This window comes from Tabrizicola flagellatus (assembly GCF_008271465.1).
Taxonomy (GTDB): Bacteria; Pseudomonadota; Alphaproteobacteria; order Rhodobacterales; family Rhodobacteraceae; genus Tabrizicola; species Tabrizicola flagellata.
Window position 1 is genome coordinate 1 of sequence record NZ_VMDU01000007.1, and the last position, 57,671, is coordinate 57,671.

Consider the following 57,671-nt stretch of genomic DNA (forward strand, 5'->3'; position numbering starts at 1 on the left):
TCCTCGCAGACCCACCTTGGCACATCGATGCCGTCGGGGGGCGGTCACATCATCAGGCCGAAAGGCCCGACAAGCCCAGGTTGCGGATAACCGAATCAACAGTCTCCTGCATCAGCCGCGCCACCTCGGGAGAGGGGGGCGTCGCCGGGTTGCCATCGGCCCGCAGCAGGGCATGGGGCAGGCCGACCGGGCTTTGCTGATAGAGCACCGCATGGTGGACCAGCGCCACGAGGTAGTTGCCGATGTCGTTGAGATGGATCACGTCCAGCGATCCGTCCTCGGCCCGGGCAAAGAGGTCGGTCCGGTCGCGGACATTGCCCACGCCGCCCTGCGCCTCGACCGCGCGGACGAAGGCGGCCAGCACCTGGCCGGCGGGGATCAGGAAGATCCGCGTGCCTTCCGGCAACCGTTCCAGCGCGGGGCCGAGGACGCGCGACAGCCAGTAGCGGTCGTGATCCAGGTCCAGCCGCTCCAGCCAGCCTTCGGGGTCGTCCAGCTGGTGCCAGGTCTCGTAGAGATAGAGCCGCACATCGGGACGCGCCTTCAGCGCCTCGGCGGCCCAGCGGGCCAGATAGACCGGGCTGTCGTAGTAGCGGATCGAAGCCCGGATCTCGACCATCTCGGTCAGCACGATCGCGTCGTAGTCGCCGCTCTGGACGGCTTCCAGCGCCGGGCGAAAGCGGGGGTGGGCGTTTTCCGCCTCGAACCCGTTGATCGGCGCGTCGCCCCAATGCGCTTGCAGGGTCGTGCCCCAGCCGAGCTGGCTGTCGTAGCTGTGGCCGGCGGGAGCAAGCTGGGCCACCATCGCGGGCATGTCGCGGTTCACCAGGCTGTGGCCAAGGTGGAATACCGACAGAGGCTGATCCGGTTTCGGCACCGAAAACCCGGTCAGCCGGGTGCGCACCGACTCTGCCGAGGGCGCGCGGGTCAGGTGCCAGTAGAGCCCGCCGGCGCCGATCGCCGAAAGCAGGCTGGACAGGATCGCCGTCCGTCGCGTCATCATCGTCACCGTGTCACCCCTGCCAGAACCAGACCCTCGACCAGAGCCAGCCGGCCCCGCACCCTGTCGCCGGTGCGGAAGGCCCCGGCATCGGTCAGGAACTGGGCATCGAAGCCGTCCTCGGCAAGGGTCAGATGCACCGCATCAAAGCCGAACATCGCCCGCGCACCCTGTGCCTGCGCCTTGAACAGCGCCTCCTTCGCCGCGAAGAGCCGGCGCAGCCAGAGCCCCGGCTCCCCCGCCGGCAGCGCGGCACGTTCGGCGGCCGAGGCGATCTCGGGCCAGATCTCGGGCGCGAGCGGTTCGTCCGGCTCGACATCGACCCCGATCGGACCCCCGCGCCGGACGACGGCCACGGCCAGACCGGCCGAGTGCGAGATCGAGCCGGAGATGCCCTCGGGCCACAGCGGGGATCTGTCGGGCAGGCGGGGCAGCACGACCGGCGGCAGGCCGAGCGCAGAGAGCGCCTGGCGCGCCGCCTGGCGTCCGGCGGCGAATTCGCTGACCCGACGCGGCACCGCCCTGGCGACGGCCGCGCGTTCCTCGGGCCAGAGCGCCCCGGGGTCGGCGGCGGCAAGGTTGCAGACCGCCACCGAAACCCCGGCCGGGAACAGGTCGGCCAGCGCCTGCCCGACCCGGCCGAGCCGCAGCGGAGCGGTCATCCCAGCGCCTTCTCCCGCGCCTCGCGCATGGCCCGGCGGCGCGCCATGGCATCCATCCGGCTGTCGGCGGCCCCGGTCGCGCCGGGCTGCGGCGCGGGCGCGGCGGCGACGGGCGCGGCAACCTGGGCCGGGATGGCCGACGCCTGCGGCAGCACCTTGGCGACATGTTCGGCCAGCGTCGAGACGACCGGGAAGCGGAAGATGTCGGTGATCGCGATCCGGTCGGAGTTCAGCGCCACCTTCAGCTCGCGGTGCGCCTGCACCGCCAGAAGCGAATGGCCGCCAAGGGTGAAGAAATTGTCCGACCGCCCGACCTGCGGCACGCCGAGGACGCGGGCGAAGACGGCGGCGATGGTGGCCTCGACCCCGCCTTCCAGCGGCGCGACGGCCTTGGTGGCGGCGGGGGCGGCGGCGGCGTGGGGGGAGGGCAGGGCCTTGCGGTCCACCTTGCCGTTCGGGGTCAGCGGCATCGCCTCGAGCCGGACGACATGGGCGGGGACCATGACCTCGGGCAGGTGCGCAGACAGATCCCGGCGCAGCGCCTGCTCGTCCACCGGGCCATCGGCGGTGACATAGGCCACCAGGCGGACATCGCCGGGCTGATCCTCGCGGGCGATGACCACGGCCTGCCGGATCCCGGCCATCGCTTCCAGCGCGGTCTCGATCTCGCCCAGTTCGATCCGGTGGCCGCGGATCTTGACCTGGAAATCGGCCCGGCCGAGGTAGTCGAGCTTGCCGTCAGGCCGCCTGCGCACCAGATCGCCGGTGCGATACATCCGCCCCCGACCGGCAAAGGGATCGGGGCGGAAACGGTCGGCGGTCAGGTCGGGGCGCCGGAAATAGCCCTGCGCCACGCCCTCGCCGCCGATCCAGAGCTCTCCGGCCTCGCCATCGGCGACCGGGGACTGGCTGTCGTCCAGCACATAAAGCGCCGTGTTCGCAATGGGTTGTCCGATGTTGACCACACCCTCTGCCCCGGTTGTCGCCTCGACCGAGGACCAGATCGTCGTCTCGGTCGGGCCATACATGTTCAGCACCGGCCCGCCGATCAGCCCCGAGAGATCGCCGGCCAGGCGACCCATCAAGGCCTCGCCTCCGACCAGCATCCGCTTCAGCCGCGACAGCGCCGCACGGGCGCCGGGATCCTCGGCCAGCATCCGCGCCATCGAGGGCGTGCATTGCAGGTGCGTCACCCCGTGGCGGTGGATGAGACCGGCCATCGAGTCATCGGCCTCGGCCCCGGAGTTCGTGATCCGCAGGACCTCGGCCACATGTTTCAGCCCCTCCAGCACCACGGGCGTTGCGATGCCATAGTCGATGAGGCAGGCCACCTCGTCGATGTCGATGGCCTTCAGTTCCTCGACGCGCTTCACCGCATCCTCGACCGTGCCGAACAGGCCCGAGTCCTCGAAATAGCGTTGGAAGGCGAAATCGAGGATCGCCTCCATCTCGTCCGGGGCCAGCGACCGGAGGTCGATATCCATGGGATTGGCCACCCCTTGCGGCTTCTTGAAGGCCGGGAAGGCCCAGGCGTATTGCTTGATCAGCCCGGCCGCCGAGCGCAGGTAGCTTTTCATCGGCTCGCGCGCGACTTCGCGCGCCGTCTCGCGGTCGCTGGCGAGGAAGGTGTGCAGCATCAGCGTGACCTTGAAGCGCGACGGGTCGTGACCCGCCTCGGCCAGCGCGGCGCGGTAGAGCTTCACCTTGTCCGCGACCTCGGCAATCGACTGGCCGAGGAGGTGGGTGAGCACATGCGCACCCGCCTTGCCGGCATCGCGCCAGGTTTCGGGGTTGCCCGCGGTGGTGACCCAGGCCTCCACTTCCCTCGATACGGGGCGCGGCTGGGTCCTGACGGCAAAGGGCGTGCCATCCTTGCGCGGGAAGTCCACTGCCTCGCCGCGCCAGAGCTTGCGCACGGCGTCAAGCGAGTCGAACAGCGCCTGGCGGTTGGCGGGTGGAGTGTTCTCGGGCCGCAGCACGAAGTCGTCCGGCTGCCAGCCCGAAGCGAAGGCCAGGCCCGCGCGACCATTGGTCAGATTGTCGATGACAGCCCATTCCTCGGCAATCCGGGCGGGATGGTGCAGGGGGGCAACGATGCTGCCGGCGCGCACGCCGATGTTCTTCGTCACGGCGGCCGCCGCCGCGCCGGTGACCGAAGGGTTCGGGTAGGGGCCGCCGAAGGCATGGAAATGGCGCTCTGGCGTCCAGATGGCGACAAAGCCGTTCTGGTCGGCGAATTTTGCGCCTTCCAGCAACAGTTCATACTTCGACGGACCCGGCAGGTCGTCGTTGCCCCAGTAGTAGACGCTGAATTCCATCTTCCGCGGGCTGATCCCGTTGCCTCCCCCTGATCCGGCCGAGGGACGGACCCGGGCGCTGTCATCGGCCAGGACGACCGTAAAGCCGCGGGTCAGGGTCCAGAACAGCTCCAGCACCGAGATGTCGAAGCTCAGCGAGGTGACGGCCAGCCAGGTGCCGGGATCGGTGCCCAGCACGTCGTCCATACCGGCGAAGAAATTCATCGCGTTGCGGTGGGTGACGACCACTCCCTTGGGCCGGCCGGTGGAGCCGGAGGTGTAGATCACATAGGCAGGGTCCTCTGCGGTCGGACCATCGGCGGGGGGCGCAGCGGGGGCCGCCGCAAGCCGCGGATCGGTGTCGAGGACCAGACGCGCGGGGCCGTGCGGCAGGGCCTCGGCCACAGCGCTTTCGGTCAGGATGACGGGGCACCCCGAATCCTCGGCGTAAAGCGCCAGGCGGTCGGCGGGATAGGTCGGGTCCATCGGCACATAGGCCGCGCCGGCCAGCTGGATGCCGAGTGCGCCGGCCACCATGTCGGTCGTCCGCCGGCAGGCCAGGCCGACCAGCGTGCCGCGCCCGACGCCCAGCCCGCGCAGGGTGTTCGCGATCCGGCCTGCCCGGTCGGCCAGCTGAGAGTAGGTCAGCCGCGCCTCGCCCGCGACAACGGCGGTCGCCTCCGGCGTGCGCATGGCCTGCGCAAGGATCGCGCCGGGCAGGGTGGCCTGCCGGTCGTAGTCGCGCCGCGTGGCAGCAAGAGCCCCGGCATAGACCCTGGTCTCGGCCTCGGACAGCGGGCTGATGCCGGACAGATCGGCCTCGGGTGTGGCGGCCATCCTGGCAAGGACACGGGCGATGCGCTCGGCCAGCCGGGCGGCCTCGGCGGCGGGCAGGCGGGCGGCGTCGTGCCAGAGCGTCGGCGTGGGGCCGGTGGTGATGGTGACGGTGCTGCCGGCCAGCGGGGCGGTGCCCTCGCCCAGGGCGAGGCCAGAGGGCGACAGCGCGGTCAGGCCGGGCTCGCGCAGGGCGAGGTCGGCTGCGATGCCCCCGGCGGCGCGGGCGGCATCGAGCGCGCGGCTCGCGCGGGCCTCGGCCTCGGCCAGGGGGCCGGTTGCGTCGAGCCGGACCGGCACCCAGGGCAGAAGATAGCCCGGTGCGCGGTCCGCGCCCAGGCCCAGGGCGAGATCGCCCCCACTGCGGCCAAGCGCGCAGAGGGCGGCCAGCGCCAGGCGGGCAGGCTTTGCTTCGGGACCGTCGAGCTGGATCTGACGCCAGTCCTGCGCGGCCGAATCCGCTGATGCCAGCGCCGGATCGGGGTGCAGGAGCAGACCGCGCAGCCGTGCCTCGGCCTCGGCCGCGGGGGCTAGGGCTGCGTCAAGCCGGGCGGTTTCGGCGGCATCGGGCGAGGGCAGCAGGGCGCCGGCCCGGGCGGTGTCGATCGGCAGACCCTTCAGGCAGGTCAGCCGCGACAGGCGCACCGCGCCCGAACCGCAGGCCACCGTCACGCTGTCGGCATCGCGCGCCAGCACCGCGCCCGGCACGCCCGAACCCGCGACGACCTCGGCCAGGCCCACGGCCCAGACCTGTCCCGCGGCCTCGACCTTGGGCACGGCAAGCGGGTTGCGGTAGCCGCCATGGTCGAGCGCCCGCACCCGGCGGGCGACCGCTTCGGCAGGTTGCGCAAAATCCAGCCGTCCGGCGGCAGAGGGCCGGTCCGACCGCATCCAGACCTTGCGCGGGCCGGGGGCTTGCGGCTGGCGTGGCTGGCCGCCCGCCTCGAGTGCCGCGATGACATCGGTGAAACTGTCCAGCGCCGCGCTGAAGCAGCGGGCGTTCAGGGTGAAGGCGGTGTCGTCCGGCTCGATCGCGAAGGAGCGGGTGGCCAGCACCTCGCCCTCGTCGATCCCCTCGGTCATCAGATGCCAGGTGACGGCGTGTGCCGTCTCGCTGTTCAGGATCGCCCAGACTGGCGCGTTCAGACCGGCGTAACCGGGCAGCGGGCCGTCGTGGAAGTTGACCCCACCCTTCCGGGCCAGCGCCAGGACCGGCGCCGGCACCAGCGACAGGTTGGCGACCGATAGCAGCCAGTCGACCTCCAGGCCCGCCGTGCGCTCGACCAGGCCAGCGCCCGGTGCGATGACCCGCAGCCCCGCGCCCGCGGCCCAGGCCGCGACCCTGGGCTCGCGCGTGACCACCGCGGCAAGCCGATGACCCCGCTCCAGCCAGCGCTTGCCGCATTCGACTGTCAGGCTTTCGTTGCCGATCAGCAGGGCGGTCAGGGTCATGTCGGTCTCCGGGTCATTCGGCTGCAAGTCTTTGGGCGGACGGGCGGGTTTCGCCAGCCTCGGCCGCCTGGATCGCGGCCTTCATCCGTGCGGCAAGAACGCGCACGTTGGGTTCCAGCACCATGGAATCGTGGTCGCCCGGCACCTCGACCACCTCCAGCCGGGGGGCGAAGGGGGTCCAGAGGTTGTCGTGGAAGACGTATTCCCGCGCCTTGGACACCCAGTTTCCGCCCGTCACCTTGTAGTGGCGGTCCAAGGGCGGGCGGTAGAGGACCACATTCCCGTCCTCCCACCGCTTCAGCTGGTAAACCCCGATAGCATGGCGGAAGGCGGCCTCGATGGCGGCGTTGTTGTAGGAGGGCACGGTCGGGTCGGGCTCGTTCGCGGCCTTGGCGCGGCGCGAGCGTTCCCATTCCCAGCGCCGACGCGCCCATTCCGCCAGGAACTTCGGCCCGCCAGCGCGAAGTTCAGCCAGCTTGATCAGGGCCTTGTCCGGCTTGGTCAGGAAGGGCCGGACGGGCAGGGGCGTGTCGAGCAGGACCATCAGCGCGACCTCCTCGCCCTCGGCGCGCAACTGCCGGCCGATGTCCCAGGCCGTCAGCCCGCCGCCCGAGAAGCCGCCGAGCAGGTAGGGGCCTTTCGGCTGAACTTGCCGGATCTCGGCGAGGCAGGAGGCCGCGGCCTCCTCGATGGTCATGTGCGGCTTGTCGTCGCCGAAGAGGCCCTTGGCCTGAAGCCCGTAGAACGGCCGGTCGGTGCCCAGAAGGCTGGCAAGGTGGCGCAGGTTCAGCACGTTGCCGAACATGCCGGCGACCAGGAAGAACGGAGTCTTGGGCCCCCCCTCGCCCCGGTGCATGGCGACGAGGTGGGTGAACTTCGGCCCCGCCGGATCGGCAAGCGCGGTCGGCGCCGGGGCGCTGTCGTCCTGCGGGCCGATGCGGTCGATGATGAGCTGGGCGCAGCGGGCGATGGTCGGGGCCTCGAACAGGACCGAGATCGGGAAGTCGACCTTCCACTGCCGCCGGATCATCGCGAAGAGGCGCACGGCGATAAGCGAGTGGCCGCCGAGCGCGAAGAAGTCGTCCTCCACCCCCACTTCGGCGACGCCCAGAAGCTCGGCCCAGAAGCCGGCAAGGGTGCGTTCGACGCTGTTCCGGGGCGCAACATAGGCGCTTTCCAGTTCGGGTCGTGCAAAGCCGGGGCCTTCGGTCTCTGCCGCAACCGGTGCGTTGGCCTGTTTCACCAGCGCCTCGAGATCCAGCGAGGAGACAAGGACCTGCGCACCGTCTGCCGCAAGCGCTCGCAGGAAGGCCTCGGCGCCCTCGGCCGGGCGGATTCCGCCGGCAAGGGCCTGGGCAAGGCGCTGTTCGGCGGGGGACTGGCCGCGTTGGTCCTCGTCGCGGATCACGTCGCGCGGATTGGGCGGCTGCGGCTTGGCGAGCGCCTCCTCGAAGGCGACCTTGCGGAAGGTGATGCCCTCGACCTCGACCAGCACCTTGCCCGAGGGATCGGTCAGGGTGACATCGAAGCTGGCGGTATCCTCTGCGGGCGTGCCCGACAGGCGGACCCAGCTGCGGATTTCGGCGGGAAGCGGGCCATGGACCCGGATCGCGGTGGTCATCACCGGGGCCCAGACGAAGCCCTCGGCCACCTTCGGCAGAAGCGCGATGCCCCAGCCGGTGCCGATGTCGTAAAGCGCGGGGTGGATGGTGCAGGTGGCGGTGTCCTGCACGGCCTGGGTCGGAAGCGCCAGGGTTGCCAGCCCTTCCCGGTTGCCAAGCGCAGTCGCTTTCAGCACCTGCCAGCGCGGGCCGAAGGCGATCCGGTCTTCCTGCGCCGATGGCAGGGTCTCGCCCCCCGGAGCCGTGGCCTTGTCGGGGCAGCGCGCGGCGATGGCGGCGAGGTCGAGCGTTTCCGGTTGCGTCGTCAGGGGGGCCACGCCCATCTCGGCGGTCAGGGCCCAGCCCTGCGGCTCCAGCGCGCGGGCCTGCAGGCGCTGGCTGCCGTCGCGGGCCCGGGTGAGGCTGACGCGCAGGTCGCGCGGCAGGTCCGCCTCCAGCCGCAGGGGGCGGAAGACGGTCAGGTCGGTCAGGTGCAGGCCGCCCTTGAGGCCTGTGGCCATCAGCGCCTCGCTGGCGATCTCGGGGTAGGCCGAGCCGGGCAGGACCGCCGTGCCGTCCAGGAGGCGGTGGTCGTCCATCACCCACTGGTCCTTGGTCAGGGTGGCATGAAACCGGGTTTCATCCTCGCCTTTCTGCATCCGCTCGAGGACCAGTTGACCGGGCAGCGGCGTGCCCGCGTCCTTGCCCTGGCGTCGGGCGTCGGCGTCGGCGGCCATGCCGATGCCGGACCAGATGCCCCAGTTGACCGAGGTGACCTTGGTCAGCCCGCCCGCGCGGGACTTGGCGAAGGCGTTGAGGTATTCGTTCGCCGCGACATAGTCGGCCTGGCCCGCCGGGGTCAGGACGGTGGAGGTGGAACTGAACAGCACGATCCGGTCCACCGAGCCGTCAGGGAGAAGCGTGTCGAGCAGTTTCGTGCCGTGGACCTTGGGCGACAGGACCGCGTCGGCGGACCCCGGGTCCTTGCCGAGGAGGGGGGCGTCATCGACGGTGCCTGCGGCATGGACGACGCCATGGATCGGGCCGAACTCGGCCCGGACGCGGTCGAAGGCGGCGCGCATCTCCTCGGGGTTGCAGACATCGGCGGCGACGGCCATCACGCGACCGAGGCGTTCGAGGCGCGACAGCACCCCGGCACGGACCGATCCCGGTTCGGGGACGTGGCGGCCGATGAGCGCAACCTTGGCATGACGGTCGCGCATCAGGCGTTCGGCCACGGTGACGCCGATCCCGCCAAAGCCGCCGGTGATGACCCAGACCGAGCCTTCGGGCACTTCGGCCTGATCGGGCAGTTTCGCCGGCACGAGGCGGGTTTCCAGTCTCCGGCCGCCCCGGATCGCGGCGACGGTATTTGCGGGGGTGGCCAGCATCTCTTCGATGACGGCGGAGACGGTTTCCGGCGCGATCTTCCTGTCGAGCGTCACATCCAGAAGGCTGGCGGTCAGCCCCGGCAGTTCGCGTGGCATCACGCGGACCGGGCCGGCGACGGTGGCTTTCTCGGGGTAGGGCAGCGCCTCGGTCCGCACCTGGGCCGCGCCCGAGGTGACGACGGTCAGGTGGGGCAGGGGTTTCAGCCCGATCTCGCCCATCGCCTGACCGAGGAAGAAGAGGCTCCAGAAGCCCTGTTCGAGGTTGCGCTGGAAGAAGGAGGAGCCGGGGCGGAAGGCCTCCTTTTCCGTGACCAGCCAGAAATGGGCGATCCGGGCGGGCGACAGGTCGCGCTGGGCGAGGTCGGCGAGAAGCGCGTCATAGCCCTCGCGCCCGTGTTCGGGGGCCAGCGTGTAGGTGTCGTCCGAGGTCCGGGCGAAGGCGTCGCCGGCGTGGACGGTGATGACGCGGTGGCCGCCCGACCGCAGGCGCTGGACGGCGGCGCGGGCGAGGCCGGTCTCATCGGCGAAGACGAGCCAGGTCAGGGGATCGCCCAGTTCGGTTTCCACGTCCACCGGGCAGTCGGCGGGCATCACGCGCCAGCCGATCCTGTAGCCGAAGTCGGTCACGCTGTCGTGGCGGGCCGGGGTCAGGTCGGCCTCGGTCACCACGGCGGGTGTCCCGCGTTCGACGAAATAGCGGCTGCGCTGGAAGGGGTAGGTCGGCAGGGGGACGCGGCGGCGTTTCGCCTCGCCCCAGAGCTGGGTCAGGTCGGGTTCGGCCCCGCAGGCCCAGAGGCGGCCGAGGGTGGCGATGAAGTGGCGGTCGTCGCTGACGGTGTCGTCGGGGTGCCGCAGGCTGGCCGGGACCGGCTGGCCGCCCATCGCTCCGTTGGCTTGCGCGAGCGACGCCATGGCCCGGCCGGGTCCGACCTCCAGATACACGCGATCGGCCTTCTGGCGCAGCGTCGCCATGCCGTCGGCGAAGCGGACGGTGTTGCGCAGATGCGCGACCCAGTAGTCGGGGCTGGTCGCCTCGGCGTCCGTCAGGACCTGGCCGGTGCGGTTCGAGATGATCGGGATCTGCGGCGGCGAAAGCTGCATCCCCGCGAGGTGGGCACGGAAGGCAGGCAGGATGCCTTCCAGCATCCGCGAATGGGCGGCGATGTCGATGGCGATGCGGGTGGTGTCGATGCCATCGGCCTTCAGCCGTTCCGCCAGGTCCTTGAGGCCCGCGTCGGACCCAGAGACCACGGTCAGTTCCGGCGCGTTGACCGAGGCGATGTCGAGATCGCCAAGGTAGGGTTTCAGCGCGGCCTCGGACAGCGGCACCGACAGCATCCCGCCCGCAGGCACGGTGTCGAAGAGTTCGCCCCGCTTGCGGACGAGTCCGACGGCGGCCTCAAGCGTCATCACGCCCGCCACGCAGGCGGCGGCGTTTTCGCCCATCGAATGCCCGATCAGGACGGCCGGCCGGACGCCCCAGCTTTCCCACAGCTTCGCCAGCGCCACCTCGACGATGAGGATGAGGGGAAGCTGCTTCGAGGGCTGGCGCAGCGCCTCGGCCGCGGCCTGTTCCTGGCCCGGCGCGGGAAGCCAGAGCGCGCGGGTCTCGGCCTCGGCATCGCCCAGGGCGGCAAGACCCCGGTCCATCCATTCGGCGAAGACGGGTTCGGTCTCGTAAAGGTCGCGCGCCATGTTTGGATATTGCGCGCCGCCGCCGGGGAACATGAAGACGACATCCGGGGCATCGCCCAGCCGCCGCTGGGTGAAGACGCGGCGGGGATCGCCGGCCTCGAGCATCTTCGCGGCTTCCTCGTGGGAGCCAGCGACCAGCACGCGCCGGTGTTCGAAGGCGCGGCGGCCTTCCTTCAGCGTCCAGGCGACATCGGCCAGGTCCTGTTCGGGATGGGCGCGCAGGTGCGCGGCAAGGCGTTGGGACGCCTCGCCCAAAGCCGACTGGCTGCGGGCCGAGAGCGTGATGAGTTGGAAGGGCCAGTCCGAGGGTTCGGAGGCCGCCACGGCAGGGGGTTCCTGCACGACGACAAAAGCATTGGTGCCGCCGACGCCAAGCGAGTTCACGCCGGCGCGGCGGGGGCCCATGCGGCGGGGCCAGTCCGACAGCCTGTCGTTCACCCGGAAGGGGCTGTTGTCGAAGTCGATGGCGGGGTTCGGGGCCTCGAAGTTGAGGCTGGGCGGCATCTGGCCGTGGTAAAGTGCGAGAGTGGTCTTGATGAGGCTTGCGACCCCGGCGGCCGTATCGAGATGGCCGATGTTGGTCTTGACCGACCCGATCTTCGCAAAGCCCGTGGCGTCCGTCGTGCGGCGGAAGGCCTCGGTCAGGGCGGCGACCTCGATCGGGTCGCCAAGATAGGTGCCGGTGCCGTGGCATTCGACATAGTCGATGGTTTCGGCAGGTGTCCCCGCGACGGCCAGGGCGGTGGCGACGCAGGCGGATTGGCCTTCCACGGACGGTGCCAGATACCCGGCCTTCGCGGCCCCGTCGTTGTTGACGGCGGACCCCTTGATGACGGCCCAGATATGGTCGCCATCGGCCAGCGCGTCTTCCAGCCGCCGCAACAGGACCGTGCCCGCGCCCGACCCGAAGACGGTGCCCTGTGCCCGGTGGTCGAAGGCATGGCAGACGCCATCGGGCGACAGGACCTCGCCCTCCTTGTAGAGGTAGCCGCGACCCTGGGGCAGGTCGATGGTCACGCCGCCCGCCAGCGCCATGTCGCATTCGCCGTTCAGAAGCGCCTGGATGGCATAGTGCACTGCCACCAGCGAGGTGGAACAGGCGGTCTGGATGCCGAGGCTCGGCCCCTTCAGGTCGAAGACATGGCTGACGCGGGTGGACAGGAAATCCTTGTCGTTGCCGGTATGGCGGAGCAGGAACATGCCGGTGCTTTCCACCAGCGCCGGGTTCGAGCAGAGGTTGAAGTAGAAATAGCTGCCCATTCCGCAGCCCGCGAAGACGCCGATGCGGCCCTTGAACCCTTCGGGCGTATGGCCTGCACTCTCCAGCGCTTCCCAGGCGACCTCGAGGAACTGGCGGTGCTGCGGGTCGAGGATGGCGGCCTCCTTCGGCGAGAAGCCGAAGAATTCCGCGTCGAAGCGGTCGTAACCCTCCAGCAGGGCGGCCGCGGGGACGTAGTTCGGGTTGCGCAGCACGGCCGGGCTTTCGCCCGAGGCAAGGATTTCCTCTTCGGTCAGCCGGCGCACGGCCGACCGGCCCTGGCGCAGGTTCTCCCAGTAGGCGGCGATATCCGCTGCCCCGGGCAGATGCGCGGCCATGCCGACGATGGCGATATCCGTTTCTGCCGGAAGGTCCTGCATCGCGTCCTTCATGCCATTACCCTCTCGACTTGCCTTCCGTGGCATCCGCCAACCGGCGCACGGTCTGCCCCAGGGGCCGCTTGCAACAAGCGGTCCCGCGACCCGCACCGGCCCCGGGACAAATCTGCACAATCAACACCACTCCACACCTTCCCGAAAACCGGGGACTGACCGGGACCATCAACGATTCGCGCGCCGTCAAAATTTCCTTGAGCTTTCCTACATGACTCCGGCTAGATACGCACGGACATTGGGAGAGAAAATGGCCATTTCAGGGGGAATCCAGACCCTACAGCGATGATTTCCCTACTTTGTTGCCGTAGCGGCATCAGTAGAGTGGAAGCCGTCGCCATGCCGTTGAAGTATGATTAAGACAGGGGTGCAAGAGACCGGAGGCCCCGGGAAATTGCTTAAGGGTGAGTGAATGACGCGCAGTAGGTCCCGGAAGTTGTTATCGCGCATCCTGTGGTTCGATCCGGATGCCGGAAACGCGCCGGATACGGTGCCGGAAACGGCGGACACTGCCGCAGACACTATGCCGGACATCCCGACCTACCAGGATCGGAGCTTGGTCTCGACCCCTCCGCCCTCGTTCGTCGAATCACCCCGTCCCGCGGTGACGCGGGTTCGTTCGCGGCTCTTGCCGAACGAACCGCCCGTCGTGTCCACGCCGGATCTCTACACCGAACATTTCGGCCTGAAGGTGCGGCCCTTCGCCCTGACGCCGGATCCGGATTTCCTGTTCTGGCCCCCCTCGCACCAGCGCGCCTACACGATGCTGGAATACGGCGTGCGCGCCCATGCCCCGATCACGCTGATCACCGGCGAGGTCGGCGCCGGCAAGACCACGCTCCTGCTGCACCTCGTGCGGTCGCTGGGATCCGAGCTTCGCGTCGGGCTGGTGTCGAACCCGCACGGCTCGCGCGCCGAGCTTCTGCGCTGGGTGCTGCATGCGCTGGAACAGCCGGCCGAGATCGAGGAAAGCTATGTCGATCTCTTCTCGCGCTTTCAGAACTTCCTTCTGGCCGAATATGCCGCCGGCCGCAGCGTGGTGCTGATCTTCGACGAGGCGCAGAACCTGTCGCCCGAGGCGCTGGAAGAGCTGCGGATGTTCATCAATATCAACTCGGGCAAGGACGAGGTGCTGCAGCTGGTCCTGATCGGCCAGCCCGAGCTGCGAGAGATGGTTTCCCGGCCCGAAATGCGGCAGTTCGCGCAGCGCGTGGCGGCCAGCTATCACCTCGGCGCGATGGACCTCAAGACGCTGAGGGGCTATATTCCGCACCGGCTCAAGGTGGCAGGCTGCGAGCGTCGCATCTTCACGGCGCCGGCAATCGCGATGATCTACGAGCAGACCCAGGGCGTGCCCCGCCTGGTCAACCAGCTTTGCGACCTGGCGATGGTCTATGCCTTTACCAAGGGGCGGCAACTGGTCACGCCGGCCATCCTGCAGCAGGTGCTGGATGATGGCGTGTTCTTTTCGGCATCTGCCCCACGCGAGACGAGTGAGAAGACCTGAATGACGCTTGATTTGCGTTTCTACCTTTCCCTGATCCTGCGTCGGCTTCCGATCATCGCCGCGATCATCTTCACGGCGACGACGGCGGGGATTCTCTATGCCGTATCGCTGCCGCCGGTGTTCCGCGCCGAGGCGCGGCTGCTGATCGAGAATGCCCAGATCCCGGACGAACTGGCCGCCTCGACGGTGCGATCGACCGCGGACGAGATCCTGCTGGCGATCCGGCAGCGGATCATGACCCGCGACAACCTCCTGGCGATCGCCGACCGGCACGACCTGTTCGCCGGTGCCACGAAGATGACGGCCGAACAGAAGCTGGTCGACATGGTCAGTCGCGTGTCGATCTACATGCCGAACACCCAGGGCAATACCGGGGTCGTGACCGTCTCCTTCGGCGCCTCGGAACCCGAGCTTTCGGCAAGCGTTACCAACGAGATCGCCGAGCAGATCGTGCAGTGGAGCACCGAGCTGCGCACCGGGGCCTCGGCCAGCACGCTGGATTTCTTCGAGCAGGAGGTCGAACGGCTGACCGAAGAGCTCGGCCAGCAGAACGCCAGGATCCTGGAGTTCGAGCAGGCCAACCGCGATGCGCTGCCCGAAAGCCTGGAATTCCGCCGCACCCGGCAGGCCGCCCAGCAGGAACGCCTGTTGCAGCTGGACCGTGATCTTGCCAGTCTGCGTGACCGCCGCCAGCGGCTGACCGAGCTCTACGATCGCACGGGACGGGTGGTCACCACCGCCGACGCCCGCACGCCCGAAGAGGAACGCCTGGAACGTGCGCGGCAGGAACTGGCTTCTGCGCTGGTGGTCCTGTCGCCGACGAACCCGCGGGTCAGGGCCTTGCAGAACGAGGTCACCGCGCTGGAAGAGGCCGTCAAGGAACAGCGGGACGCCATTGGTGGCGGCCGGCTGACACCCTTCCAGGTGCAGATGCTGGACATCGACGGGCAGATCCAGTTCCTGGCCGAGCAGAAGGCGCAGATCGAGCAGGAGGTGAAGGATCTGGAACGCAGCATCCAGGCGACCCCCGGCAACTCGATCAAGCTGGCCGAATTGCGCAGCAACTACGAGACCTTGCGCGTCCAGTACGAACAGGCGGTCGCCAGTCTGTCCGAGGCCCGCATGGGCAACCGGATCGAGGCGACGGATCGCGGCCAGCGCATCACCATGATCGAGAAGGCCGTTCCGCCGGCCTTCCGGGCCGAACCGAATCGCAAACGGATTTCGATCGCGGCCTTCGGGGCCGGGGTCATCCTGTCGGGTGCCCTGCTCTTCCTGCTCGAGGTGATGAACCAGACGATCCGGCGGCCGTCGGAACTGGCCAAGGTGATCGGGGCCCCGGCTTTCGGGACGGTCGGTGTGATCGAGGGCCCCCGCCCGCATCGGCCGGCCTTCTCGGGCAACCTGGCGCTGCTGGCGGTCTTCCTGATAAACATCCCGATCCTGATGCTGGTCGTGCACATCTACATCAAGCCGATCAACACTCTCTTCGGGCAGGCGACCCAGGGCCCAGATCCAAGCGAGGTCGCCGCCCCGGCGGCCTCTGGCAAGACCGAGTAGGACGACATGGAACGGATACAATCGGCACTCGCGAAGGCCCGGGCCGCGCGCGACCGCAAGATGCAGGGGTCCAAGCCCGGCGCCCCGGCGCAGATCGAAAGCGGACCCTGGCACGACCTTGCGGAAGTGGTGCTTGATCCCAGGCGGCTGGAACAGAACCGGATCGTGGCAATGCACCCCGGCCAGAGCGCCGCCAGCTTCGACCTGATGCGGACGAACATGATCCGCACGCTGCGGACGAACGGCTGGACCAGGGTTGCGATCACCTCGCCCACTCCGGCCTGCGGCAAGTCCACGATCGCGCTGAACCTCGCCTTCAGCCTGTCGCGGATGGCCGACACCCGGGTCCTGCTGATCGAGCTGGACCTGCGGCATCCCTCGCTGCTGTCGATCATGGGGCTGGAGCCGGGGCCGGAATTCGGCGGCATGCTGGCCTCGGGGGTGCTGGACCTGCGGCAGATCCGCCGCTGCGCGCCGAACCTGGCCTTCGCGGTCAGCAGCACTCCCATCGCCAGCCCGGCCGAGCTGTTGTCCGCGACGCGGACGGCCGACCTGATCGACGAGATCGAGACCCGGCTGCGGCCGGATGTCATCCTGTTCGACATGTCGCCGATGCTGGTGAACGACGACGCGATTTCCTTCCTCGACCAGGTGGACTGCGCGCTGATGATTGCGGCGGCGGACGAGACGACGGTCGCCGAAGTGGACCGCTGCGGCAAGGACCTGGCCAAGCGCACGCAGGTGCTGGGCGTGGTGCTGAACAAGTGCCGCTATCCCGAAAAGGAAGGCGCCGTGGCCTATCCCGAATAGAGCGCGTTCCGCCGGCAGCGCCAGAAACGACAAAGGGCCCCGAGAGGGGCCCTGTCTTTTGGTCCGGATGGAGCGGGCGATGAGATTCGAACTCACGACCCTAACCTTGGCAAGGTTATGCTCTACCCCTGAGCTACGCCCGCGCCGTCTGGACGAGCGGGGATTTATAAAGACCTGCGGGCGGCTGCAAGGGGAAAGTGAAGCGTCGTGCAAAATTTGTGCGGATGGGCGGTTGCGGCCGGCGAATCCTGGCGGAAGACGGCGCGCTGCCGCGGATGCATGTGCAGCGCAAGGGGCGTTGCAACGTTGTCAATTTCCCGTGATGGTTGCCTCGACTGCGCGGAGTCCATCTTGGAAAGCGCAATCAATTGAGTAACTTGCGCGGCGAAGGCAGAGTCGCCTTCTTGCGCGGCCGCCGATGCTGCGTTGCCGCAAACTGGAGAGTAGAAATGAAGAAGATCGCACTTGTTCTCGCTGCCACCGCCCTGTCGGCCACGGCTGTTCTGGCCGAAGACGCCGCGGCGCCGGAAGTTGTCGACACTGATGCGAACGGCAGCTTCTCGCTGGCCGAAGTCCAGGCCGTCTACAAGGCCGTGACCGAAGAGGCCTTCAAGGCCGCCGACACCGACGCCTCGGGCGAACTGTCGGCCGACGAACTGAAGGCCGCGGTCGACTCGGGCGCCTTCAAGGCCGAGTGATCGACAGGCTTCAGCCAATGTCGGGGGCCGTCCTTCGGGGCGGCCCTTTCCGTTTGCGGGTTTCCGCCGGTCCCGTGTCGGGGGCGGAACCAGATCGCGACTTGCCCGTTCTCTCTCCGTGAAGGCTGCCCCGGATGCGCGGCCAGTCAAGAGGAGAAGACCGATGAACAACGATCAGATCGCCGGCAAGTGGAAGCAGCTGAAAGGCGAGGCCAAGATCATGTGGGGCAAGCTCACCGACGACGAGCTGGACATCGCCGAGGGCCACAAGGACAAGCTGGCCGGCAGGATCCAGGAGCGTTACGGCAAGACCAAGGAAGAAGCCCAGCGCGAGGTTGACGACTTCTTCTCGCGCTACTGATCCGCAATCCCCGGGTGGGCGTCAGCGCCCACCCACCCCGCGGGGGCCAATGGTTGCCGGACGGTTAATATCCGCGGGCAAGCCATTGACTCCGTTCGGGTGGCAGGCCTGTCCACGGTGGACAGGCCGCACGACCGACCCGTCTATTCCAGCTCGATCAGCAGGTCCTTGGCCTCGATCTGGCTGCCCGGATGGACATGGATCGCCTTCACCACCGCCTCGCGGTCGCAGTGCAGTCCAGTCTCCATCTTCATTGCCTCGATGTTGAGAAGCAGGTCGCCCGCGCGGACTTTCTGCCCCACCGTCACCGCGATCGAGGCCACGGCTCCCGGCATCGGCGCGCCGACATGGGCGGGGTTGCCCTCTTGCGCCTTGGGCTTGGCCGCCGTCTTGGCCTTCACCGCCCGGTTCGGGACGCGGATCACGCGCGGCTGGCCGTTCAGTTCGAAGAAGACCTTGACCTCGCCGTCCTCGGTCGTCTCGCCCACCGCCTGCAACCGGATTTCCAGCGTCTTGCCGGGGTCGATCTCGACCGACACCTCGTCGCCGGGCTGCATGCCGTAGAAGAAGACCGGCGTCGGCAGGGTGCGGACCGGGCCATAGGTCTTGTGGCGGCCCATGTAGTCGAGGAAGACCTTGGGATACATCAGGTAGCCGTTCAGGTCCTCGTCATCGACGGTGATCCCGTTCATCTCGGCCGAGATCTTCTTGCGCGTGGCCTCCAGGTCCACAGGAGGCAGGGTCTTGCCGGGGCGCTCGGTCAGCGGCTTTTCCCCCTTCAGGACCTTCTTCAGGATCCCCTCCGGCCAGCCGCCATGCGGTTGCCCGAGGTTGCCCTTCAGCATGTCCACCACGGACTCGGGGAAGGCAACATCGACGTTCGGGTCCTCGACCTGCGCGCGGGTCAGACCCTGCGCCACCATCATCAGCGCCATGTCGCCCACGACCTTCGAGGAGGGCGTGACCTTCACGATGTCGCCGAACATCTGGTTCGCGTCGGCGTAGGCCTGGGCGACCTCGTGCCAGCGCTCCTCCAGCCCCAGCGACCGCGCCTGGGCCTTGAGGTTGGTGAACTGCCCGCCCGGCATCTCGTGCAGATAGACCTCCGAGGCCGGGGCCTGGAGGCCGGACTCAAACGCCGCATACTGCTTGCGGACGGCCTCCCAGTAGTCGGAAATCTGCCGGATCGCCGCGATGTCGAGGCCGGTGTCGCGGTCGGTATGCCGCAGCGCCTCGACGATCGACCCAAGGCAGGGCTGCGAGGTGCCGCCACTGAACGCATCCATCGCCGCATCGACCGCATCCACGCCCGCGTCGCACGCCGCGAGGATCGTCGCCGCCCCGGCGCCCGAGGTATCGTGCGTGTGGAAATGGACCGGCAGGCCGATCTCCTGCTTCAGCGCCTTGATCAGGACCTTGGCCGAAGCGGGCTTCAGAAGGCCCGCCATGTCCTTCAGCCCCAGCACATGCGCGCCGGCCGCTTTCAGCTCCTTCGCGCGGTCGAGGTAGTATTTCAGGTCATACTTCGACCGGGCCGGGTCCAGAAGGTCGCCGGTATAGCAGATCGTGCCCTCGCAGACCTTGTTCGCCTCGAGCACCGCGTCCATCGCGACGCGCATGTTCTCCACCCAGTTGAGGCTGTCGAACACCCGGAACACGTCCACCCCGGTTTTCGCGGCCTGCAACACGAAGCTGCGCACCACATTGTCGGGGTAGTTCGTGTAGCCCACGCCGTTCGAGGCGCGCAGCAGCATCTGCGTCATCAGGTTCGGCATCGCGGCCCTCAGGTCGCGCAGCCGCTGCCAGGGACATTCCTGCAGGAAGCGGTAGGCCACGTCGAAGGTGGCGCCGCCCCAGCATTCCACGCTGAACAACTGCGGCAGGTTCGCGGCATAGGCGGGTGCGACCTTGATCATGTCGATCGACCGCATCCGGGTGGCCAGCAGCGACTGGTGCCCGTCGCGCATCGTGGTGTCGGTCAGAAGGACCTTGGTCTGCGCCTTCATCCAGTCGGCGACCGCCTGCGGGCCTTTCTGCTCCAGCAGGTTCCGGGTCCCCATCGCCGGTTCGGCCTTGGGCAGCGGCGCCTTCGGCGGCTTGGCCTCGGCCGGGGGCTTCGGCCGGCCGGCCGTCTCGGGATGGCCGTTGACGGTGATGTCGGCGATGTAGAGCAGGATCTTCGTCGCCCGGTCGCGCCGCTTTTTGAAGGCGAACAGCTCGGGCGTCGTGTCGATGAACTTGGTGGTGTAGGTGTTGTCCAGGAAGGTCGGGTGCTTCAGGAGGTTGATCACGAACTCGATGTTCGTCGCCACCCCCCGGATGCGGAACTCGCGCAGCGCGCGGTCCATCCGGGCAATCGCCTTTTCGGGCGTCTGGGCGTGGGCGGTGACCTTGACCAGCAGCGAGTCGTAATAGCGGGTGATCACCGAGCCCGCATAGGCCGTGCCGCCGTCGAGACGGATGCCGTTGCCGGTGGCGCTCCGATAGGCGGTGAGGCGGCCGTAATCCGGGATGAAGTTGTTCAGCGGATCTTCCGTCGTCACCCGGCATTGCAGCGCGTGGCCGTTCAGCTTCACGTCGGCCTGGGAGGCGACGCCCGTCGCCTCGGGCAGGGACTTGCCTTCCTCGATCAGGATCTGGGCCTGGACGATATCGATGCCGGTGACTTCCTCGGTCACGGTGTGCTCGACCTGGACGCGGGGGTTCACCTCGATGAAGTAGAACTTGCCGGTGTCCATATCCATCAGGAATTCTACGGTGCCGGCGCATTCGTAGTTCACATGCGAACAGATGCGCTTGGCCATCTCGCAGACTTCCTCGCGCTGGGCCTGCGTGAGGTAGGGGGCGGGGGCGCGTTCGACGACCTTCTGGTTGCGGCGCTGCACGGTGCAGTCCCGCTCCCACAGGTGCCAGCAGTTGCCCTGCTTGTCGCCCAGGATCTGCACCTCGACGTGGCGGGCGCGCTGGATCATCTTTTCCAGATAGCCTTCGCCGTTGCCGAAGGCGGCCTCGGCCTCGCGCCGGCCCTCGCGCACCTTCGATTCCAGTTCGTCCTCGGACAGGATCGGCCGCATGCCCCGGCCACCGCCACCCCAGGAGGCCTTCAGCATCAGGGGATAGCCGATCTCGGCGGCCTGCTTCTTGATGAGGGCGATGTCATCGCCCAGGACCTCGGTCGCGGGGATGACCGGCACGCCGGCCTCGATCGCAACGCGGCGGGCGCTGGCCTTGTCGCCAAGCGCGCGCATCGTCTCGGCGCGCGGGCCGATGAAGGTGATCCCGGCCTGGTCGCAGGCCTCGACGAAATCCGGGTTCTCGGAGAGAAGGCCATAGCCCGGATGGATCGCATCCGCCCCTGACATCCGCGCCACCCGGATGATTTCCGGGATCGAGAGGTAGGCGCCCACCGGCGACAGCCCCTCGCCGATCCGGTAGGCTTCGTCGGCCTTGAAGCGGTGGAGGGAAAGCTTGTCCTCCTCGGCATAGACCGCGACGGTCTTCTTGCCCATCTCGTTGGCCGCCCGCATGACGCGGATCGCGATCTCGCCGCGGTTGGCAACCAGGATCTTCTTGAATTCGGGCATCGGCGACAGCTCCCCAGGGTGCGGCAAGGCCTATGCACCTTAGGGGCGCTGCGGTGCGGCGCAAGAGGGAATGGCGCCGTTTCCTGACAGAAATGCGACGGTATGCCGGGGTATGCCATGGGGTGCCGAAAATCCATGAACAATGCGCGAACGTAGGGCCTTTCCCCGCCCGCCTCAACCGCTATACTGCGGGACATGACAGGATGGGACGAAGACCAGGCCTTCGAGGCCGCCGCCGCGCCCGTGCCCCTTTCGCAACGCGCGATGGCGGCGCGGCCCATGCCCTATCTCGACGACCTGAACCCGGCGCAACGGGCAGCGGTCGAGGCGCTGGATGGCCCGGTGCTGATGCTGGCCGGGGCAGGGACGGGCAAGACCAAGGCGCTGACGGCGCGGATCGTGCATCTTCTGCACCAGCGGCGGGCGCGCCCGAACGAGATCCTGGCCGTGACCTTCACCAACAAGGCCGCGCGCGAGATGAAGGAGAGGGTGGGGCGGCTTCTGGGCGAGGTGGCCGAGGGGATGCCCTGGATGGGCACCTTCCACTCGCTGTCGGTCAAGATCCTGCGGCGGCATGCCGAACTGGTCGGGCTGAAGCCGAACTTCACCATCCTTGATACGGACGACCAGTTGCGGCTGTTGAAGCAGCTGGTGCTGGCCGCGAACATCGACGAAAAGCGATGGCCCGCGCGGCTTCTGGCCAGCCTGATCGATGGCTGGAAGAACCGCGCCTGGCTGCCGGAGAAGGTGCCGTCCTCGGAAGCCGGGGCCTACAACAACCGGGGGACCGAGCTTTACGCGGCCTATCAGGACCGGCTGAAGACCCTGAACGCGGTGGATTTCGGTGATCTTCTGCTGCACTGTGTCACGATCTTCCAGACGCATCCGGACGTGCTGGAGCAATACCAGCGCTGGTTCCGTTATATCCTGGTGGACGAATATCAGGATACGAACGTCGCCCAGTATCTCTGGCTGCGGCTTCTGGCGCAGGGGCACCGGAACATCTGCTGCGTGGGCGACGACGATCAGTCGATCTATGGCTGGCGCGGGGCCGAGGTCGGCAACATCCTGCGCTTCGAGAAGGATTTCCCCGGCGCGCAGGTGATCCGGCTGGAGCAGAACTACCGCTCGACCGGGCATATCCTCGGCGCGGCCTCGGGCATCATCGCGAAGAATGCGGGTCGGCTGGGCAAGACCCTGTGGACGGCGGGGGCGCTGGGCGAGAAGGTTCGCCTCATCGGCCATTGGGACGGCGAGGAAGAGGCGCGCTGGATCGGCGAAGAGATCGAGGCGATCCAGCGCGGCACGCGGGGGATGGATCCGGTGGACCTGAACCACCAGGCGATCCTGGTGCGCGCCTCCCATCAGATGCGGGCATTCGAGGACCGGTTCCTGACCATCGGTCTGCCCTACCGCGTGATCGGCGGGCCGCGGTTCTATGAACGGCAGGAAATCCGCGATGCGATGGCCTATTTCCGGCTGGCGGTCTCGCCCGAGGATGACCTTGCTTTCGAGCGCGTGGTGAACCTGCCGAAGCGGGGACTTGGCGACACGGCGCAGGCGAAGATCAACGTGCTGGCGCGGGCTGCCGGCGTATCGCTGCTGGATGGTGCGCGGGAGGCGCTGGCAAAGGGGGTGATCCCGGGCAAGGGCGCGGCGCAGCTGCGGGCCTTCGTCGAGGGGGTGGACAGGTGGCACTACTTTGTAGCGAACAGGGATAATCCGGTCGAGATTGGCCGCCATTCCGAGCAGTTGAATGGTCTGAGGAAGTTAAGAGAACCTCTGATCGAGCAGCTAGCGGGCCTCGAACCGGGGGGCAGTTCCTACGAAGGAATGGAAGTCCAGATCGCGATGCTCAACTCGCGTATGGCGGTCTGTGAAAGGGCAATCGCCATTCTTCAGGGAAACCACATCTTTCTGGCTCAAGATATCCTCGAAGAATCTGGTTACTCTGAAATGTGGGTGAAGGATAAGTCCCCTGAGGCAGAAGGTCGCCGAGAGAACCTAAAGGAGCTGGTGGAGGCCTTGGAAGGTTTCGACAACCTGCAAGGGTTCCTGGAGCACGTCAGCCTCATCATGGACAACGAGACGGAAGGCGCGGAGGAGAAGGTCACGATCATGACCCTGCACGCCGCGAAGGGGCTGGAGTTTCCGGTCGTGTTCCTGCCGGGCTGGGAGGACGGGCTATTCCCCAGCCAGCGCAGCATGGACGAGAGCGGGCTGAAGGGGCTGGAGGAGGAGCGGCGGCTGGCTTACGTCGGGATCACCCGGGCCGAGCGGCTGGCGACGATCAGCTTTGCCTCGAACCGGCGGGTCTATGGCCAGTGGCAGTCGCAGCTGCCCTCGCGGTTCATCGACGAGTTGCCGGGGGAGCATGTCGAGGTGCTGACCGCGCCGGGTCTCTATGGCGGGGGCTTCGGGGCGGCGGCGTCGGTGGGGTTCGGGTCGAGCCTGGAGGAGCGCGTCTCGAAGGCCGACGTCTACAACTCGCCCGGCTGGCGGCGGTTGCAGGAGAACCAGTCCTCGCGCCCGATCCGCCAGCCGCAGGAGGCGCGGCATGTGGTGATCGACCTCGAGGCAGCCTCGCCCTATGTGATCGGCGACCGGGTCTTCCACCAGAAGTTCGGCTATGGCGAGATCATGGGGATCGAGGGCGACAAGCTGGACGTGGAGTTCGATCACGCCGGGTCGAAAAAGGTCGTCGCGCGCTGGGTGATCCCGGCCGATCAGGTGGACGATGTCCCGTTCTGAGCGGATGTGTCCACGGTGGACAATCTCTGATACTGTCGTATTTTCAAGAACTTGGTCGCGGACGTTAGGGGTTTCTTAACCCCGATCCGAATCGGGCCGGAAGGGGCCATCGGGTCTTGCGTCCGGCCCGCCCGGCGCGGCATGGTGACGGGAAGGCGGGGGGAGAGGGCATGGCGGACTCGGTCGAGGTGACACGGATAGCCGATCTGCTTGAGGCGCGGGCGGCGGGCGGGGACCGGGTGATCGCGGCCTTGGCGGGGGCTCCCGGGTCGGGGAAATCGACGCTGGCCGAGAAGCTGGTGGGCAAGCTGAATGCCCGTCAGCCGGGCCTCGCGGCGGTCCTGCCGATGGACGGCTATCATTACGACGATCTTTACCTGGTGCCGGCGGGCCTGCGTCCCCGGAAGGGCGCGCCGATGACCTTCGACGTGGGCGGGCTTTATCACACGCTGAAGCGGCTGCGCGCGCGCGACGAAGCCGAGGTCGCCGTCCCCGTCTTCGACCGCAAGATCGAGATCGCCCGCGCCGGTGCCCGGCTGATCCCGAGGGAGACCGGGGTGATCGTGGTCGAGGGCAACTGGCTGCTTCTGAACCAGGCACCCTGGGACCGGCTGCGGCCGATGTTCGATATCACGGTGATGGTCGAGGTGCCCGAACATGTCCTGCGTGCCCGGCTGCGGGGCCGGTGGGAGCGGCTGGGCCTGGGCGAGGCCGAGATCGTGGCCAAGCTGGAGGAGAACGACCTGCCGAACGGGCGCTGGGTGCGCGACGGATCCGTCGCGGCGGATCACGTGATCCGCAACGGCTAGAATTCCCGCCTCCGCGGGCCCTATTGGTGCTGGCCTTGCCCGCCGATTGGCGCTAGTCTGAACGATGACGACCCGGGGGATACATCCGGGCGCAAGCGGCAGAGCAGGCGACAGGCGGTTATCCATGACTGAAATGGTCTATGGCTCGAATCCCGTGCGGGTGTCCGAGCCGGTCATCCCGAAGTGGTGGCGCACGATCGACAAGTGGACCTTGACCTCGGTCTTCGTCCTGTTCGGGATCGGGCTTCTGCTGGGGCTGGCGGCCAGCGTGCCGCTGGCGACGCGCAACGGGCTGGAGCCGTTCTACTATGTGCAGCGGCAGGCCTTCTTCGGCGGGGTCGCGCTGGTGGTGATGATCCTGGTGTCGATGATGCCGCCCGACATGGTGCGGCGGCTGGGGGTGCTGGGGTTCGCCGTGTCGATGCTGGCCCTGATGCTCTTGCCGGTCTTCGGTACCGATTTCGGCAAGGGCGCGGTGCGCTGGTTCTCCTTCGGCTTTGCCAGCGTGCAGCCGTCCGAGTTCCTGAAGCCCGGTTTCGTGGTGGTGGTGGCCTGGCTGATCGCGGCGAGCCAGGACCTGGCGGGGCCGCCGGGCAAGACGATTTCCTTCGCGTTGACGCTGGTGGTTGTCGGCTTCCTCGCCATGCAGCCCGATTTCGGGCAGTCGGCGCTGGTGCTGTTCGCCTGGGGCGTGGTCTATTTCGTCGGCGGCGCGCCGATGCTGCTGATCGGCGTGGTGGGCGGCATCGTCGCCTCGGCCGGCCTTGTCTTCTATGAGAGCAGCGAGCATTTCGCGCGCCGGATCGACGGGTTCCTGTCGCCCGACGTGGACCCGCGCACCCAGCTTGGCTATGCGGCGAACGCGATCCAGGAGGGCGGCTTCTTCGGCGTGGGCGTGGGCAGCGGGCAGGTGAAATGGTCGCTGCCCGATGCGCATACCGATTTCATCATCGCGGTCGCGGCCGAGGAATACGGGCTGATCCTGGTGCTGTTCATCCTGGGCCTCTACGGCCTCATCGTGGTGCGCTCGCTGTGGCGGCTTCTGCCCGAGCGCGACCCTTTCGCGCGGCTGGCGGGCGCGGGGCTGGCCTGCATCTTCGGCGTGCAGGCGATGATCAACATGGGCGTCGCGGTGCGGCTTCTGCCGGCCAAGGGGATGACGCTGCCCTTCGTGAGCTACGGCGGGTCCTCGGTGATCGCGGCGGGGATCACCATGGGGATGCTTCTGGCGCTGACCCGGGAACGCCCGCGCGGGCAGATGAGCGACGTGTTCCGGCGGGGGCGGTGATGGCGGCGACGCGCAGCTCCTACCGGCCCCCCACCCCCATCCCCTCCCCACCGGGGGGAGGGGCGGCGCCCGATCCTTCGCCGGTGGTCTTCGGCGCGGATGGCGCAGGGTTCGCGCCCCCCTCCCCCCTTCGCGGGGGAGGGATGGGGTGGGGGGGCTCGGCCGGCTCCGGCAAGGGGACGGCAGGATGACGGGCAGACTGCTTCTCATCGCGGCGGGGGGCACGGGGGGGCACATGTTCCCGGCCCAGGCCCTGGCCGAGGCGATGCTGGCGCGGGGCTGGCGCGTCGTCCTGTCCACCGACGAGCGCGGGGCGCGCTATGCGGGCGGGTTCCCGCCCGAGGTCGCGGTGCAGCGGGTGTCGAGCGCGACCTTTTCGCGCGGGGGCGCGGCGGCGAAGCTGGCGGCGCCCTTCCGCATCGCGGGCGGGGTGCTGGGGGCGCTGTGGTCGCAGCTCCGCGACCGTCCGGCGGTGGTGGTGGGGTTCGGCGGCTATCCCTCGATCCCGGCGCTGGCGGCGGCCTGGCTGTTGCGGCGGCCGCGGATGATCCACGAACAGAACGGCGTGCTGGGCCGGGTGAACCGGGTCTTTGCCCGCCGGGTGGACCGGGTCGCCTGCGGCACATGGCCGACCGACCTGCCGGCCGGGGTGGCGGGCATTCCGGTCGGCAACCCGGTGCGGCAGGCGGTGCTGGACCGGGCGGCGGCGCCCTATATCCCGCCGGGCGACTATCCGATGAGCCTTCTGGTGATCGGCGGCAGCCAGGGCGCGCGCATCCTGTCCGAGGTGGTGCCGGCGGCGGTGGCGCTGTTGCCCGAGGCGCTGCGCGCCAATCTGCGGGTGGCGCATCAGGCCCGCGACGAGGATGCCGCGCGCGCTGTGACGGCCTATGAGGCGGCGGGGGTGCGGGCCGAGGTGGCGCCTTTCTTCCCCGACATCGCGCGGCGCCTGTCCGAGGCGCAGCTGGTGGTCAGCCGCTCGGGCGCCTCGTCGGTGGCCGACATCAGCGTGATCGGGCGGCCGGCGATCCTGGTGCCCTATGCGGCGGCGACGGGCGATCACCAGGCGGCGAACGCGAAGGGGCTGGCGGACGCGGCGGCGGCGGTGGTGATCCGGGAAAACGCGCTTGACGCGGCCGGCCTTGCGGGCCACATCGCCGCGATCCTGGAGGACCCGCACCGCGCCGAGACCATGGCGCGCGCGGCGCTGGGCGAGGGCAAGCCGGACGCGACCGCGCGGCTGGTGGCCCTGGTGGAAGAACTGGCGGGAGACGCGAGATGAACGCAGCTGCGACGAAACTGCCGCTGGAGCTCGGGCCGATCCATTTCGTCGGCATCGGCGGGATCGGGATGAGCGGCATCGCCGAGGTGCTGATGACGCTGGGCTACCGGGTGCAGGGGTCGGATGCGAAGGCCTCGAAGATCACCGACCGGCTGGAGAAGCTGGGCGCAACCTTCTTCGAGGGGCAGCGGGCCGAGAACATCGGCGATGGTGTCTCGGTCGTGGTGATCTCGTCGGCGATCAAGAAGGGCAACCCGGAACTGGAAGAGGCGCGCCGGCGCAAGCTGCCGGTGGTGCGCCGGGCCGAGATGCTGGCGGAACTGATGCGGCTGAAGTCGAACATCGCCATTGCCGGGACCCATGGCAAGACGACGACGACGACGATGGTCGCGACGCTTCTGGACCGGGGCGGGTTCGACCCGACCGTCATCAACGGCGGTGTGATCCATGCCTATGGCTCGAACGCGCGGGCCGGGGCGGGGGAGTGGATGGTGGTCGAGGCCGACGAGAGCGACGGCAGCTTCAACCGCCTGCCCGCGACCATCGCCATCGTGACGAACATCGACCCCGAGCACATGGAGCACTGGGGGACCTTCGACAATCTGCGCAAGGGGTTCCTGGATTTCGTCTCGAACATTCCGTTCTACGGGCTGGCGGTCTGCTGCACGGATCACCCCGAGGTGCAGGCGCTGGTCGGCCGTGTGACCGACCGTCGGGTCGTGACCTTCGGCTTCAACGCCCAGGCCGATGTGCGGGCGGTGAACCTTGCCTATGAAAACGGCACGGCGCATTTCGACATCCTGTTGCAGTCCGAAGGCGGCAGCATCGAGGGCTGCACCCTGCCGATGCCGGGCGACCACAACGTCAGCAATGCGCTGGCGGCGGTGGCAGTCGCGCGGCATCTGGGAATGAAGAAGGACGAGATCCGCGAGGCGCTGGCAGGTTTCGCGGGCGTCAACCGCCGCTTTACCAGGGTTGGCGAGGTGAACGGCGTCACCATCATCGACGACTACGGCCACCACCCGGTCGAGATCGCCGCCGTGCTCAAGGCTGCGCGGCAGGCGACGAAGGGCCGGATCATCGCGATCCACCAGCCGCACCGCTATACCCGCCTGTCGAACCTGTTCGAGGAGTTCTGCACCTGTTTCAACGAGGCCGACGTGGTGGCGATCGCCGAGGTCTATGCCGCCGGAGAGGATCCGATCCCCGGCGCCAGCCGCGACGATCTGGTGGCGGGCCTGATCGCGCATGGCCACCGCCATGCCCGCGCGCTTCTGGACGAGGCCGACCTTGCACGCCTGGTCAGGGAACAGGCGCGGCCGGGAGACATGGTGGTCTGCCTTGGCGCGGGCACGATCAGCGCCTGGGCCAATGCGCTGCCCGCAAAGCTGATGGGAGCGGCGGCATGACATCGCATCGCGCCGGGGGCATCGCCGCATGATCTGGGGTTATGTCTCGCCCCTGTTCTTCGGTTGCCTATGGATCCTCTGTGCCGCCATCGTCGCCATGCTGCCGATGAAGCGGCAGATGCTGCCGGGCCTGGCCCTGCTGATCGTGGCGCCGTTCCTGCTGGGCTGGATCGGCTGGGTCCATGGCTGGGTCTGGGTGCTGGTCGGCACCTTCGCCTTCGTCTCGATGTTCCGCAATCCGCTGATCTATTTCCTGCGCCGCGCCCTGGGACGGCCGGCGCCCCTGCCGAAGGAGCTGGAGAAGTGAGGCCGCACGAGCTGTCATTTCCAAATCCCGGGAGGCTTGGCGCATGATCGGCAACCTTGGCGCCGATCCCGATTACTGGCCGCTGGTGCTGAGCATGCTGTGGCTGATCCTGGCCAATGTGATCGCCATGTTCCCCTCGCGCGATCACCACTGGCGCGCGGCCTATGTGCTGATCGCCGTCGGAGTGCCGCTGCTGGGCTGGGTGACCTGGGTCGCCGGGCCGGTGGCCGGGCTTCTGCTTCTGGCCGCAGGGGCCTCGGTCCTGCGCTGGCCGGTGATCTTCCTCTGGCGCTGGCTGCGCCGGCAACTGGGGTAGGGCGATGCACGGATTCCTCTGGGCGGTCGGCGGGGCTACGGTGCTGTTCGCCGGGGTGCTGTCCTTCTTCTTGACCCGCCGCTATGGCCGGGGCGCGGCGCTGGCGCTGCCGGTGGCGGCGTTGGTCGCGGTGATCGCGATGAGCTGGCAGGACAGGGGACTGGACTTCCGCGGCGGCATGGCCTTCCTGCGCGAGGCGCTGGTCTTTGCCGCCCCGGTTCTGCTGGGCGCGCTGGCCGGGATCCTCCTCGCCCGGCGCTGGCGGGGCTGAGGGCTTGCGCCGCGCGCCAAAGCGCCGCAGAAGGCGGACATGAGCGGACTTCCCGAAACGCGCGGCGTGCTGACGCCCAACCGGCCGCTGGCCGACCTGACCTGGCTGCGCGTCGGCGGGCCGGCGGACTGGCTGTTCCAGCCCGCGGACGAGGCGGACCTGGCGCAGTTCCTGGCCGCGCTGGATCCGGCGATCCCGGTCTTTCCGATGGGGGTCGGGTCGAACCTGATCGTGCGCGACGGCGGCATACGGGCGGTGGTGATCCGGCTGGGGCGCGGGTTCAACGGGATCGAGGTTCACGGCGACCGGGTGATCGCGGGCGCCGCCGCTCTGGATGGCCATGTCGCGCGCCGCGCGGCCGAGGCGGGGCGGGACCTGACCTTTCTGCGCACCATTCCCGGCAGCATCGGCGGGGCGGTGCGGATGAACGCGGGGTGCTACGGGTCCTATGTCGCGGACGTGCTTGAGGCCGTGCGGGTCGTCACGCGGTCAGGCGAGGCGGTGACATTGCCTGCGGCGGCGCTGAACCTGCGCTATCGGCAGAGCGACCTGCCCGAGGGCGCGGTCATCGTCTCGGCGACCTTCCGGGCGGCAGAGGGCGAGCCCGCGGCGCTGGAGGCACGGATGGCCGAGCAGATCGCCCGGCGCGACGCGAGCCAGCCCACGAAGGAGCGGAGCGCGGGATCGACCTTCCGCAATCCGGCCGGGTTCAGCTCGACCGGGCGCGCCGACGACACGCACGAGCTGAAGGCCTGGAAGGTGATCGACGACGCCGGGATGCGGGGCGCGCGCCTTGGTGGGGCGCAGATGTCCACCATGCATTCCAACTTCCTGATCAACGCCGGAGGGGCTACGGCGGCGGATCTGGAAAATCTCGGCGAAGAGGTCAGGAAAAAGGTTTACCAATCAAGCGGTATCACGCTAGAGTGGGAAATCATGCGGGTCGGAGAATACCCGCGCGAATAACGGATCACGGGTCGGCACAAGACCCGGATGAGGCAGTGCATGGCGGGCGCATCGAGCAGGATGGCCCCCGAAGTGGCGGTTCTGATGGGTGGGCTTTCCGCTGAGCGGGAAGTGTCGCTTGTCTCTGGGCGCGAGTGCGCCAAGGCCCTGCGGGAGGCTGGTTACAGGGTGATCGAGGTCGATTGCGGCCCCGACCTGCCTGCGCGCCTGGCCGAGCTGAAACCCGAGGTCTGTTTCAATGCCTTGCATGGCCGCTGGGGCGAAGACGGCTGCGTGCAGGGCATTCTGGAATGGCTGAAGATCCCCTACACCCATTCCGGCGTTCTCGCCTCGGCCCTGGCGATGGACAAGGTCAAGACCAAGGAGGTCTATCTGGCCGCCGGTCTGCCGGTGGTCGAAAGCGTGCTGGCGACCCGCGACGAGGTCGAGGCGCGGCATGTGCTGCCCGCGCCCTATGTGGTTAAGCCCTACAACGAGGGGTCCTCGGTCGGGGTTTACATCGTCCGCGAAGGGTCGAATGCGCCGCGGCTGGCGGCCTCGATGCCGGCGGTGGTGATGGTCGAGGCCTATGTGCCGGGGCGGGAGCTGACGACGACAGTGATGGGCGACCGGGCGTTGGGCGTCACCGACATCATCACCGACGGCTGGTACGATTACGACGCGAAATACAAGCCAGGCGGCAGCCGGCACGAGTGCCCGGCGCGGATCCCGGCCGAGATCGAGGCGGCCTGTCTCGACCATGCGCTGCGGGCGCACAAGGCGCTGGGCTGCCGGGGCGTCAGCCGCACCGACTTCCGCTGGGACGAGGCGCGGGGGCTGGACGGGCTGATCCTCTTGGAGACCAACACCCAGCCGGGGATGACGCCCACCTCGCTCGCCCCCGAACAGGCGGCGATGCGGGGCATCAGCTTTCCCGAGTTCTGCGCCTGGATGGTGGAGGACGCCTCATGCAATCGCTGATCGCCCGCCGCCCCGCCGCGCCCCGCGTCCGCAAGGATCCGGCGCCGTCCAGATGGGCCTACCGCGTCCAGCGCTGGATGCTGACGCCCTATGTGCGAGGCTTCGTCTGGAAGGGCCTGCCGACGCTGGTGCTGCTGGGTGCGGGGGCGCTGTGGTTCAGCCACGAGCCGAACCGGCAGGCGGTGATCGGCCAGCTGACCCACCTGCGGCAGGAGTTCGAGGCGCGGCCCGAGTTCCGGGTCTCGCTGGCCCGGATCGAGGGCGCGTCGCCGGATCTGGCCGAGGCGGTGCGCGCGAAGCTGGCGCTGGATTTGCCGATGTCGTCCTTCGACATCGACCTGGATGCCGCGCGGGAGCGGATCGAGGCGCTGGACGCGGTGCTGCGCGCCGATCTGCGGGTCCGGTCCGGCGGCGTGTTGCAGGTGACGATCACCGAGCGCGTGCCCGTGGCCGTCTGGCGCACGGAGGAGGGGCTGACCCTGGTGGATGAGACCGGGCATCGTGTCGCGGGCCTTCTGGCGCGGGCCGACCGGGCCGACCTGCCGCTGATCGCGGGCGAGGGGGCTGATCTCGCCACGCCCGAGGCGCTGGACCTGATCGCCGCTGCCGGGCCGCTGACCCCGCGCATCCGGGGGCTCGTCCGCATGGGCGAGCGGCGCTGGGACATCGTGCTGGACCGCGACCAGCGCATCCTTCTGCCCGAGACCAATCCGGTTCAGGCGCTGGAGCGCCTGCTGGCGCTGGACCATGCCCAGGACCTGATGAACCGCGACATCCTGACCGTGGATCTGCGGTCCGACCACCGACCCACCCTTCGCCTTACCCCGAACGCCCTTGCCGAGGTCCGCCGCGCGCAAGGACTTGAAACCGTGGAGAACGAACTGTGACCGATCTCTATACCTCCCAGCGTGCCATGCGTAACATGCGGCGGGCTGCCATGCAGCGCGGCGTGATCGCCATCCTCGACGTGGGCACCTCGAAGATCGCCTGTCTCATCCTGCGCTTCGACGGGCCGGACCGCCTGCGCGAGCAGGACGGTGTCGGGCCGATGGCGGGGCAGAGCCAGTTCCGGGTGATCGGCGCCGCCACCACCCGCAGCCGCGGGGTGCGCTTCGGCGAGATCGCGGTGATGAACGAGACCGAGCGCGCGATCCGCACCGCGGTGCAGGCGGCGCAGAAGATGGCCAACGTGCGGGTCGATCACGTCATCGCCTGCTTCTCGGGCGCCGAACCGCGCAGCTATGGCCTGGCGGGCGAACTGGACCTGCACGACAGCGTGGTCACCGAACAGGACGTGAGCCGCGTGCTGGCGGCTTGCGAGGTGCCCGACCTCGGCCCCGGCCGCGAGGTCCTGCACGCCCAGCCGGTGAACTTCGCGCTGGACCATCGGTCCGGCCTGGCGGACCCGCGCGGGCAGATCGGGCACCGGCTGGCGGTGGACATGCACCTGCTGTCGGTCGATGGCGACGTGGTGCAGAACCTGCTCTACTGCATCAAGCGCTGCGACCTGGAACTGGCGGGGCTGGCCTCGTCGGCCTATGTCTCGGGCATCTCGAGCCTCGTGGAGGACGAGCAGGAGCTGGGCGCGGCCTGCATCGACATGGGCGGCGGCGCGACCGGCATCTCGATCTTCATGAAGAAGCACATGATCTATGCCGACAGCGTGCGGATGGGCGGCGATCATGTGACCTCGGACATCTCGAAGGGGTTGCAGATCCCGATGTCGGTGGCCGAGCGGATCAAGACGCGCCATGGCGGGCTTTATGCGACCGGCATGGACGACCGCGAGATGATCGACATCGGCGGCGACAGCGGCGACTGGGAGAAGGACCGGCGCCGGATCAGCCGGACCGAACTGATCGGCATCATGCGTCCGCGCGTCGAGGAGATCATCGAGGAGGTGCGTGCGACGCTGGATGCCGCCGGTTTCGACACCTTGCCCAGCCAGCAGATCGTGCTGACCGGCGGTGGCAGCCAGATCCCGGGCCTCGACGGGATCGCGACGCGGATTCTTGGCCAGCGAGTACGGCTGGGCCGGCCCCTGCGCGTGCAGGGCCTGCCGCAGGCGGCAACCGGGGCGGCCTTTGCCAGTGCCGTGGGCCTGTGCCTGTTTGCGGCGCACCCGCAGGACGAATGGTGGGACTTCGAGATTCCGGCCGAACGCTATCCGGCCAGATCGCTGCGGCGGGCCGTCAAATGGTTCAAGGACAACTGGTGACCACAATATCCACACATGAAGGGCGAAATGCCGCTGATATCGGGTATTTGACCCCCAGATTTCGTGGTTTGGCGCGAGTTTTTGCGTGACCTTTGGCGGTCTTGTGGATAGAATCACCAACAAGTCGGCCTTCCGCAGGGGAATTGCGCGAGAAAGGCCCGATAAAACAGGCGGCGGACAAACGGACGGGCAAACCCAATGGCACTCAATCTGACGATGACTTCGGAGCGTGAAGAGCTGAAGCCGCGCATCACCGTGTTCGGTGTTGGCGGCGCGGGCGGCAACGCGGTGAACAACATGATCGAGAAGGCGCTGGAAGGCGTCGAATTCGTCGTGGCCAACACCGATGCGCAGGCCTTGCAGCAAAGCCGGGCGGGGTCGCGGATCCAGATGGGGGTCAAGGCGACGGAAGGTCTTGGCGCGGGGGCGCGGCCCTCTGTCGGGGCCGCTGCGGCGGAAGAGACGATCGAGGAAATCGTCGACCACCTGGCGGGCGCGCACATGTGCTTCATCACCGCCGGCATGGGCGGTGGCACCGGAACCGGCGCGGCCCCGATCATCGCGCAGGCCGCGCGCGAGCTGGGGGTGCTGACCGTCGGCGTCGTGACCAAGCCCTTCCAGTTCGAGGGCGCCAAGCGGATGCGGCAGGCCGAAGAGGGCATAGAGGCGCTTCAGAAGGTCGTCGATACGCTGATCATCATCCCGAACCAGAACCTGTTCCGGCTGGCGAATGAGCGCACCACCTTCACCGAAGCCTTCGCCATGGCCGATGACGTGCTGTATCAGGGCGTGAAGGGCGTGACCGACCTGATGGTGCGGCCGGGTCTCATCAACCTCGACTTCGCCGACGTGCGTGCGGTGATGGACGAGATGGGCAAGGCGATGATGGGCACCGGCGAGGCCACCGGCGAGGACCGCGCGGTGCAGGCGGCGGAAAAGGCGATCGCCAACCCGCTTCTCGACGAGATCAGCCTGAATGGCGCCAAGGGCGTGCTGATCAACATCACCGGCGGGCATGACCTGACCCTGTTCGAGCTGGACGAGGCTGCCAACATCATCCGCGAGAAGGTGGACCCCGAGGCCAACATCATCGTCGGTTCCACGCTGGACACCGCGATGGAGGGCCGGATCCGTGTCTCGGTGGTGGCGACGGGAATCGACGCTTCGGCAGCGAACAAGGCCGAAACCCCTGTTGCGCGCCGTTCGATGGAGCGGCCCCTGACGCTGGCCCCCGCGCCCGAGCCGGAGGCGCCGCGTGCGGCAGCCCCGGTCCAGGCTCCGGTCGCCGCGCCGGCGATGGAAGACCGCAACGTGTTCGATGACGATATCACCTCGGTTGCGGATGCCGCCTTCGATGCTGCTGCCTCGAGGGCCGACATGGAGGCTGACGAGATGGCGGTCGAGGACGACCTGCCGCCGCCGGCCTACCGGCCGCAGGCCCCGGCGCAGCCGACGCTGGTGCGCTCCACCCCGGCCGCGATCGAAGCCGATCCGGGTGCCTTCGTCGCGCCGCGTCCGCGGGTGGCAGGGCAGCCCTCGCCCGAAGCTCTCGCCCGGTTGCAGGCTGCGGTCAACCGTCCCGGCAGCGCGGCGGGCCGTCCGGGCCGTCCGACCCCGGTCGCGGCCGCGCCCGCCGCCGCCGCACCTGCCGCCGCCGCCGCAGCGAAGCCGCGCTTTGGCATCGGGTCGCTGATCAACCGGATGGCGGGTCACCTCGAGGCCGGCAGCGCCGCCTCGCCGGCGGGCCGTACCCAGCCGCCAGTGACTTCCTACGATGACGATCACGACATGGGGTCGGATCAGGACCGGATCGAGATTCCCGCCTTTCTGCGCCGCCAGGCCAACTGAGAAGAACGCGGCGATCCTGTGGAGACTGGCCCGGGAAACCGGGCCTTTTCTCTTTTTCGGCAAGGAGTTGCCGAGCATTTCACATCTGACACATACCGTCACAAAGAGTGAGTTGAGATCGCAGACCTTACCGAATAGCTAACGTGAAAGCGCAGGCGGGCGAGCCAACCGCCGCAGTCGAGGTCAAGCGAGACGTGCAGTATACCCTGAAACACCCTGCGGCCTTTGCCGGCCTTGGTCTGCATTGCGGTGCACCGGTGCGCATGGTGGTGCATCCTGCCCCAGCGGATCACGGGATCTGGTTTCGCCGCACCGATGTGTCCTCCGACCGCGACGCGATGGTCCCGGCGCGGTGGGACGCCGTCACGCCCTCGCGGCTGTGCACGGTGATAGAGAACGCCGACGGCGTTTCGGTTTCGACCATCGAACACCTGATGGCGGCGCTGGCGGGGCTGGCGATCAGCAATGCGCTGATCGAGATCGACGCGCCGGAAGTGCCGATCCTTGACGGCTCGGCCGCGCCGTTCATCGCGGGCTTCATGGCCGCCGGACTGGACGAACAGGACCTGCCGGTCCGCGCTGTGCGGATCCTTGCCCCGGTCGAGGTGCGCGAGGGCGATGCCGTGGCGCGGCTGGAACCGGCAGAGATGCTGGAGATCGACTTCCGCATCGACTTCGAGGACCGGGCGATCGGGGTGCAGGAGCGTCGGCTGAACATGGCCAACGGCGCCTTCGTGCGCGAACTGTCCGACAGCCGCACCTTCTGCCGCCAGTCCGACGTTGACGCGATGCGGGCCCGTGGCCTGGCGCTGGGCGGCACGCTGGAGAATGCCGTCGTGTTCTCGGGCGACCGGGTGCTGTCTCCGGGCGGCTTGCGTCACGCGGACGAGCCGGTACGCCACAAGATGCTTGATGCGGTCGGTGACCTGTCGCTTGCCGGAGGGCCGATCCTGGGACGCTATGTCGGTGAGCGGGCCGGCCATGCCCTGACCAACCGCCTGTTGCGGACGCTTTTTGCGAATCCCCTGGCCTACGAGATCGTCGATTGCGGGCCCGGCACGCTGGGCAAACTGCCGGGCGTGGGCGTGCTTCCGGCCGATTTGCCCGCGCGCAACGCCGTCAACTGAACCTTCGTCTGGACGACAAAGGCGTTTTGCGCGCCGGATTTTTCTGTGCTAGGACGAGCCGAACACACGAGCCAAGAACAGGGCAAACTGCCCGGGCTGAGGTTGGATAGGCGAAGAATGTCAGGCAGAAGGCCCGGCGCGGGGTTCCTAAAGACGGCGCTTCTGGTTGCCCTGCTGAGCGGCTGTGCAGGCGGCGGCAGCAATGAACGCCCGCTGGAAAGCTATACCGCGGAAGAGATCTACAAGAAGGGCGAGCTGGAACTTGCTACCGGCAAGCGCGCGAAGGATTCGCTGATCTACTTCCAGGAGGTGGAGCGGCTTTATCCCTACACGGAATACGCCAAACGTGCCTTGATCATGCAGGCCTACACCCATCACAAGGCAAGGCAGTATCCCGAGGCCCGCGACGCGGCGCAGCGCTTCCTCGACTTCTACCCCGGCGACGAGGATGCGCCCTATGCGCTCTACCTCATGGCGCTGTCCTATTACGACCAGATCGACGACGTGGGCCGCGACCAGGGCGTGACCTTCCAGGCCCTGAAGGGCATGCGCGACGTGATCGAGACCTATCCCGACAGCGAATATGCCCGGTCGGCCATGCTGAAGTTCGAACTGGCCTTCGACCAGCTTGCCGCGAAGGAGATGGAGGTCGGACGCTATTACCTGAAGCGCCGGCACTATGCCGCGGCAATCAACCGCTTCCGCACCGTGGTCGCCGACTTCCAGACCACCTCGCACACGGCCGAGGCGCTGCACCGGCTGGTCGAGGCCTATCTGGCACTGGGCCTGACTGACGAGGCGCAGACGGCGGCGGCGATCCTGGGGCACAACTACCAGTCCTCGCCGTTTTACGAGGACAGCTTCCGCCTGCTGAAGGGCAAGGGACTGTCCCCGGAAGCCAAAGGCGAGGGCTGGCTGCGCACGATCTACCGCCAGATGGTGCGCGGCGAGTGGCTGTAAGCATGGTGCGCAATGAATGCGCACCCTACGGGCCATCTCATGCTGCGTAGCCTGGACATCCGCGATGTGCTGATCATCGACCGGCTGAGCCTCGATCTCGGCCCGGGGCTGAACGTGCTGACCGGCGAGACCGGGGCGGGCAAGTCGATTCTCCTCGACGCGCTGGGATTCGTGCTGGGCTGGCGGGGCCGGGCGGAACTGGTCCGTCAGGGCGCGGCGCAGGGCGAGGTGACGGCGGCCTTCGACCTGCCCCCCGCCCATCCCGCGCGAGAGGTGCTGGAGGAGGCGGGGATCGAGGCGGAGGACGAGCTGATCCTGCGCCGGGTCAACAGCGCCGACGGGCGCAAGACTGCCTGGGTCAACGACCGCCGCGTCTCGGGCGAGGTGCTGCGCGACCTGTCGGACCGGCTGGTGGAACTCCACGGCCAGCACGACGACCGGGGCCTCTTGAACCCGCGCGGGCATCGGGCGCTGCTGGATGCCTATGCGGGCCTTGATCTGGCGCCCCTGCGTGCCGCCTGGGCGGCGCAGCGCGCGGCAAGGGCCGCCCTGGCCGAGGCCGAGGGCGCGCTGGCGCGGGCGGCGGCGGAAGAGGAGTTCCTGCGCCATGCGGTGGCGGAACTGGACAGGCTGCGGCCCGAGCCGGGCGAGGATGCGGCGCTGGATGCCCGGCGCCGGCTGATGCAGGGGGCGGCGCGGATCCGCGAGGACGTGGCCCGCGCCCTGGCCGCGCTGTCGGAAGAGGGCGCCGAGGGCCGGATGCGCGACGCCCTGCGCTGGCTGGACGGGGCGGCGGAGAAGGCCGAGGGTCGGCTCGACGCGCCTCTGGAGGCGCTGAACCGCGCGCTCATCGAACTGGGCGAGGCGCAGTCCGGGGTGGAGCGCGCGCTGGAGGCGCTGGATTTCGATCCCGGCGAGCTGGAGCGGGTCGAGGAGCGGCTGTTCGCGATCCGGGCGCTGGCGCGCAAGCATGGGGTGCTGCCGGACGATCTGGGCGGGTTCGCGGACGGCCTGCGGGCGCGGCTGGCGGCGATCGACGCCGGCGCGGCCGGGCTTGCCAGGCTTGGCAAGGCGGTGGACGAGGCCGAGGCGGCCTATGCCGCCGAGGCGGCGCGGGTGACGGCGGCGCGGCGCGCGGCGGCGGCGCGGCTCGATGCCGCGATGGCGGCGGAACTCGCGCCCCTGAAGATGGAACGTGCGGTCTTTGCAACCGAGATCGCGGCGGGCGAGCCGGGCCCCGAGGGCGTGGACGCCGTGACCTTTACCGTCGCCACCAACCCCGGTGCGCCGGCGGGGCCCTTGAACCGGATCGCCTCGGGCGGTGAACTCAGCCGGTTCCTGCTGGCGCTGAAGGTCTGCCTGACCGGCGACACTCCGGGCGTCACGCTGATCTTCGACGAGATCGACCGGGGTGTGGGCGGGGCCACGGCGGATGCAGTCGGCCGGCGGCTGAAGGCGCTGGCGGCGGGCGCGCAGGTGCTGGTGGTGACCCATTCCCCGCAGGTCGCGGCCTTCGGCACGCGGCACTGGCGGGTGGAAAAGCGGGTGGCGGGGGATCAGACCCTGTCCACCGTCAGCGGCCTGGGCGAGGCGGAGCGGGTCGAGGAAATCGCCCGGATGCTGGCCGGCGACACGGTGACCGAGGCCGCGCGGGCGGCGGCACGGGCCTTGCTTGCCGGACAGGCAGCCTGACGCGAGATACGGCAGTTTTGTAACGGCCTATGCGGCAGGTGCATGGCGGAATTGCCGCCCTGACGCTACAATGCTGCGCTGCGGCGTCCTATCTTCGGCACAAGAAGAAAGGGCAGCACCATGATCAACCTGTTGAAATCCCTGTTTCCGGCCCAGGCCCCCGGCGCGCTGACCGCGCGCGAGCTCGCCTATCTGGAAGGCGCGGTCTCGCGGATCGACCTGGAACGCCGCGAGCGCGAAATCGACCGCGGCCTGTTCCGCCAGCCGCATCCCTATTTCTGAGCCTCACCCCGGCACCAGCTTGCCGGGGTTCATCAGCCCCAGGGGATCGAGGGCGCGTTTCACATCGCCCATGATCCCCCAGCCTTCTCCGTGTTCGGCCGCCATCAGGGGCCGTTTGCCGAATCCCACCCCGTGTTCCCCGGTGATCGTGCCCCCGAGCCGCAGCGCCCGGTCGGCCATCCGCTGCGCGAGCGCCTTGGCGGTGGCGATTTCGGCCTCGGACCCCGGATCGACCATCAGGATCGCGTGGAAATTGCCGTCGCCGACATGGCCGAGGATCGGCCCCGGGATGCCCGAGGCGGCGATGTCGGCGCGGGTCTCCTCTACCGCCTCGGCCAGCCGCGAGATCGGCACGCAAAGATCGGTCACCACCGCCCGTGCCCCCGGCCGCGACGCGAGGATCGCCCGATAGGCCGCATGCCGCGCGGCCCAGAGGCGGCTGCGGTCCTCGGCCCGCTCGGCCCAGTCGAGGCCCGCCGCGCCGAACCCGGCGGCGAGGTCGCGGAAGCGGCTGACGTCCTCGGCCAGGCCCTGCGGGTGGCCGTGGAATTCGACCAGCAGCTGCGGGGCAGGGGGCAGGGAGAGCGCCGAATAGGCGTTGCAGGCGGCGACGGTGTCGGTGTCGAGAAACTCGATCCGTGCCGGGGCAAGGCCCATCTGCATCGTGGCCATCACGCAATCTACCGCCGCGCCGACCGAGGGGAAGGCGGCCACAGCGGTCATCACCGCCTCGGGCTGGCCGTGGAGGCGCAGGGTCAGCTCGGTGATCAGGCCGAGCGTGCCCTCGGAGCCGACGAAGAGCGCGGTCAGGTCGTAGCCGGCGGCGGATTTCGGGGCGGCGGTGCCGGTGCGGATTACCCGCCCGTCGGCCAGCACCACCTCAAGCCCCCGCACATTGTCGCGCATCGTGCCATAGCGCACCGCGGTCGTCCCGGAGGCGCGGGTCGCGGCCATGCCGCCCAGCGAGGCATTGGCGCCGGGATCGACCGGGAACATCAGGCCGGTGGTGCGCAGTTCGCGGTTCAGCGCCTCGCGCGAAAGGCCGGGCTGGACGCGGACCAGCCGGTCCTCGGCCCGGACCTCGACAACGGCGGCCATCTCGCGGAAGTCCACCACCACCCCGCCTGCGACAGCCAGCGCGTGGCCTTCCAGCGAGGTGCCCGCGCCCCAGCCGATCAAGGGCAGGCGATGCGCCGTGGCCCAGCGGGCCAGCGCCGAGACTTCTTCGGTTGTGCGGGGAAAGACCACGGCGTCAGGGCGTCCGGCAGAGACGAGGCTTTCGCTTTGCGCATGTTCGGCAAGGACGGCCTCGGCAACCGAGGCCCGGTCGGCGAAGATCGCGCGCAGGGCAGAGAGGGGGGCGGCATCCAGCATGTCGCAAGCCTAGCGCCTGCGGTGCGGGGTGCAAGCTCTGGCCCTTTGCGGCGACCTGCGCTATCAGGCGGCCAGTCCGAACAGGGAGTCGCCCCGATGAAAGCCGCCGTCGTCACCTTCCCCGGGTCGAACTGCGACCGCGATCTGGCCGTGGCCTTCGAAGGCGCGGGGTTCGAGGTGGCGCGGGTCTGGCACAAGGACAGCGAATTGCCGGCCGGCGTCGATGTGGTGGGGGTGCCGGGGGGGTTCAGCTTTGGCGACTATCTGCGCTGCGGCGCGATCGCGGCGCAGTCGCCGATCAGCGGGGCGATCCGCGCCCATGCCGCGCGTGGCGGCTATGTGCTGGGCATCTGCAACGGGTTCCAGGTCATCACCGAGATGGGCCTGCTGCCCGGCGTGCTGATGCGCAACGCGACGCTGAAATTCGTCTGCCGCACGGTGACGCTGCGGGTCGGGACGGTGCAGTCCGACTTCACCAGCGCCTACACGAAGGGGCAGGAGCTCCGCATCCCCGTCGCGCATCACGACGGCAACTACACCATCGACGCCGAAGGTCTGGCGCGGCTGAAGGGCGAGGATCGCATCGCCTTTACCTACGCCGAGAACCCCAACGGCAGCATGGCCGACATCGCGGGCGTCCTGTCGGAGAACCGCCGCGTGCTGGGGATGATGCCACATCCCGAACGCGCGACCGAGGCCGCGCTGGGCAGCGCGGACGGCAAGGGGCTGTTCGCCTCGCTGATGCGCGGGATGGCGCTGGCCTGAGCCCCTTCGGCTTGAGACCACCCCGGACGGGGCCTACTCTGTCCCAATGACTGCAACCGATACCAGCACGATCGCACCCAGCGCGCCGGGCCTGCCTTGGCGCGCAAAGCTGGCCGTGGCCTTCCTGGTCATGCTGGCTATCGTGGTGGTGCTGGTGTCGAACCGGCTGTTGACCGACCGCTACACCGCCGACACCCGCAGCCGGGCCGAGGTGCGGCTGGCGCTGTATACCGGGAACCTGATGGCGGAATTGCAGCGGACCTCGGTCGTGCCGCTTCTCTTGTCGAACGACCCCGACCTGATCTCGGCGCTGAAGGCGGGCAACTTCTCGGGCACGTCGGCCAAGCTGATCGCGCTGCAGACGGAACTCGGGGTGGCCTCGATCCGGCTGGTCGATGCCTCGGGCCGGGTCGTCGGCGCGACGAACCGGAACGTCCTGGGCACCAACCACCGCAACGCGGCCTATTTCGTGACGGCGCAGCGCATCAAGGACACGATCTTCACCCCGGTCAAGCGCGACGCGGGCGGTTTCGACTTTCTGTATTCGAGGGCGATCACCGCCGATTCGCGCGTCTTGGGTGTCATCATCGTATCCGTCGATCTGATGAAATACGAACGCGCCTGGGCGGGCCTGCAGGACGCGGTGATGGTCACCGACAGCGAGGGCACGGTGATGCTCTCGACCGAGCCGCGCTGGCGTGGCCTGCCCATGTCCGAGGCGCTGGCGCTGCGCGATCCGCCCTCGGCCATCGCGCGGGCGCTGCGGGCCACGGCGGAATGGGCGCAGGAGCCGCCCGACGCCTATGTCCGCGGCGAGGCGGTGATGCGGACCGAGGCGCGGGTGCCGTTCCGCGGCTGGAAGATCGCCACCTTCACCGCCTATGGATCGGTGCGCGAGCAGGTGAACGGGATCCTGGCGCTGGAGATCATGGGGTTTGCGATCCTGATGGCCTTCACCTTCTACCTCCTGTCGCGGCGGGCCTGGTCGCGGTCGCTGTCCTATCAGCGGGAATCGGCGGAACTGCGGCTTCTGAATGCGCGGCTGCAACGGGCCATCGCGGAACGCGAGAAGGTGAAGAAGGACCTGGAGGTCGCCGAGCTGACACTGGCGCAGTCCTCGAAACTGGCCGCGCTCGGCGAGATGTCGGCCGCGGTCAGCCACGAGCTGAACCAGCCGCTCGCGGCGATGAAGACCTACCTCGCCGGCGCACGGCTGCTGTTGCAGCGCAAGCGGGTGGAAGAGGCCTTGTCCAGCTTTCAGCGGGTCGATGACCTGATCGAGCGGATGGGCGCGATCACGCGGCAGCTGAAGTCTTACGCGAGGAAGGGCGGCGAAGCCTTTGAGGAGGTTGATCTTCGCGCCTGTGTCTCTTCGGCACTGGCGATGATGGAACCGCAGCTGAAGGCGCGCGTCGTCAAGATCAGCCGGGGCCTGCCACGTCAGCCGGTGATGGTGATGGCCGACCGGCTGCGGCTGGAGCAGGTCATCATCAATCTCTTGCGCAACGCGCTGGATGCCACCAAGGACATCAAGGATCCGCATATCGAGATCATGTTGTCGGCGGGGGAAACCGCGACGCTGACGGTGCGCGACAACGGGCACGGGATCGCCGATCTCGAGAACCTCTTCGAGCCGTTCTACACGACGAAGAAGCCGGGCGAGGGCGTGGGCCTTGGCCTGGCGATCTCCAGCGGCATCGTGACCGATCTGGGCGGGCGTCTGACCGCGCGCAACGGCGACGGCGGCGGCGCGGTGTTCGAGATGCAATTGCCGATCCTCGGCAACAGACAGGAAGCAGCAGAATGAAGAGGTCCCAATGGCCCGCGCAATGAAGGTGGCGATCGTCGATGACGAGGCGGACATGCGGCAGTCGATCAGCCAGTGGCTGGCGCTGTCGGGGTTCGACACGGAAACCTACGCCAGCGCCGAGGACGCGCTGAAGGCGATCGGCCCGGATTTCCAGGGCGTCGTGGTCAGCGACATCAAGATGCCGGGAATGGACGGCATGGCCTTCCTCAAGCGGCTGATGGGCCAGGATTCGGGCCTGCCGGTCATCATGATCACCGGCCATGGCGATGTGCCGATGGCGGTCGAGGCGATGCGGGTGGGCGCCTTCGACTTCCTGGAAAAGCCGTTCAACCCCGACCGGATGACCGAGCTTGCCAAGAAGGCGACCCAGGCGCGGCGCATGACGCTGGACAACCGCGCGCTGCGCAAGGAACTCGCCGACGGCTCGACCATCATGAAGAAGCTGATCGGGTCCAGCCCGGCGATGGAGCGGCTGCGCGAGGATATCCTCGACCTGGGCCAGGCCGACAGCCACGTCCTGATCGACGGCGAGACGGGGACGGGCAAGACCCTTGTCGCCCACGCGCTGCATGCGGTGGGGCCGCGGGCCTCGAAGAAGTTCCTCTCGATCTCCTGCGCGGCCTGGTCCGAGGACAAGCTGGCGGCGCGACTCTTCGGTCCGGGCGAGGACGGGGCGCTGCCACTGGTCGAGGAGGCGCGGGGCGGGACGCTGTTGCTGGAGGACATCGAGGCGATGCCGAGCGCCCTGCAAGCGCGGCTTCTGACCTTCATCAACGATCAGGGCACCCCGCCCGAGACGCGGATCATCGCGATCTGCAACAGCCACGCCCCCGACACCACGCTGGAGCAATCGCTGCGGCCGGACCTGTTCTACCGGCTGGGGGCGATGACGATCCTCCTGCCGCCCCTGCGGACGCGGGGCGAGGACATCCTGCAACTGTTCACCCGCCTCAGCGAGCAGTTCGCCGAGGAATACGGCTGCGAGGCGCCGCAGGTGACGGCACAGGAGGCGGCGCAGCTGCTGCAGGCGCCCTGGCCGGGGAACGTGCGGCAGCTCGTGAACATCGCCGAGCGGGCGGTGTTGCAGAACCGGCGGGGATCGGGGTCGATCGCAAGCCTGCTGATGGCCGAGAACGAGGCCTCGGGGCCGGCACTGACCACGGAAGGCAAGCCCCTGAAGGACTATGTGGAAGCCTTCGAGCGGATGCTGATCGACAACACGATGCGGCGGCACAAGGGGTCGATCGTGGCGGTGATGGAAGAGCTTTGCCTGCCACGCCGGACCCTGAACGAGAAGATGGCGAAATACGGCCTGAGCCGGGCGGATTACGTCTGACGATGACCTCCGACACAGTGAAGGTCGGCCTGCCCATCGTGGTCTGGGCAAGCGACTTCGACGAAAACAGTGGCGGCTCGATCGTGTTGCACACGCTGGCCCATCGCCTGCGCGAGGCAGGGCAGGAGGCGTTCCTGTGGAATGAAAGGGCCGAGACATTTGCCGAGCGACGGCGAAAGCTTGGCAAGCTGGGTTTCGCGCTTCAGCAGGCAAACCGTCGGCGCCTGGCACGGCGGCGCGGGACCGCTCCCTTGCCCTACGCCGACAAGGTCGTCTGTCATCCGAGCATGCCAGTGCCCACCTGGAAACGGAGCAGGGGCGATGGATGCATCGCGCTCTATCCCGAGATCATCGACGGCAATCCGCTCGGCGCGCCGCATGTGGTCAGGTGGCTGCTGCACCGTCCGGGGTTTCACGATGCGAAGGCGAGGTTCGGACCGGACGAGCTGACCTTCCATTATCAGGAGGCCTTTGCCGAGGGCCTGCCCGGATTCTCGCCCGACAATCTGCTGCAGGTCAGGTGGCTGCGCACCGACATCTATCGGAACGAGGGGCTGCCAGGCCGCAGCGGCCGGTGCCGGATGGTGCGCAAGGGAAGCGCGACCTTCCGCCCCGAGATGGCGAAGGATGACGCGGCTCCGCTGCTTGACAACATGTCGCACACGGAGATCGCGGCGATCTTCAACCGCTGCGAGTATTTCTACTGCCATGATCCTCATACGATGTACCTGTATTATGCGGCGCTGTGCGGGTGCATCCCGGTCGTCGTGCCGCAGCCCGGGCTCGATGCGGCAAGCTGGCGGGCGGGTTTCGAACTGAAGCGGGGGGTCGCCTATGGCGAGGCGGAAATTCCCTTTGCGATCGAGACGAGGAAGGGCCTGCTTCAGGACATGGAGGATGCCAGACAGCGCGAGGCGGCGATGGTCGGCCGTTTCCTGTCGGTCGTGAAGGAAAGGTTCGGGGGCTGACGATGCGCGATCTGGTGATCTTCGGTTGCGGAGGCTTCGGCAGGGAAATCCTGCAGATCGTCCTTGATCAGAATGCGGAACGGCCAGCGTGGCGGATGCGGGGCTTTCTCGTGTCGCCAGAGTATCCGGCGCCCTCAACGGTGCAGGGATTTCCCGTGGAAACCGGTATCGGCGCCTTCGGAGAGGCCACGACACTTGCCGTCGCTGTGGGGATCGGCAATCCGGCGGCGCGTCGGAAGGTTGTGGTGGAACTCGTGGCGGCGGGCGTGCGGACCTTTCCGCCGCTGGTTCACCCGCGCGCCTGGCTGGGCAGGAATGTCCGCCTTGCCGATGGCGTGATCATCTGTGCGGGGGCCCTGCTGACGACCGACATCGAGCTGGGCGAACATTGCCATGTGAACATCGGCGCGACCGTGGGGCATGATGCCGTCTTGGGGAGGTTCTCCACGCTGAGCCCGGGGGTGCACCTTTCAGGGCGTGTGACTCTGGGTGAAGGCGTCGAGATCGGCACGGGCGCCTGCATCAATCCGGGCATCACCATCGGTGCGGGTGCCATCATCGGGGCCGCAGCCGCCGTGGTCAGGGACATCCCTGCAGACTGCACGGCGGTCGGCGTGCCGGCAAGGGTCATCAAGGGACCGGGATTGCCGGTCGGCTCCTAGAGCAGCGCGGCGATCACGTCGGTCAGTTGCCGGTCGGAGAGGCGGGCCACGTCGGGATGGGTCGGCACGTTCACCAGGTGATCGTAGAGGCGAACGGTATTGGGCAGCGGCGCCAGGGGCTTGTAGTATTTCCCGAGCACCAGGTCCTTCGATTGCATCACGCGGTCGAGCGGAACCGGCACCGGCGCGACGAAAGCCCAGCTCATCGCCGGTGCCGCGGGACCGAATGGCCGCAGGGGGCGCAACCCGAGGCCCTTAGCCAGAGCGACCACACGCTCGGCCTGTTCGAGGAAGCCCGGACGCCAGGCCGCCGACTGTTCGAGCCGGTCGATCAGGAAGGCGCAGGACACATCCGAGATCTTGCCGTTGTTGAGCCAGTGTTCCGGCCGTTCCGGGGCGGGTCCGTAGTTCAGCAGGGCGTAAAGGGCAGCCGCCTCGGAGGCAGGGGTGACCGCCAGCCCCCCTTCGCCGAAGCCGTAGGGTTTGGTGTGATGCAGGCTGAACGCCTGCCAGGGCCAGTCGGGTATGACCCGGTCCACGCCGGCGGCATTGTCGAAGATCAGCTGCTTTCCGGTCCGCCTGGCATAGGCAACATAGGCCGACAGGTCACGGTGAAGCCCGAAAGGGTTCACGACGATGATGCCATCGAAGCTGTCGGGCGACAGGCCGGCCAGCTGGTCGAGGTCCAGCAATCCGTCGTCCGTGCAATCCACGAAGGTCATGCCGGCGAAATAGCCGCGTCCGAGGTTCTGGAAGCTGAAGGCGGATCCCACCCAGCGCAGGGGCCGCCCGGCGATCTGCTCCAGACGCCGGGCCATGGCCTCCAATGCGACACCGGCATTGGCGCAAGGCGTGACGGCGCGGTCCGGAGGCAGCGTGAAATGCGCGGCATAGGCTTCGGCCAGCATCCCGTAGAGGGGGCCGCAATTGGCCCAGTGGTTCGCGGCCCGGCAACGGTCAAGCAGGGCATCGACGCGCGCCATGTCCGGCTGCTTTTCCGAAACGAACTTGATCACCTTGGCCTCCCCGATTTGCGAAGGTTCTAGGGCAGTCGCCAGCGGGGTGCCACCGCAATTTCGCGACCCGTCCGGCGATCAGGCCCGTTCCGGTCTTCCCGCAGCACTCCGACGCCCGGGGAGATGAAATTCGCCATTGCCCTTGTCCGGATTTTGCCGCTAGGGTCGCCCGAAGGCAGTCCGCTGCCCGAAGAATTCTCTCCCCTTGGGCCCTGGCGCGTCGGATCGTGTCGCCCCGGGGGAGCCGGATCGGCCGCAAGGTCGTGCACTTTGCCCGCAAGTCCCCGGATTTGTTGGCTGACTTAGGTGGAGGGCCCGAAAGGCCCTTCAATTGTAACCGCGATGAGGCGTGTGAGCATTTTGCCAGGCGATCCCTTCGGCCCACCGGGTCGAGGATCGGCGCATGTGCCCGCTGCCCGCGCTCAGACAAGCCGCCCCGCCCGTTTCAATCATCCCGCTGGTCCGCCAGGGGGCCTGTTGCGCCCGGGGCGCAATGGACCGACATGTCAAAGAAGATGCTTATCGATGCCACCCATCCCGAGGAAACCCGGGTGGTCGTGGTCGATGGAAACAAGGTCGAAGAGTTCGACTTCGAGACTGTAAACAAACGCCAGATTGCCGGAAACATCTACCTGGCCAAGGTGACGCGGGTCGAGCCGTCGCTTCAGGCGGCCTTCGTCGAATACGGCGGCAACCGGCATGGATTCCTGGCTTTCGCCGAAATCCATCCCGACTATTACCAGATCCCGGTCGCCGACCGTAAGGCGCTGATCGAGGAAGAGCGGGCGATGGCCCGCGCCGAGGAGGAAGAGGACAACCGCCGCTCGCGCCGTCGCGGACCGCGTCCCGCGGCCAGGTCGGAAGCGGTCAAGTCTGCCGATGCCGTGTCGGATGGCCCCTCGGGCATGGATGTCGTGGACCTTGGCGAGGACGAGACCCAGGACGGACCGCTGGTCGAGGCCGCCATGGCCGAGGCCGCCGAGCGCCACGACGACCATGATCACGACCACGACCACGACAACGAGTCGGTCGAGAACGGCCCGGAAGCCTATCGCGCGGTCGATCATGCCAGCGAAACCGACGAGGAGATCGAATCGATCGCCGAGGAGGACATCGCCGAGGAGATCGCCCAGCCGCGCCGTCCGCGCGCCCGCCGCTACAAGATCCAGGAAGTGATCAAGGTCCGGCAGATCATGCTGGTCCAGGTCGTCAAGGAAGAGCGCGGCAACAAGGGGGCGGCGCTGACCACCTATCTGTCGCTCGCCGGCCGCTATTGCGTGCTGATGCCGAACACCGCACGCGGCGGCGGGATTTCCCGCAAGATCACCAACGCGGTGGACCGCAAGAAGCTCAAGGAGATCGCGAACGAGCTGGAGGTGCCGGAGGGCGCCGGCCTGATCGTGCGCACGGCCGGGGCCAAGCGCACCAAGCCCGAGATCAAGCGCGACTACGAATACCTGATGCGGCTGTGGGAGCAGATCCGCGAGCTGACGCTGAAGTCGATTGCTCCGGCGAAGATCTACGAGGAGGGCGACCTGATCAAACGGTCGATCCGCGACCTCTACAGCCGCGAGATCGACGAGGTGCTGGTCGAGGGCGAGGCGGGGTATCGCACCGCCAAGGACTTCATGCGGATGATCATGCCGAGCCACGCCAAGCAGGTCGTGCGCTATCAGGATCCGACCCCTCTGTTCGCGAAGTACCAGGTCGAGGGTTATCTGGCCGGCATGTTCAACCCGGTGGTGCAGCTGAAATCCGGCGGCTACATCGTGATCGGGGTGACCGAGGCATTGGTGGCGATCGACGTGAACTCGGGCCGGGCCACGAAGGAAGGCTCGATCGAGGAGACGGCGCTGAAGACGAACCTCGAGGCCGCCGAGGAGATCGCGCGCCAGCTGCGCCTGCGCGACCTGGCGGGCCTGATCGTCATCGACTTCATCGACATGGAAGAGCGGAAGAACAACGCCGCTGTCGAGAAGCGCCTGAAGGACAAGCTGAAGACCGACCGCGCGCGGATCCAGGTCGGGCGGATTTCCGGTTTCGGCCTCCTTGAGATGAGCCGGCAGCGGTTGCGGCCGGGAATGCTCGAATCGACCACCCAGCCCTGCCCGCATTGCCATGGCACCGGGCTGATCCGGTCGGACGATTCGATGGCGCTGACGGTGCTGCGGGCGCTGGAGGAGGAGGGCACGCGCAAGCGGTCGAAGGAGGTGCTGCTGCGGGCGCCCGTGGGGATCGTGAACTACCTGTTCAACCACAAGCGCGAGCATGTGGCGCTGATCGAGGCGCGCTATGGCATGGCGGTGCGCATCGAGGCCGATCCGACGATGGTCAGCCCCGACTATTCCATCGAGAAGTTCAAGACCGCGATCCGGGCCGTGCCGGAGACCCCGGTCGTTTCGGGTCATGCCGGCCTCATGGGCGCCCCGGTCGAGGAGGAGGACGAGGAGATCCTTGACGACCTGGTCGAGGCGGAGGCCGAGGAGTCGGAAGCGGCTGCCGCGGCGCCGGTGCAGGTGCCTGCGGGCGAGGGAGACGGCCAACCCGCGCGCAAGAAGCGGCGGCGGCGGCGGCGGCGTGGCGGCCAGCGCGAGAACGGCGTTCAGGTGACCGAAAGTGCCGAGGCCGCGGACGACGGTGACGAGGACGAGTCCTCGGATGCTGTCGTGCCGGCAGAGGAGGCCGAGGTGGCTCCGGTGGTCGCCGAGGAGGCCCCGGCGGCCAAGCCGAAGCGGACCCGCAAGCCGCGAGGCGCGAAGGCCGAGCCGGCGGGGGAGGAGGCGGCCCCGGTGGCCGAGGCCGCTGCCGAGGTGGTGGCCGAGCCCGTGGCGGAAGAGGTGACCGAGGAGAAGCCTGCGCCTAGGAAGCGGGCGAGCCGGTCCAAGGCTGCGGCGGCAGCCGAGGAAGCCCCGGTTCCTGCCGAGGCTGCGAAGCCGAAGTCGCGGTCGCGGGCCAAGGCGCCCGAGCCGGAGGCAGCGGCGGCCGCCGAGCCGGCCCCTGTGCTGGCGCCCGATCCGGGACTGGAGCCGGTGGCCGAGACGGTTGTCGCCGATCCCGCCGAGGCCGGGGCCCCGGCACCCGAGCCGGAGGAACCCGCCAAGCCCAAGCGCAAGGGCTGGTGGTCTCTGGGCCGCTGAGGAACGCTCCTCGTTCGACTGCGTCTCCTCGTCGCGGGCCGGCCCGCGACGGGGGCGCGTCAGCCGCGGCGGATCAGGTGCAGCGTGACAGGTCCCTCGCGGCTGTTGCCGAGATAGTCGTGGCCGGCCTCGGCGCAGAAATGCGGCAGGTCGATCTCGGCCATGGCATCGGTCGCCCGGACGCAGAGCACCCGGCCCGGCGCCAGCGACATCAGCCGCTTGCGCGCGCGCAGCACCGGAAGGAGGCACAGAAGCCCCTCGCAATCCACCATCTCGTCCCAGTCGGCCATAGGGGCGGTGTAACCGTGCCGCCGGGGGCGGGCAAGGTTACAGGCCGGCCACGCGCATGTGACGGGCTGACCCGGTGACGGGACAAGGGAAAGCCGCTATCTGGGGAAGGACATGTTCGGAATCGAGATCATCGACGCTGCCCTTCTGCCCGCGATGCTGGTCGCGTTGGTGGCGGGCGTGCTGTCGTTCCTGTCGCCTTGTGTACTGCCCATCGTGCCGCCCTATCTGGCCTACATGGGCGGGATCTCGGTCGGCGAGATGCGCGACGGGGTGGACCGGCACCGGGTGATCCTGCCGGCGCTGTTCTTCGTGATGGGGCTGTCCACGATCTTCCTGCTCCTCGGCTTCACCGCCTCGGCCTTCGGCAGTTTCGTCTTGCAGAATCAGCTGCTTCTGGCGCGGATTTCAGGTGTCCTCATCATAGTCTTCGGCCTGCATTTCCTGGGCCTGTTCCGCATTCCGATCCTCGACCGCGAGATGCGCATGGACGCGGGCGACCGGGGCGGTTCGGCGCTTGGCGCCTATGTGCTGGGCCTGGCCTTCGCCTTCGGCTGGACGCCCTGCATCGGCCCGCAGCTGGGCGCGATCCTGTCGCTGGCGGCACAGGAGGGCAGCATGGAGCGCGGGACGCTTCTGTTGGGCGTCTATGCGTTGGGGCTGGGCCTGCCCTTCCTGCTGGCGGCGGTTTTCATAGAGAAGTCAATGGCCTTGATGACAAGGCTCAAGCGTCACATGAAGCTGATCGAGCGGCTGATGGGCGGGCTTCTGGTCGTGGTCGGGCTGGCGCTTCTGACCGGGGCCTTCACCGATTTCAGCTACTGGATGCTGGAGACCTACGAGGTGCTGGGCCTGCCCTTGCCGGGCTGATCCGGCCGCGCATGCCTTCCCTCTGCCTTGCGAGGCGTTAAGGTGGCGCGGACAGACTTGCAGGATGGTCGTGGCGGCACAGGACAACAGCGCAGGGGAGGCGGGCGTTTTCCGGCGCCATGTCCTTTACATCCCCGGCTACGACCCGTTTCCGCCCCGGCGCTACCGCGAGCTTTACCGGAGCGAGGGCGCCGCACAGGCCGCGATCTCGGGCTATCGGCTGGAAATCCAGCCCCGCGCGGGCGAGACCTACGGCTGGCGGGTCGCCGCACGGATCGAGGGGCGGGAGGTCGAGGCCGAGGTCGAGGTGCTGGTCTGGTCGGACCTCGTGCAGCAATCCATGGCGCAGGGCATCGCCGAGACCTATCTGCAACTGGTGCGGACGGCCCGGGCCTATATCGGCCATGGCGCCCTCTTCCGGCTGATGCGGCTGCGCAAGGGGCCGATGATCGCGGCGCTGTATCCGATTGCTGTCCTCATCCTGCAGGCCGTGATTGCCCTCCTGGTCCTTTTCCTCGCGGCGAAGGCAGTTGCCTGGGCCTGGCTGGTGCTGGTCGGGCCCGGATCTCCGGGTCACTGGGTCGCAATCCTGTTCGGGCTTTTGGCCGGGTGGCTGACGCTGCGCGGTTTCCGTGCGCTGGATCACCGGATCTATGCCTATTACCTGATGCATGACTATGCCTTCACCGCCGGGCTGGAGGGGGAGAACCCGCCGGCACTGGAGCGCCGGATGGCCGAGTTCCGGTCCCGCATCCGCGCGGCGCTGGAGCGTGACCTGGACGAGGTGCTGGTGGTCGGACATTCCTCGGGCGTGCATCTGGCGGTGTCGATCCTGGCCGACCTGATCCGCGAGGGCCTGCCGGCGCGGCGTCCGGCCCTGGGGTTCCTGAGCCTTGGGCAGGTGGTGCCGATGGTGTCGTTCCTGCCGAGGGCGGGCCGGCTGCGCGGGGATCTGGCCTATCTTTCGACAAGGGCTGAGCTGACCTGGGTGGATGTGTCCGCCCCCGGCGACGGGTGCAGCTTTGCGCTCTGCGATCCGGTGGCGGTCACAGGTGTCGCGCCCGAGGGACAGCGCTGGCCGCTGGTGCTCTCGGCCGCCTTCAGCCAGACGTTGCGCCCCGAGACATGGCAGGCTCTGCGGCGGCGCTATTTCCGGCTGCATTTCCAGTATCTTTGCGCCTTCGATCGGCCGGGCGACTACGACTATTTCCGCATCACGGCCGGGCCGATGACGCTGGCCGAGCGGTTTCGGGGGCGCAAGCCCTCTGCCAGCCGGATCACCCGGCCGCTGAGCCCGCACCGGAGCGTCGCATGACCCCGCCCCTGCCTCCGAAACCGGTGCCCAGGGCGGACCGGGTTTCGCTCTGGGGCCATCTGCGGGCCTTCCGGCGCGACATCCTGTCGGCACAGCCGGTGCGGCTCTATCGCGCCTGGATGGCCGAGTTCCGCACGCCCTTCTTCGAAAGCTACCTCTGCAACGATCCGGCGCTGGTCCGCCGGGTGCTGGACGAGAGGCCGCAGGATTTCCCCAAGTCGAACCGGGTGACGGAAGGGCTGCGGCCGCTGCTCGGCCGGTCGGTCTTTGTCACCAACGGCGAGGAGTGGCTGCGCCAGCGGCGGATCATCGACCCGGCCTTCGAGGGTGGCCGGCTGCGCGAGGCCTTTCCGGCGATATGGGCGGCGTCGGAGGCGGCGGTGGCGCGGATGGGCGAGGGCGAGGTGGAGGTGGAGCTTGCGGCCAGTCACGCGGCGGCGGACGTGATCTTCCGCACGCTGTTTTCGATCCCGATCGAGGACCGGGTGGCGCAGGCGGTGTTCCACGAATTCCGCGCCTATCAGCGCTCGGCGCCGATCCTGAACCTCGGCGCCTTCCTGCGACTGCCACACTGGGTGCCGCGGCTGCACCGGGGGGCGACGCGGCGGTCGGCGCGGGAGATCCGGGGGCTGATCGCGGGGCTGACGGCGGAAAGGGCGGCAGCCATCGCGGCGGGGACGGCGCCGGCGGACCTGGCGACCAAGATCATGACGACGCCCGACCCGGTGACGGGCGCGCGGTTCGAAACCGACGAGATGGTCGATCAGGTGGCGATCTTCTTTCTGGCCGGGCACGAGACCAGCGCCTCGGCCCTGGCCTGGTCACTCTATTTGCTGGCCACGCACCCCGAGGTGCAGGAGCGGGTCACGGCCGAGGCCGAAAGCTTGCGGCCCGAGTTCGGCACGCTTGGGGCCCTGCGCCTGACCCGCGATGTCTTCCGCGAGGCGCTGCGGCTCTATCCCCCGGTGCCGATGCTGGTGCGCGAGACGCTGCGGCCGGACGAGTTCCGGGGCCGCAGGGTCCGGCGCGGGGCGCAGGTGGTCATCAGCCCCTGGCACCTGCACCGGCACGAAAGGCTGTGGGAACGGCCGGATGCCTTCGATCCCGACCGCTGGGCGGGCGAGGTGCCGCAGGGCGGCTATCTGCCCTTCTCGCGGGGCCCCCGGGTCTGCCCCGGCGCGGGGTTCGCGATGCTGGAGGGCACGCTGATGCTGGCGCATCTGGTGCGTGCCTTCCGGTTCGAGGCGCTGCCCGACCGGGTGCCGGTGCCGGTGGCGCATCTGACGGTCAGGGCGCGGGACGGGATCTGGCTGCGGGTGTCGCGGCGGTAGAGGAATGGCGCGCGGTCGGGCGGCGGCGGTCTTCGGGGAAACCGCGGTGCCTCCGGCGGGAGTATTTGGGCAAGGGCAAAAGCCGAGGGGGCGGCGCCCGGTCAGAGAAGCTCGACCCGGTAGCTTTCGATCACGGTGTTGGCGAGAAGCTTTTCGCACATCGCCTTGACCGCGGTTTCGGCCCTGGCGGCATCGGTTTCGGCGAGGTCAAGCTCGATCACCTTGCCCTGCCGCACGCCGTTGACCCCGGAAAAGCCGAGCGAGCCGAGCGCGTGGCGGATCGCCTCGCCCTGGGGGTCGAGGACGCCGGATTTCAGCATGACGGTGACGCGGGCTTTCATCGGGGCCTCCCGGGGTTGGTCTGGCCCGTCCTTAGCGAAGGGGCGGGCAGGGGGCAAGGGGGGCTCAGCCCGGGCCGGGCTCCGGGGCAAGCGCGGAGGCAGGGGCGGGCAGGGCGCGGCGGGCGGCGAGGGCTCCGGCCCCGGCGAGGGCGGCGGCCAGAAGGAAGTAGCCGGCGATCCAGACCGATTGCACGGTCATGTCGTAGCCGCGGTCGATCAGGGCGCCGGTGACGCCGGGGCCGATGGCGCTGCCGAGCACCATGACCGCACCGGTCATCGCCCGGATCCGGCCCAGGTGCGCGGTGCCGTAGAATTCCGCCCAGAGCGCCGCGGACAGCGTGGCATTGGCCCCGACCGACAGCCCCATCAGCACCATGGCCAGCGCCCCCGCCGCCGGGGTTGCGGCTTGGGAGAGGACCAGGTAGCCCGCCGCGAGCGGCAGGAGATAGACCGGCACCAGCCGCGCCGCGCCGAAGCGGTCCACCGCCCAGCCGGTGGCCAGCATGCTGGCGATGCCGGTCAGGGTGAAGACGGGGAACAGGGCGACCAGCGTGACATGCGCCCAGCCCTTCACCTCGGCCAGGTGGACCTGATGGAAGAAGAAGGCGGTGTTCCAGGCGGCCGGCCCCAGAACGGCGGGCAGGAGGAGCCAGAAGAGCCAGTGCCGCAGGACCTCGGCCCGGGTCCACTGGCGGCCCCGCATACCGGCCGACCGGTTTTCGGCGGTGAAGGATTGCGGTGTGCGTTCCTGGCACAGGAGCGCATTCAGCACTGGGACCAGTGCAACCAGCACGAGGCCCGCGCCGAGCCAGAGGCTGCGCCAGTCGAGGACCAGAAGCAGGCTGGCCGCCAGGATCGGCAGAAGCGCCTCGCCCGCCGCGACGCCAAGTCCTGCGAAGGCCACCGCCCGGCCGCGCTGCGCCGCGAACCAGCGCGACATGGCGACCATGGCGCTGTGGCTCATCATGCCCTGGCCCATCAAACGCATCAGGAACACCGCCACGGCCAGCGCCCAGACAGCCGAGGCCTTGGCCATCAGGAAGGTGGCCAGCGCCAGGCCGAACAGGATCACCGGCCCGATCCGGCGCACCCGGAAACGGTCGGTCAGCCCGCCGGCATAGACCATGACCGCCGCCGAGGCCATGGTCGCCCCGGCGTAGAGCCCGCCCCATTCCCCGTGCGACAGGCCGAAGGCGGCGCGGATCTCGCCCGCGAAGACCGAGATGAAGAAGGTCTGCCCGAAGCTTGAAGCCCAGGTCAGCAGGAACCCCGCGATAAGCCAGCGGAGGTTCCGGCGCAGGAAAGCGAGATAGTCCGTCATGCCGGGTCCTTGCGCGACCTGCCCGCGGACCGGCACCGCGCGGTCGGGCGCTGCGGTGGGTATGCTCAGTTGATGAGCGTGGGCTTCATCGTGTGCGTGACGTTCGAGGGCAGGACGCCGAGGCGCCGCGCGAGTTCCGTATAGACATCGCCCAGGGGCTGGGGATCGGGGATCGTGCCGTCCGGGCGCTCCGGCTGGCGCATGTCCCAGAGACGGCAGCTGTCGGGGCTGATCTCGTCGGCGACGATCAGGCGCATGAAGTCGCCTTCCCAGATGCGGCCGACCTCGATCTTGAAATCCGCCAGCCGGATGCCCACGCCCATCATCACGCCCGACAGGAAGTCGTTGACCCGCAGGGCCAGCGCCACGATGTCGTCGAGGTCCTGCTGGTTGGCCCAGCCGAAGGCGACGATGTGTTCCTCGGCCACGAGGGGCGAGTTCAGCTTTTCGTCCTTGTAGTAGTATTCCACGATCGGCCGCGGCAGCTGCGCGCCTTCGGGGATGCCGAGCCGCGCCGACAGCGGACCCGCGGCGAAGTTGCGCACCACGACTTCCAGCGGGATGATCTCGGCCATCCGCACCAGCTGTTCGCGCATGTTCAACCGGCGGATGAAATGCGTCGGCACCCCGATCTGGTTCAGCCCGGACATGAAGAATTCCGACAGCCGGTTGTTCAGCACGCCCTTGCCTTCCAGCGTCGAGGGGGCGGCCACCGACGGACTGCTGTCGTCCTTGAAATACTGCACCAGGGTCCCGGGCTCGGGGCCTTCGTAAAGGATCTTGGCCTTGCCTTCGTAGACCTTCTTGCGCCGTGCCATGGTTCACTCTTTCCGGGGGGCGCGGCGGAAGGATCGCGCCTTCACGCCGCTTTCCCTGGCCTATAGTCCAAGGGGCCGATACCCGCAAGGCGCGAGCCGTGGCCAGGCCCTGCGCTGGCCCGGCCGAAGGGGCTTGCGGCGACCGGGCCGGATGGGCATATGGGAAGAAACGCCAGACAGTCGGGGGATCCCATGACCACGTTCGACGACCGCGAAAACGCCTTCGAGGCCAAGTTCGCCCATGACAGCGAGATGCAGTTCCGGGCCGAGGCGCGGCGCAACAAGCTTCTGGGGCTCTGGGCGGCCGAGCTCATGGGCAAGACCGGCGACGAGGCCGCGGCCTATGCGGCCGAGGTGGTCAGCTCGGACTTCGAGGAGGCGGGCTCGGAGGACGTGGTGCGCAAGGTCGTGGCCGATCTGGCCGGCAAGGCCAGCGCGGACGAGATCCGCGCCAAGCTGGCCGAACTGATGCCGGTCGCCAAGGCGCAGCTGATGGACGAATTCTGAACCCTGTCGCAGGACAGGGCCGGGCGCGGACCTCCGGGGGCCGCGCCTTTTTGCTGGATGGATGCGGAGGGTCGGGTCCGGGCAGGGGGCAGGCCAGGCCAAGGCCGAGTTGAGACGGACCGCAAGACTCCATGCGGAATATGAAATTGCCTCGGCCCGCGACCCGTGGCAGAGGGGAAGCCAGCGAGCCTTGAAGGAATCTGACATGACCGACGCCCTGACCC

At 68.4% G+C, this 57,671-nt stretch carries 44 protein-coding genes and 1 tRNA gene (1 of these 45 running past the window's edge); 33 read left to right on the forward strand and 12 right to left on the reverse strand.

The window, feature by feature from the left end; all coding sequences use genetic code 11:
• Window positions 1-52 precede the first annotated feature (52 nt).
• Genes FL625_RS11265 through FL625_RS11280 form a run of 4 tightly spaced genes read right to left on the reverse strand, consistent with a single transcriptional unit; the run spans window position 53 to window position 12,582 of the window.
• Window positions 53-1,000 (reverse strand): hypothetical protein, encoded by a 948-nt coding sequence (locus tag FL625_RS11265; protein ID WP_149588777.1) that lies wholly within the window; start codon window positions 998-1,000, stop codon window positions 53-55.
• A gap of 5 nt (window positions 1,001-1,005) precedes the next feature.
• Entirely contained in the window at window positions 1,006-1,662 is a 657-nt protein-coding gene (locus FL625_RS11270) for a 4'-phosphopantetheinyl transferase family protein (RefSeq protein WP_149588778.1), read from the reverse strand.
• Complete coding sequence (locus tag FL625_RS11275; RefSeq protein ID WP_149588779.1) at window positions 1,659-6,245, reverse strand: MupA/Atu3671 family FMN-dependent luciferase-like monooxygenase; 4,587 nt, start codon at window positions 6,243-6,245, stop codon at window positions 1,659-1,661. The genes FL625_RS11270 and FL625_RS11275 overlap by 4 nt, the downstream gene beginning before the upstream one ends.
• Before the next feature lie 13 nt (window positions 6,246-6,258).
• Window positions 6,259-12,582, reverse strand: coding sequence for a type I polyketide synthase (locus tag FL625_RS11280; protein WP_149588780.1), 6,324 nt, complete (start codon window positions 12,580-12,582; stop codon window positions 6,259-6,261).
• Between the two features lie 649 nt (window positions 12,583-13,231).
• On the opposite strand from FL625_RS11280, the gene FL625_RS11285 reads away from it, so the two are divergent.
• From FL625_RS11285 to FL625_RS11295, 3 genes are read left to right on the forward strand one after another with little or no spacing between them, the layout of a single operon-like run.
• Complete coding sequence (locus tag FL625_RS11285; RefSeq protein WP_235019389.1) at window positions 13,232-14,089, forward strand: ExeA family protein; 858 nt, start codon at window positions 13,232-13,234, stop codon at window positions 14,087-14,089.
• Window positions 14,090-15,649, forward strand: a complete 1,560-nt coding sequence (locus tag FL625_RS11290; RefSeq protein ID WP_149588782.1) for a GumC family protein — start codon at window positions 14,090-14,092, stop codon at window positions 15,647-15,649. It abuts the gene before it with no gap.
• 6 nt (window positions 15,650-15,655) lie between these two features.
• Window positions 15,656-16,459, forward strand: coding sequence for a CpsD/CapB family tyrosine-protein kinase (locus FL625_RS11295; RefSeq protein ID WP_149588783.1), 804 nt, complete (start codon window positions 15,656-15,658; stop codon window positions 16,457-16,459).
• A gap of 68 nt (window positions 16,460-16,527) precedes the next feature.
• On the opposite strand, the gene FL625_RS11300 is transcribed toward FL625_RS11295, so the two are convergent.
• Window positions 16,528-16,602, reverse strand: a tRNA-Gly gene (locus FL625_RS11300).
• Window positions 16,603-16,908: 306 nt separating this feature from the next.
• Here FL625_RS11300 and FL625_RS11305 point away from each other — a divergent pair.
• Together FL625_RS11305 and FL625_RS11310 are read left to right on the forward strand one after the other, a co-directional pair.
• Window positions 16,909-17,157, forward strand: a complete 249-nt coding sequence (locus tag FL625_RS11305; RefSeq protein ID WP_149588784.1) for a penta-EF hand family protein — start codon at window positions 16,909-16,911, stop codon at window positions 17,155-17,157.
• A gap of 163 nt (window positions 17,158-17,320) precedes the next feature.
• On the forward strand, window positions 17,321-17,518 hold the full coding sequence (locus FL625_RS11310; RefSeq protein WP_149588785.1) for a CsbD family protein: 198 nt from the start codon (window positions 17,321-17,323) through the stop codon (window positions 17,516-17,518).
• 143 nt (window positions 17,519-17,661) lie between these two features.
• On the opposite strand, the gene FL625_RS11315 is transcribed toward FL625_RS11310, so the two are convergent.
• Window positions 17,662-21,102, reverse strand: a complete 3,441-nt coding sequence (locus FL625_RS11315; RefSeq protein WP_149588786.1) for a pyruvate carboxylase — start codon at window positions 21,100-21,102, stop codon at window positions 17,662-17,664.
• Between the two features lie 195 nt (window positions 21,103-21,297).
• On the opposite strand from FL625_RS11315, the gene FL625_RS11320 reads away from it, so the two are divergent.
• From FL625_RS11320 to FL625_RS11400, 17 genes are all read left to right on the forward strand, one after another.
• The gene (locus tag FL625_RS11320) at window positions 21,298-23,853 is read left to right on the forward strand and encodes an ATP-dependent helicase (RefSeq protein WP_149588787.1); all 2,556 of its coding nucleotides are present in this window, start codon (window positions 21,298-21,300) and stop codon (window positions 23,851-23,853) included.
• A 170-nt stretch (window positions 23,854-24,023) separates the two neighbouring features.
• Window positions 24,024-24,662, forward strand: a complete 639-nt coding sequence (locus tag FL625_RS11325) for a nucleoside/nucleotide kinase family protein (protein ID WP_149588788.1) — start codon at window positions 24,024-24,026, stop codon at window positions 24,660-24,662.
• Between the two features lie 124 nt (window positions 24,663-24,786).
• On the forward strand, window positions 24,787-25,950 hold the full coding sequence (locus FL625_RS11330; protein ID WP_149588789.1) for a peptidoglycan glycosyltransferase FtsW: 1,164 nt from the start codon (window positions 24,787-24,789) through the stop codon (window positions 25,948-25,950).
• Between the two features lie 187 nt (window positions 25,951-26,137).
• Complete coding sequence (locus FL625_RS11335) at window positions 26,138-27,232, forward strand: UDP-N-acetylglucosamine--N-acetylmuramyl-(pentapeptide) pyrophosphoryl-undecaprenol N-acetylglucosamine transferase (protein ID WP_149588790.1); 1,095 nt, start codon at window positions 26,138-26,140, stop codon at window positions 27,230-27,232.
• Window positions 27,229-28,641, forward strand: a complete 1,413-nt coding sequence (gene murC / locus FL625_RS11340) for a UDP-N-acetylmuramate--L-alanine ligase (protein WP_149588791.1) — start codon at window positions 27,229-27,231, stop codon at window positions 28,639-28,641. The genes FL625_RS11335 and murC overlap by 4 nt, the downstream gene beginning before the upstream one ends.
• A 28-nt stretch (window positions 28,642-28,669) precedes the next feature.
• The gene (locus tag FL625_RS11345) at window positions 28,670-28,948 is read left to right on the forward strand and encodes a DUF2484 family protein (protein WP_149588792.1); all 279 of its coding nucleotides are present in this window, start codon (window positions 28,670-28,672) and stop codon (window positions 28,946-28,948) included.
• A gap of 43 nt (window positions 28,949-28,991) precedes the next feature.
• A complete protein-coding gene (locus tag FL625_RS11350) occupies window positions 28,992-29,264 on the forward strand; it encodes a DUF2484 family protein (protein ID WP_149588793.1) in 273 nt (90 codons plus the stop codon).
• Window positions 29,265-29,268: 4 nt separating this feature from the next.
• On the forward strand, window positions 29,269-29,535 hold the full coding sequence (locus tag FL625_RS11355; protein ID WP_149588794.1) for a hypothetical protein: 267 nt from the start codon (window positions 29,269-29,271) through the stop codon (window positions 29,533-29,535).
• Between the two features lie 39 nt (window positions 29,536-29,574).
• Entirely contained in the window at window positions 29,575-30,501 is a 927-nt protein-coding gene (murB, locus tag FL625_RS11360; protein WP_149588795.1) for a UDP-N-acetylmuramate dehydrogenase, read from the forward strand.
• A 39-nt stretch (window positions 30,502-30,540) separates the two neighbouring features.
• A complete protein-coding gene (locus FL625_RS11365; protein ID WP_149588796.1) occupies window positions 30,541-31,461 on the forward strand; it encodes a D-alanine--D-alanine ligase in 921 nt (306 codons plus the stop codon).
• The gene (locus tag FL625_RS11370; RefSeq protein ID WP_149588797.1) at window positions 31,449-32,348 is read left to right on the forward strand and encodes a cell division protein FtsQ/DivIB; all 900 of its coding nucleotides are present in this window, start codon (window positions 31,449-31,451) and stop codon (window positions 32,346-32,348) included. The genes FL625_RS11365 and FL625_RS11370 overlap by 13 nt, the downstream gene beginning before the upstream one ends.
• Entirely contained in the window at window positions 32,345-33,679 is a 1,335-nt protein-coding gene (gene ftsA, locus FL625_RS11375) for a cell division protein FtsA (protein WP_149588798.1), read from the forward strand. The genes FL625_RS11370 and ftsA overlap by 4 nt, the downstream gene beginning before the upstream one ends.
• Before the next feature lie 198 nt (window positions 33,680-33,877).
• A complete protein-coding gene (gene ftsZ / locus FL625_RS11380; protein ID WP_149588799.1) occupies window positions 33,878-35,527 on the forward strand; it encodes a cell division protein FtsZ in 1,650 nt (549 codons plus the stop codon).
• A 194-nt stretch (window positions 35,528-35,721) separates the two neighbouring features.
• Window positions 35,722-36,654, forward strand: a complete 933-nt coding sequence (lpxC, locus tag FL625_RS11385; protein WP_149588877.1) for a UDP-3-O-acyl-N-acetylglucosamine deacetylase — start codon at window positions 35,722-35,724, stop codon at window positions 36,652-36,654.
• A 117-nt stretch (window positions 36,655-36,771) separates the two neighbouring features.
• Entirely contained in the window at window positions 36,772-37,614 is an 843-nt protein-coding gene (locus FL625_RS11390; protein ID WP_149588800.1) for an outer membrane protein assembly factor BamD, read from the forward strand.
• Between the two features lie 39 nt (window positions 37,615-37,653).
• Window positions 37,654-39,306, forward strand: a complete 1,653-nt coding sequence (gene recN, locus FL625_RS11395) for a DNA repair protein RecN (protein WP_149588801.1) — start codon at window positions 37,654-37,656, stop codon at window positions 39,304-39,306.
• Window positions 39,307-39,426: 120 nt separating this feature from the next.
• Window positions 39,427-39,588: a DUF3563 family protein gene (locus FL625_RS11400; RefSeq protein ID WP_149588802.1), complete on the forward strand. Its 162-nt coding sequence runs from the start codon at window positions 39,427-39,429 to the stop codon at window positions 39,586-39,588.
• Between the two features lie 3 nt (window positions 39,589-39,591).
• Here the strand turns inward: FL625_RS11400 and FL625_RS11405 are convergent, their stop codons facing one another.
• A complete protein-coding gene (locus FL625_RS11405) occupies window positions 39,592-40,962 on the reverse strand; it encodes an FAD-binding oxidoreductase (protein ID WP_149588803.1) in 1,371 nt (456 codons plus the stop codon).
• Between the two features lie 96 nt (window positions 40,963-41,058).
• On the opposite strand from FL625_RS11405, the gene purQ reads away from it, so the two are divergent.
• Genes purQ through FL625_RS11430 form a run of 5 tightly spaced genes read left to right on the forward strand, consistent with a single transcriptional unit; the run spans window position 41,059 to window position 46,503 of the window.
• Window positions 41,059-41,727, forward strand: a complete 669-nt coding sequence (purQ, locus tag FL625_RS11410; RefSeq protein ID WP_149588804.1) for a phosphoribosylformylglycinamidine synthase subunit PurQ — start codon at window positions 41,059-41,061, stop codon at window positions 41,725-41,727.
• A 46-nt stretch (window positions 41,728-41,773) separates the two neighbouring features.
• A complete protein-coding gene (locus FL625_RS11415) occupies window positions 41,774-43,534 on the forward strand; it encodes a sensor histidine kinase (RefSeq protein WP_149588805.1) in 1,761 nt (586 codons plus the stop codon).
• A 10-nt stretch (window positions 43,535-43,544) separates the two neighbouring features.
• The gene (locus FL625_RS11420) at window positions 43,545-44,873 is read left to right on the forward strand and encodes a sigma-54-dependent transcriptional regulator (RefSeq protein WP_149588806.1); all 1,329 of its coding nucleotides are present in this window, start codon (window positions 43,545-43,547) and stop codon (window positions 44,871-44,873) included.
• Between the two features lie 17 nt (window positions 44,874-44,890).
• Complete coding sequence (locus FL625_RS11425) at window positions 44,891-45,841, forward strand: hypothetical protein (protein WP_149588807.1); 951 nt, start codon at window positions 44,891-44,893, stop codon at window positions 45,839-45,841.
• Window positions 45,842-45,843: 2 nt separating this feature from the next.
• Complete coding sequence (locus FL625_RS11430) at window positions 45,844-46,503, forward strand: NeuD/PglB/VioB family sugar acetyltransferase (protein WP_149588808.1); 660 nt, start codon at window positions 45,844-45,846, stop codon at window positions 46,501-46,503.
• On the opposite strand, the gene FL625_RS11435 is transcribed toward FL625_RS11430, so the two are convergent.
• Window positions 46,500-47,519 (reverse strand): DegT/DnrJ/EryC1/StrS family aminotransferase, encoded by a 1,020-nt coding sequence (locus FL625_RS11435; protein ID WP_149588809.1) that lies wholly within the window; start codon window positions 47,517-47,519, stop codon window positions 46,500-46,502. The genes FL625_RS11430 and FL625_RS11435 overlap by 4 nt on opposite strands.
• 503 nt (window positions 47,520-48,022) lie before the next feature.
• On the opposite strand from FL625_RS11435, the gene FL625_RS11440 reads away from it, so the two are divergent.
• Window positions 48,023-50,656, forward strand: coding sequence for an Rne/Rng family ribonuclease (locus FL625_RS11440; protein ID WP_149588810.1), 2,634 nt, complete (start codon window positions 48,023-48,025; stop codon window positions 50,654-50,656).
• Between the two features lie 59 nt (window positions 50,657-50,715).
• Here FL625_RS11440 and FL625_RS11445 read toward each other — a convergent pair whose 3' ends face one another.
• Window positions 50,716-50,946, reverse strand: a complete 231-nt coding sequence (locus FL625_RS11445) for a sulfurtransferase TusA family protein (protein WP_149588811.1) — start codon at window positions 50,944-50,946, stop codon at window positions 50,716-50,718.
• Window positions 50,947-51,058: 112 nt separating this feature from the next.
• On the opposite strand from FL625_RS11445, the gene FL625_RS11450 reads away from it, so the two are divergent.
• The 3 genes from FL625_RS11450 (at window position 51,059) to FL625_RS11460 (ending at window position 54,460) form a co-directional block, all read left to right on the forward strand.
• Window positions 51,059-51,814 carry a cytochrome c biogenesis CcdA family protein gene (locus tag FL625_RS11450; RefSeq protein WP_149588812.1) on the forward strand — a complete coding sequence of 252 codons (756 nt, stop codon included), beginning with the start codon at window positions 51,059-51,061 and terminating at the stop codon, window positions 51,812-51,814.
• Window positions 51,815-51,878: 64 nt separating this feature from the next.
• The gene (locus FL625_RS11455; protein ID WP_149588813.1) at window positions 51,879-53,129 is read left to right on the forward strand and encodes a hypothetical protein; all 1,251 of its coding nucleotides are present in this window, start codon (window positions 51,879-51,881) and stop codon (window positions 53,127-53,129) included.
• Window positions 53,126-54,460: a cytochrome P450 gene (locus tag FL625_RS11460; RefSeq protein WP_149588814.1), complete on the forward strand. Its 1,335-nt coding sequence runs from the start codon at window positions 53,126-53,128 to the stop codon at window positions 54,458-54,460. Before FL625_RS11455 ends, FL625_RS11460 begins: the two co-directional genes overlap by 4 nt.
• Window positions 54,461-54,561: 101 nt before the next feature.
• Here the strand turns inward: FL625_RS11460 and purS are convergent, their stop codons facing one another.
• The 3 genes from purS to FL625_RS11475 all read right to left on the reverse strand — a co-directional run bounded on the left by purS (window position 54,562) and on the right by FL625_RS11475 (window position 56,940).
• Window positions 54,562-54,801 carry a phosphoribosylformylglycinamidine synthase subunit PurS gene (gene purS, locus FL625_RS11465; RefSeq protein WP_149588815.1) on the reverse strand — a complete coding sequence of 80 codons (240 nt, stop codon included), beginning with the start codon at window positions 54,799-54,801 and terminating at the stop codon, window positions 54,562-54,564.
• Window positions 54,802-54,865: 64 nt separating this feature from the next.
• Entirely contained in the window at window positions 54,866-56,122 is a 1,257-nt protein-coding gene (locus FL625_RS11470; RefSeq protein WP_149588816.1) for an MFS transporter, read from the reverse strand.
• Between the two features lie 65 nt (window positions 56,123-56,187).
• Window positions 56,188-56,940 (reverse strand): phosphoribosylaminoimidazolesuccinocarboxamide synthase, encoded by a 753-nt coding sequence (locus tag FL625_RS11475; protein ID WP_149588817.1) that lies wholly within the window; start codon window positions 56,938-56,940, stop codon window positions 56,188-56,190.
• A gap of 192 nt (window positions 56,941-57,132) precedes the next feature.
• On the opposite strand from FL625_RS11475, the gene FL625_RS11480 reads away from it, so the two are divergent.
• Window positions 57,133-57,447 (forward strand): DUF1476 domain-containing protein, encoded by a 315-nt coding sequence (locus FL625_RS11480; protein ID WP_149588818.1) that lies wholly within the window; start codon window positions 57,133-57,135, stop codon window positions 57,445-57,447.
• Window positions 57,448-57,652: 205 nt separating this feature from the next.
• Window positions 57,653-57,671, forward strand: the 5' end (the start) of a protein-coding gene (bmt, locus tag FL625_RS11485; protein WP_149588819.1) for a betaine--homocysteine S-methyltransferase. Its footprint extends 995 nt past the window's final position; 19 of the gene's 1,014 nt are visible here — the first part of the coding sequence; the start codon lies at window positions 57,653-57,655; the stop codon falls past the right edge of the window.

Excerpts from the sequence above, each read along its gene's own strand:
- FL625_RS11320 (WP_149588787.1), top strand. The coding sequence starts at position 21,298 with ATGACAGGATGGGACGAAGACCAGGCCTTCGAGGCCGCCGCCGCGCCC.
- FL625_RS11265 (WP_149588777.1), bottom strand. The coding sequence starts at position 1,000 with ATGACGCGACGGACGGCGATCCTGTCCAGCCTGCTTTCGGCGATCGGC.
- FL625_RS11305 (WP_149588784.1), top strand. The coding sequence starts at position 16,909 with ATGAAGAAGATCGCACTTGTTCTCGCTGCCACCGCCCTGTCGGCCACG.
- FL625_RS11475 (WP_149588817.1), bottom strand. The coding sequence starts at position 56,940 with ATGGCACGGCGCAAGAAGGTCTACGAAGGCAAGGCCAAGATCCTTTAC.
- FL625_RS11270 (WP_149588778.1), bottom strand. The coding sequence starts at position 1,662 with ATGACCGCTCCGCTGCGGCTCGGCCGGGTCGGGCAGGCGCTGGCCGAC.
- FL625_RS11315 (WP_149588786.1), bottom strand. The coding sequence starts at position 21,102 with ATGCCCGAATTCAAGAAGATCCTGGTTGCCAACCGCGGCGAGATCGCG.
- FL625_RS11275 (WP_149588779.1), bottom strand. The coding sequence starts at position 6,245 with ATGACCCTGACCGCCCTGCTGATCGGCAACGAAAGCCTGACAGTCGAA.
- FL625_RS11445 (WP_149588811.1), bottom strand. The coding sequence starts at position 50,946 with ATGGCCGACTGGGACGAGATGGTGGATTGCGAGGGGCTTCTGTGCCTC.
- FL625_RS11280 (WP_149588780.1), bottom strand. The coding sequence starts at position 12,582 with ATGAAGGACGCGATGCAGGACCTTCCGGCAGAAACGGATATCGCCATC.
- FL625_RS11450 (WP_149588812.1), top strand. The coding sequence starts at position 51,059 with ATGTTCGGAATCGAGATCATCGACGCTGCCCTTCTGCCCGCGATGCTG.
- FL625_RS11345 (WP_149588792.1), top strand. The coding sequence starts at position 28,670 with ATGATCTGGGGTTATGTCTCGCCCCTGTTCTTCGGTTGCCTATGGATC.
- purS (WP_149588815.1), bottom strand. The coding sequence starts at position 54,801 with ATGAAAGCCCGCGTCACCGTCATGCTGAAATCCGGCGTCCTCGACCCC.
- FL625_RS11460 (WP_149588814.1), top strand. The coding sequence starts at position 53,126 with ATGACCCCGCCCCTGCCTCCGAAACCGGTGCCCAGGGCGGACCGGGTT.
- FL625_RS11355 (WP_149588794.1), top strand. The coding sequence starts at position 29,269 with ATGCACGGATTCCTCTGGGCGGTCGGCGGGGCTACGGTGCTGTTCGCC.
- FL625_RS11470 (WP_149588816.1), bottom strand. The coding sequence starts at position 56,122 with ATGACGGACTATCTCGCTTTCCTGCGCCGGAACCTCCGCTGGCTTATC.
- FL625_RS11295 (WP_149588783.1), top strand. The coding sequence starts at position 15,656 with ATGGAACGGATACAATCGGCACTCGCGAAGGCCCGGGCCGCGCGCGAC.
- FL625_RS11310 (WP_149588785.1), top strand. The coding sequence starts at position 17,321 with ATGAACAACGATCAGATCGCCGGCAAGTGGAAGCAGCTGAAAGGCGAG.
- murB (WP_149588795.1), top strand. The coding sequence starts at position 29,575 with ATGAGCGGACTTCCCGAAACGCGCGGCGTGCTGACGCCCAACCGGCCG.
- FL625_RS11350 (WP_149588793.1), top strand. The coding sequence starts at position 28,992 with ATGATCGGCAACCTTGGCGCCGATCCCGATTACTGGCCGCTGGTGCTG.
- FL625_RS11390 (WP_149588800.1), top strand. The coding sequence starts at position 36,772 with ATGTCAGGCAGAAGGCCCGGCGCGGGGTTCCTAAAGACGGCGCTTCTG.
- purQ (WP_149588804.1), top strand. The coding sequence starts at position 41,059 with ATGAAAGCCGCCGTCGTCACCTTCCCCGGGTCGAACTGCGACCGCGAT.
- FL625_RS11420 (WP_149588806.1), top strand. The coding sequence starts at position 43,545 with ATGGCCCGCGCAATGAAGGTGGCGATCGTCGATGACGAGGCGGACATG.
- FL625_RS11405 (WP_149588803.1), bottom strand. The coding sequence starts at position 40,962 with ATGCTGGATGCCGCCCCCCTCTCTGCCCTGCGCGCGATCTTCGCCGAC.
- FL625_RS11290 (WP_149588782.1), top strand. The coding sequence starts at position 14,090 with ATGACGCTTGATTTGCGTTTCTACCTTTCCCTGATCCTGCGTCGGCTT.
- FL625_RS11400 (WP_149588802.1), top strand. The coding sequence starts at position 39,427 with ATGATCAACCTGTTGAAATCCCTGTTTCCGGCCCAGGCCCCCGGCGCG.
- FL625_RS11365 (WP_149588796.1), top strand. The coding sequence starts at position 30,541 with ATGGCGGGCGCATCGAGCAGGATGGCCCCCGAAGTGGCGGTTCTGATG.
- ftsZ (WP_149588799.1), top strand. The coding sequence starts at position 33,878 with ATGGCACTCAATCTGACGATGACTTCGGAGCGTGAAGAGCTGAAGCCG.
- FL625_RS11480 (WP_149588818.1), top strand. The coding sequence starts at position 57,133 with ATGACCACGTTCGACGACCGCGAAAACGCCTTCGAGGCCAAGTTCGCC.
- recN (WP_149588801.1), top strand. The coding sequence starts at position 37,654 with ATGCTGCGTAGCCTGGACATCCGCGATGTGCTGATCATCGACCGGCTG.
- FL625_RS11330 (WP_149588789.1), top strand. The coding sequence starts at position 24,787 with ATGACTGAAATGGTCTATGGCTCGAATCCCGTGCGGGTGTCCGAGCCG.
- FL625_RS11325 (WP_149588788.1), top strand. The coding sequence starts at position 24,024 with ATGGCGGACTCGGTCGAGGTGACACGGATAGCCGATCTGCTTGAGGCG.
- FL625_RS11370 (WP_149588797.1), top strand. The coding sequence starts at position 31,449 with ATGCAATCGCTGATCGCCCGCCGCCCCGCCGCGCCCCGCGTCCGCAAG.
- FL625_RS11440 (WP_149588810.1), top strand. The coding sequence starts at position 48,023 with ATGTCAAAGAAGATGCTTATCGATGCCACCCATCCCGAGGAAACCCGG.
- murC (WP_149588791.1), top strand. The coding sequence starts at position 27,229 with ATGAACGCAGCTGCGACGAAACTGCCGCTGGAGCTCGGGCCGATCCAT.
- FL625_RS11455 (WP_149588813.1), top strand. The coding sequence starts at position 51,879 with ATGGTCGTGGCGGCACAGGACAACAGCGCAGGGGAGGCGGGCGTTTTC.
- FL625_RS11430 (WP_149588808.1), top strand. The coding sequence starts at position 45,844 with ATGCGCGATCTGGTGATCTTCGGTTGCGGAGGCTTCGGCAGGGAAATC.
- FL625_RS11335 (WP_149588790.1), top strand. The coding sequence starts at position 26,138 with ATGACGGGCAGACTGCTTCTCATCGCGGCGGGGGGCACGGGGGGGCAC.
- FL625_RS11415 (WP_149588805.1), top strand. The coding sequence starts at position 41,774 with ATGACTGCAACCGATACCAGCACGATCGCACCCAGCGCGCCGGGCCTG.